At 68.6% G+C, this 54615-nt stretch carries 58 protein-coding genes and 1 tRNA gene (1 of these 59 only partly in view); 26 read left to right on the top strand and 33 right to left on the bottom strand.

Annotated features, from left to right (window positions below):
* The 5 genes from BLP73_RS13310 to BLP73_RS13290 form a co-directional block, all read right to left on the bottom strand.
* Positions 1–442 carry the start of an ABC transporter substrate-binding protein gene (locus BLP73_RS13310; RefSeq protein WP_090745484.1) on the bottom strand. The gene continues 839 nt to the left of window position 1, outside the view, so 442 of the gene's 1281 nt are visible here — the first part of the coding sequence; it begins with the start codon at positions 440–442; the stop codon falls past the left edge of the window.
* 72 nt (positions 443–514) lie between these two features.
* Positions 515–1591 carry a branched-chain amino acid ABC transporter permease gene (locus BLP73_RS13305; RefSeq protein ID WP_090745482.1) on the bottom strand — a complete coding sequence of 359 codons (1077 nt, stop codon included), beginning with the start codon at positions 1589–1591 and terminating at the stop codon, positions 515–517.
* Between the two features lie 88 nt (positions 1592–1679).
* The gene (locus tag BLP73_RS13300) at positions 1680–2666 is read right to left on the bottom strand and encodes a branched-chain amino acid ABC transporter permease (protein WP_425415694.1); all 987 of its coding nucleotides are present in this window, start codon (positions 2664–2666) and stop codon (positions 1680–1682) included.
* An 18-nt stretch (positions 2667–2684) separates the two neighbouring features.
* On the bottom strand, positions 2685–3506 hold the full coding sequence (locus tag BLP73_RS13295; protein ID WP_090745476.1) for an ABC transporter ATP-binding protein: 822 nt from the start codon (positions 3504–3506) through the stop codon (positions 2685–2687).
* Positions 3503–5479, bottom strand: coding sequence for an AMP-binding protein (locus tag BLP73_RS13290; RefSeq protein WP_090745473.1), 1977 nt, complete (start codon positions 5477–5479; stop codon positions 3503–3505). Before BLP73_RS13290 ends, BLP73_RS13295 begins: the two co-directional genes overlap by 4 nt.
* Before the next feature lie 179 nt (positions 5480–5658).
* On the opposite strand from BLP73_RS13290, the gene BLP73_RS13285 reads away from it, so the two are divergent.
* Both BLP73_RS13285 and BLP73_RS13280 read left to right on the top strand, forming a co-directional pair.
* Positions 5659–7557, top strand: a complete 1899-nt coding sequence (locus BLP73_RS13285; RefSeq protein WP_090745828.1) for a PAS-domain containing protein — start codon at positions 5659–5661, stop codon at positions 7555–7557.
* Complete coding sequence (locus BLP73_RS13280; RefSeq protein WP_090745470.1) at positions 7554–8261, top strand: response regulator transcription factor; 708 nt, start codon at positions 7554–7556, stop codon at positions 8259–8261. Before BLP73_RS13285 ends, BLP73_RS13280 begins: the two co-directional genes overlap by 4 nt.
* Before the next feature lie 195 nt (positions 8262–8456).
* Here the strand turns inward: BLP73_RS13280 and BLP73_RS13275 are convergent, their stop codons facing one another.
* A complete protein-coding gene (locus BLP73_RS13275) occupies positions 8457–9908 on the bottom strand; it encodes an aldehyde dehydrogenase family protein (protein ID WP_090745466.1) in 1452 nt (483 codons plus the stop codon).
* 126 nt (positions 9909–10034) lie between these two features.
* On the opposite strand from BLP73_RS13275, the gene BLP73_RS13270 reads away from it, so the two are divergent.
* Positions 10035–10691: a peroxiredoxin gene (locus BLP73_RS13270; RefSeq protein WP_090745463.1), complete on the top strand. Its 657-nt coding sequence runs from the start codon at positions 10035–10037 to the stop codon at positions 10689–10691.
* Here the strand turns inward: BLP73_RS13270 and BLP73_RS13265 are convergent.
* The 4 genes from BLP73_RS13265 to BLP73_RS13250 form a co-directional block, all read right to left on the bottom strand.
* Positions 10670–11758, bottom strand: a complete 1089-nt coding sequence (locus BLP73_RS13265; protein ID WP_245686681.1) for a glycosyltransferase family 8 protein — start codon at positions 11756–11758, stop codon at positions 10670–10672. The genes BLP73_RS13270 and BLP73_RS13265 overlap by 22 nt on opposite strands.
* A complete protein-coding gene (locus tag BLP73_RS13260; RefSeq protein ID WP_245686671.1) occupies positions 11673–12458 on the bottom strand; it encodes a hypothetical protein in 786 nt (261 codons plus the stop codon). Before BLP73_RS13260 ends, BLP73_RS13265 begins: the two co-directional genes overlap by 86 nt.
* Positions 12459–12545: 87 nt before the next feature.
* Positions 12546–14687, bottom strand: a complete 2142-nt coding sequence (gene pnp, locus BLP73_RS13255; RefSeq protein ID WP_090745452.1) for a polyribonucleotide nucleotidyltransferase — start codon at positions 14685–14687, stop codon at positions 12546–12548.
* A 163-nt stretch (positions 14688–14850) separates the two neighbouring features.
* Positions 14851–15558: a YoaK family protein gene (locus BLP73_RS13250; protein WP_090745448.1), complete on the bottom strand. Its 708-nt coding sequence runs from the start codon at positions 15556–15558 to the stop codon at positions 14851–14853.
* 185 nt (positions 15559–15743) lie between these two features.
* Here BLP73_RS13250 and BLP73_RS13245 point away from each other — a divergent pair, with 185 nt between their 5' ends.
* The 3 genes from BLP73_RS13245 (at position 15744) to BLP73_RS13235 (ending at position 18043) form a co-directional block, all read left to right on the top strand.
* Positions 15744–16547 (top strand): formate/nitrite transporter family protein, encoded by an 804-nt coding sequence (locus BLP73_RS13245; RefSeq protein ID WP_090745445.1) that lies wholly within the window; start codon positions 15744–15746, stop codon positions 16545–16547.
* 183 nt (positions 16548–16730) lie between these two features.
* On the top strand, positions 16731–17471 hold the full coding sequence (locus tag BLP73_RS13240; RefSeq protein ID WP_090745442.1) for a hypothetical protein: 741 nt from the start codon (positions 16731–16733) through the stop codon (positions 17469–17471).
* A complete protein-coding gene (locus BLP73_RS13235) occupies positions 17468–18043 on the top strand; it encodes a hypothetical protein (RefSeq protein WP_090745439.1) in 576 nt (191 codons plus the stop codon). The genes BLP73_RS13240 and BLP73_RS13235 overlap by 4 nt, the downstream gene beginning before the upstream one ends.
* A gap of 199 nt (positions 18044–18242) precedes the next feature.
* Here the strand turns inward: BLP73_RS13235 and rpsO are convergent, their stop codons facing one another.
* The 4 genes from rpsO to BLP73_RS13215 form a co-directional block, all read right to left on the bottom strand.
* Positions 18243–18512 carry a 30S ribosomal protein S15 gene (rpsO, locus tag BLP73_RS13230; protein WP_090745436.1) on the bottom strand — a complete coding sequence of 90 codons (270 nt, stop codon included), beginning with the start codon at positions 18510–18512 and terminating at the stop codon, positions 18243–18245.
* A gap of 133 nt (positions 18513–18645) precedes the next feature.
* Complete coding sequence (locus BLP73_RS13225; RefSeq protein WP_090745433.1) at positions 18646–19599, bottom strand: calcium-binding protein; 954 nt, start codon at positions 19597–19599, stop codon at positions 18646–18648.
* A 165-nt stretch (positions 19600–19764) separates the two neighbouring features.
* Positions 19765–19890 (bottom strand): type B 50S ribosomal protein L36, encoded by a 126-nt coding sequence (ykgO, locus tag BLP73_RS13220; RefSeq protein WP_042245282.1) that lies wholly within the window; start codon positions 19888–19890, stop codon positions 19765–19767.
* A gap of 81 nt (positions 19891–19971) precedes the next feature.
* A tRNA-Val gene (locus BLP73_RS13215) sits at positions 19972–20046 on the bottom strand.
* Between the two features lie 151 nt (positions 20047–20197).
* Here BLP73_RS13215 and BLP73_RS13210 point away from each other — a divergent pair.
* The 4 genes from BLP73_RS13210 to BLP73_RS13195 are packed head-to-tail and all read left to right on the top strand — an operon-like array spanning position 20198 to position 22702.
* Complete coding sequence (locus tag BLP73_RS13210; protein WP_245686670.1) at positions 20198–21058, top strand: N-formylglutamate amidohydrolase; 861 nt, start codon at positions 20198–20200, stop codon at positions 21056–21058.
* 21 nt (positions 21059–21079) lie between these two features.
* Positions 21080–21991, top strand: coding sequence for an SPFH domain-containing protein (locus BLP73_RS13205; protein WP_090745427.1), 912 nt, complete (start codon positions 21080–21082; stop codon positions 21989–21991).
* Positions 21988–22260 (top strand): NfeD family protein, encoded by a 273-nt coding sequence (locus BLP73_RS13200; RefSeq protein ID WP_090745425.1) that lies wholly within the window; start codon positions 21988–21990, stop codon positions 22258–22260. The genes BLP73_RS13205 and BLP73_RS13200 overlap by 4 nt, the downstream gene beginning before the upstream one ends.
* Positions 22244–22702 (top strand): NUDIX hydrolase, encoded by a 459-nt coding sequence (locus BLP73_RS13195; protein ID WP_245686669.1) that lies wholly within the window; start codon positions 22244–22246, stop codon positions 22700–22702. The genes BLP73_RS13200 and BLP73_RS13195 overlap by 17 nt, the downstream gene beginning before the upstream one ends.
* Here BLP73_RS13195 and pyrF read toward each other — a convergent pair.
* The gene (gene pyrF / locus BLP73_RS13190; protein WP_175453358.1) at positions 22699–23382 is read right to left on the bottom strand and encodes an orotidine-5'-phosphate decarboxylase; all 684 of its coding nucleotides are present in this window, start codon (positions 23380–23382) and stop codon (positions 22699–22701) included. The genes BLP73_RS13195 and pyrF overlap by 4 nt on opposite strands.
* A 155-nt stretch (positions 23383–23537) precedes the next feature.
* On the opposite strand from pyrF, the gene clpB reads away from it, so the two are divergent.
* On the top strand, positions 23538–26171 hold the full coding sequence (gene clpB, locus BLP73_RS13185) for an ATP-dependent chaperone ClpB (protein WP_090745418.1): 2634 nt from the start codon (positions 23538–23540) through the stop codon (positions 26169–26171).
* Between the two features lie 45 nt (positions 26172–26216).
* Here the strand turns inward: clpB and BLP73_RS13180 are convergent, their stop codons facing one another.
* Positions 26217–27026: an alpha/beta fold hydrolase gene (locus BLP73_RS13180; RefSeq protein ID WP_090745415.1), complete on the bottom strand. Its 810-nt coding sequence runs from the start codon at positions 27024–27026 to the stop codon at positions 26217–26219.
* A gap of 129 nt (positions 27027–27155) precedes the next feature.
* On the opposite strand from BLP73_RS13180, the gene BLP73_RS13175 reads away from it, so the two are divergent.
* The 3 genes from BLP73_RS13175 to msrA all read left to right on the top strand — a co-directional run bounded on the left by BLP73_RS13175 (position 27156) and on the right by msrA (position 29140).
* Positions 27156–28124 carry an NAD(P)H-dependent flavin oxidoreductase gene (locus BLP73_RS13175; RefSeq protein ID WP_090745411.1) on the top strand — a complete coding sequence of 323 codons (969 nt, stop codon included), beginning with the start codon at positions 27156–27158 and terminating at the stop codon, positions 28122–28124.
* Positions 28125–28191: 67 nt separating this feature from the next.
* Positions 28192–28641, top strand: coding sequence for a peptide-methionine (R)-S-oxide reductase MsrB (msrB, locus tag BLP73_RS13170; RefSeq protein WP_090745408.1), 450 nt, complete (start codon positions 28192–28194; stop codon positions 28639–28641).
* Positions 28634–29140 carry a peptide-methionine (S)-S-oxide reductase MsrA gene (gene msrA, locus BLP73_RS13165; protein WP_090745405.1) on the top strand — a complete coding sequence of 169 codons (507 nt, stop codon included), beginning with the start codon at positions 28634–28636 and terminating at the stop codon, positions 29138–29140. Before msrB ends, msrA begins: the two co-directional genes overlap by 8 nt.
* A gap of 82 nt (positions 29141–29222) precedes the next feature.
* Here the strand turns inward: msrA and kynU are convergent, their stop codons facing one another.
* Complete coding sequence (kynU, locus tag BLP73_RS13160; RefSeq protein ID WP_090745402.1) at positions 29223–30410, bottom strand: kynureninase; 1188 nt, start codon at positions 30408–30410, stop codon at positions 29223–29225.
* A 62-nt stretch (positions 30411–30472) separates the two neighbouring features.
* On the opposite strand from kynU, the gene BLP73_RS13155 reads away from it, so the two are divergent.
* Positions 30473–31285, top strand: coding sequence for an alpha/beta hydrolase (locus BLP73_RS13155; protein WP_090745399.1), 813 nt, complete (start codon positions 30473–30475; stop codon positions 31283–31285).
* Here BLP73_RS13155 and BLP73_RS13150 read toward each other — a convergent pair.
* A complete protein-coding gene (locus BLP73_RS13150; protein WP_090745396.1) occupies positions 31275–31745 on the bottom strand; it encodes a YbaK/EbsC family protein in 471 nt (156 codons plus the stop codon). The two genes, BLP73_RS13155 and BLP73_RS13150, sit on opposite strands and share 11 nt — an antisense overlap.
* 66 nt (positions 31746–31811) lie before the next feature.
* On the opposite strand from BLP73_RS13150, the gene BLP73_RS13145 reads away from it, so the two are divergent.
* The 3 genes from BLP73_RS13145 (at position 31812) to BLP73_RS13135 (ending at position 34236) form a co-directional block, all read left to right on the top strand.
* A complete protein-coding gene (locus tag BLP73_RS13145; RefSeq protein ID WP_090745393.1) occupies positions 31812–32543 on the top strand; it encodes a DUF421 domain-containing protein in 732 nt (243 codons plus the stop codon).
* 16 nt (positions 32544–32559) lie between these two features.
* Complete coding sequence (locus BLP73_RS13140; RefSeq protein ID WP_090745390.1) at positions 32560–32889, top strand: hypothetical protein; 330 nt, start codon at positions 32560–32562, stop codon at positions 32887–32889.
* An 87-nt stretch (positions 32890–32976) separates the two neighbouring features.
* Complete coding sequence (locus tag BLP73_RS13135) at positions 32977–34236, top strand: lytic murein transglycosylase (RefSeq protein WP_090745387.1); 1260 nt, start codon at positions 32977–32979, stop codon at positions 34234–34236.
* A 64-nt stretch (positions 34237–34300) separates the two neighbouring features.
* Here the strand turns inward: BLP73_RS13135 and BLP73_RS13130 are convergent, their stop codons facing one another.
* The 6 genes from BLP73_RS13130 to rsfS all read right to left on the bottom strand — a co-directional run bounded on the left by BLP73_RS13130 (position 34301) and on the right by rsfS (position 39936).
* Positions 34301–34801 (bottom strand): RNA pyrophosphohydrolase, encoded by a 501-nt coding sequence (locus BLP73_RS13130; protein ID WP_090745384.1) that lies wholly within the window; start codon positions 34799–34801, stop codon positions 34301–34303.
* A complete protein-coding gene (locus BLP73_RS13125; protein WP_090745381.1) occupies positions 34794–36206 on the bottom strand; it encodes a S41 family peptidase in 1413 nt (470 codons plus the stop codon). The genes BLP73_RS13130 and BLP73_RS13125 overlap by 8 nt, the downstream gene beginning before the upstream one ends.
* A gap of 16 nt (positions 36207–36222) precedes the next feature.
* Positions 36223–37476: a murein hydrolase activator EnvC family protein gene (locus BLP73_RS13120; RefSeq protein WP_090745379.1), complete on the bottom strand. Its 1254-nt coding sequence runs from the start codon at positions 37474–37476 to the stop codon at positions 36223–36225.
* The gene (gpmI, locus tag BLP73_RS13115) at positions 37473–38987 is read right to left on the bottom strand and encodes a 2,3-bisphosphoglycerate-independent phosphoglycerate mutase (protein WP_090745376.1); all 1515 of its coding nucleotides are present in this window, start codon (positions 38985–38987) and stop codon (positions 37473–37475) included. Before gpmI ends, BLP73_RS13120 begins: the two co-directional genes overlap by 4 nt.
* 75 nt (positions 38988–39062) lie before the next feature.
* Positions 39063–39530, bottom strand: coding sequence for a 23S rRNA (pseudouridine(1915)-N(3))-methyltransferase RlmH (gene rlmH / locus BLP73_RS13110; protein WP_090745372.1), 468 nt, complete (start codon positions 39528–39530; stop codon positions 39063–39065).
* A 4-nt stretch (positions 39531–39534) separates the two neighbouring features.
* Positions 39535–39936 (bottom strand): ribosome silencing factor, encoded by a 402-nt coding sequence (gene rsfS, locus BLP73_RS13105; RefSeq protein ID WP_090745368.1) that lies wholly within the window; start codon positions 39934–39936, stop codon positions 39535–39537.
* 341 nt (positions 39937–40277) lie between these two features.
* Between rsfS and leuC the strand changes: the two genes are divergently transcribed.
* The 4 genes from leuC to BLP73_RS13080 are packed head-to-tail and all read left to right on the top strand — an operon-like array spanning position 40278 to position 44063.
* Positions 40278–41708, top strand: coding sequence for a 3-isopropylmalate dehydratase large subunit (leuC, locus tag BLP73_RS13095; RefSeq protein WP_090745361.1), 1431 nt, complete (start codon positions 40278–40280; stop codon positions 41706–41708).
* A gap of 4 nt (positions 41709–41712) precedes the next feature.
* Positions 41713–42399: a DUF429 domain-containing protein gene (locus BLP73_RS13090; RefSeq protein WP_090745358.1), complete on the top strand. Its 687-nt coding sequence runs from the start codon at positions 41713–41715 to the stop codon at positions 42397–42399.
* A gap of 24 nt (positions 42400–42423) precedes the next feature.
* Entirely contained in the window at positions 42424–43029 is a 606-nt protein-coding gene (gene leuD, locus BLP73_RS13085; protein ID WP_090745355.1) for a 3-isopropylmalate dehydratase small subunit, read from the top strand.
* Positions 43020–44063, top strand: a complete 1044-nt coding sequence (locus BLP73_RS13080; RefSeq protein WP_090745352.1) for an endonuclease/exonuclease/phosphatase family protein — start codon at positions 43020–43022, stop codon at positions 44061–44063. The genes leuD and BLP73_RS13080 overlap by 10 nt, the downstream gene beginning before the upstream one ends.
* 196 nt (positions 44064–44259) lie before the next feature.
* On the opposite strand, the gene BLP73_RS13075 is transcribed toward BLP73_RS13080, so the two are convergent.
* From BLP73_RS13075 to BLP73_RS13035, 9 genes are read right to left on the bottom strand one after another with little or no spacing between them, the layout of a single operon-like run.
* The gene (locus BLP73_RS13075) at positions 44260–44625 is read right to left on the bottom strand and encodes a hypothetical protein (RefSeq protein WP_090745349.1); all 366 of its coding nucleotides are present in this window, start codon (positions 44623–44625) and stop codon (positions 44260–44262) included.
* A 10-nt stretch (positions 44626–44635) separates the two neighbouring features.
* Entirely contained in the window at positions 44636–45697 is a 1062-nt protein-coding gene (gene flhB, locus BLP73_RS13070; RefSeq protein WP_090745346.1) for a flagellar type III secretion system protein FlhB, read from the bottom strand.
* Complete coding sequence (locus tag BLP73_RS13065) at positions 45697–46446, bottom strand: flagellar biosynthetic protein FliR (RefSeq protein WP_217630692.1); 750 nt, start codon at positions 46444–46446, stop codon at positions 45697–45699. Before BLP73_RS13065 ends, flhB begins: the two co-directional genes overlap by 1 nt.
* Positions 46446–48545, bottom strand: coding sequence for a flagellar biosynthesis protein FlhA (locus BLP73_RS13060; protein ID WP_090745340.1), 2100 nt, complete (start codon positions 48543–48545; stop codon positions 46446–46448). Before BLP73_RS13060 ends, BLP73_RS13065 begins: the two co-directional genes overlap by 1 nt.
* Positions 48542–48820, bottom strand: coding sequence for a hypothetical protein (locus BLP73_RS13055; protein ID WP_139165960.1), 279 nt, complete (start codon positions 48818–48820; stop codon positions 48542–48544). The genes BLP73_RS13060 and BLP73_RS13055 overlap by 4 nt, the downstream gene beginning before the upstream one ends.
* Entirely contained in the window at positions 48820–49686 is an 867-nt protein-coding gene (gene motA, locus BLP73_RS13050) for a flagellar motor stator protein MotA (protein ID WP_090745334.1), read from the bottom strand. Before motA ends, BLP73_RS13055 begins: the two co-directional genes overlap by 1 nt.
* Positions 49687–49696: 10 nt before the next feature.
* The gene (locus BLP73_RS13045; protein WP_245686668.1) at positions 49697–50176 is read right to left on the bottom strand and encodes a MotE family protein; all 480 of its coding nucleotides are present in this window, start codon (positions 50174–50176) and stop codon (positions 49697–49699) included.
* A gap of 55 nt (positions 50177–50231) precedes the next feature.
* Positions 50232–50606 (bottom strand): hypothetical protein, encoded by a 375-nt coding sequence (locus tag BLP73_RS13040; RefSeq protein ID WP_090745328.1) that lies wholly within the window; start codon positions 50604–50606, stop codon positions 50232–50234.
* On the bottom strand, positions 50603–51082 hold the full coding sequence (locus BLP73_RS13035) for a flagellar basal body-associated FliL family protein (RefSeq protein ID WP_090745326.1): 480 nt from the start codon (positions 51080–51082) through the stop codon (positions 50603–50605). The genes BLP73_RS13040 and BLP73_RS13035 overlap by 4 nt, the downstream gene beginning before the upstream one ends.
* A 113-nt stretch (positions 51083–51195) precedes the next feature.
* On the opposite strand from BLP73_RS13035, the gene fliF reads away from it, so the two are divergent.
* From fliF to fliP, 4 genes are read left to right on the top strand one after another with little or no spacing between them, the layout of a single operon-like run.
* Positions 51196–52791 carry a flagellar basal-body MS-ring/collar protein FliF gene (gene fliF / locus BLP73_RS13030; protein WP_090745323.1) on the top strand — a complete coding sequence of 532 codons (1596 nt, stop codon included), beginning with the start codon at positions 51196–51198 and terminating at the stop codon, positions 52789–52791.
* Positions 52788–53366 (top strand): hypothetical protein, encoded by a 579-nt coding sequence (locus BLP73_RS13025; RefSeq protein WP_090745321.1) that lies wholly within the window; start codon positions 52788–52790, stop codon positions 53364–53366. Before fliF ends, BLP73_RS13025 begins: the two co-directional genes overlap by 4 nt.
* Positions 53354–53611, top strand: a complete 258-nt coding sequence (locus tag BLP73_RS13020) for a FliM/FliN family flagellar motor switch protein (RefSeq protein WP_090745318.1) — start codon at positions 53354–53356, stop codon at positions 53609–53611. Before BLP73_RS13025 ends, BLP73_RS13020 begins: the two co-directional genes overlap by 13 nt.
* Before the next feature lie 35 nt (positions 53612–53646).
* Positions 53647–54324, top strand: coding sequence for a flagellar type III secretion system pore protein FliP (fliP, locus tag BLP73_RS13015; protein ID WP_245686680.1), 678 nt, complete (start codon positions 53647–53649; stop codon positions 54322–54324).
* Positions 54325–54615 lie beyond the last annotated feature (291 nt).

Genomic DNA, 54615 nt, shown 5'->3' with positions numbered 1-54615 from the left:
CGACTGAGGCGCCATCCCAGTAGTTCGCCGGAGCGTTGAACACCCATTCGAAGACCGAGCCGTTCTTGGCCGAGGTCCGCCCGTAGCCCGGCGTGTAGATGACGATGCCGTCATTCGAGGCGCGCGGGATGATCTGGTAGGTGATCCCGGTGGAAAGCGGGTTCAGCACCAGCGGGTTCGAGGGGCGCAGCGATTCGTAGCACTCGACCCCGCGCTCGGTGTTGTAGGCCGTCTCGCATTCCGGCACCGCGACGCGCACGCCGCCGATGCCGCCGTCCCGTTCGTTCAGCAGGCTGAAGTAGTCGTTGAAGCCGTCGGCATAGGGGATGCCGTTCGCGGCATAGGGGCCGGTCCGGTAGGACATGTTCGGCACCACCAGATCGGCGAGGGCCGGGCCTGCCGCCATGAAGGCGGCGGCGGCCAGGGCGAGGGTCAGTTTCATGCGGGGTCTCCTCCCAGAGATGTAGCCGGTTGCCCGGTTCTTGCGATGAAAGCGGATGTCAGTGCGGGCCCATCAATGCGGGAACGGCCAGAGGCGCAGCTTCTCCTTGGCGAGGCTCCAGAGGCGGGCGAGGCCGTGCGGCTCGACGATCAGGAAGACCATGATCAGCAGGCCGACGATCATCAGCTCGATATGGGCAGCAAGGTCCGTGGGCCAGCCCATGCCGCCGACGAAGACGTTCTTCAGCAGGACCGGCAGGACCACCAGGAAGGCTGCGCCCGCAAAGCTGCCGAAGATGCTGCCGAGCCCGCCGATGATGATCATGAACAGGACGAGGAAGCTCTTGTTGATCCCGAAGGCCTCGCCAACCTCGGCCGCGCCCAGATAGACCGCAAAGAGAAGCGCGCCGGCGATGCCGATGAAGAAGCTGCTGACCGCGAAGGCCGACAGTTTGGCCCGCAGCGGATCGACGCCGATGATCTCGGCAGCGATGTCCATGTCCCGGATCGCCATCCATTTGCGTCCGAGCGAGCCGCGCGTGAGGTTGCGGGCCAGCCAGGCGAGGGCGAAGGCGAAGACCAGGCAGACGAGATACTTGGCCGGCGCGCTGGCCGTGGGGCCGGTCACCGCGATGTCCATCACCGTCCGCGTCGGGGCGTTGATCTGGCCCGAGGCCGAGTAGTTGTAGAACCACGGCACCTTGTTGAAGAGCCAGACGAGGAAGAACTGCGCCGCGAGCGTCGCGACCGCGAGGTAGAAGCCCTTGATCCGAAGGCTCGGCAGGCCGAAGAGGACGCCGACCGCCGCCGTGATCCCGCCCGCGAGCAGGATGTGGATCAGGATGCTGACCTCGGGGAAGGAGGTCATCAGCTTGTAGACGGCGTAGGCGCCCACCGCCATGAAGCCGCCGGTCCCGAGGCTGACCTGCCCCGCGTAGCCGGTCAGGATGTTCAGCCCGAGCGCGGCGATGGCGTAGATCAGGAACGGGACCAGCACGGCGTTGGCCCAGTAGTTGTTGATGACGAAGGGGATGATCCCGAAGGCCACGGCCAGCGCGGCGTAATAGCCCCACCGGTCCAGCCGGATCGGGAAGGTCTGGCCGTCGGCGCGGTAGCCCGTCTTGAAGTCGCCTGCCTCGCGATAGATCATGGCTTGTCTCCTGCCTGGGCCGCCGCAGCGGGGGCCAGCCCCCGCACCCCCGGGGTATTTGCACAACGAAGAAGAGGGGTCCGCATCGTCACACCCGCTCGATGATCCGCTCGCCGAAAAGGCCCTGCGGTCGGAAGACGAGGAAGATCAGCGCGAGGACATAGGCAAACCAGGTCTCGGTCGCGCCGCCGATGAGGGGGCCGGCGAAGAACTCGAAGAGCTTCTCGCCGACGCCGATGATGAGGCCGCCGACGATGGCGCCGGGAATCGAGGTGAAGCCGCCCAGCATCAGGACCGGCAGCGCCTTCAGCGCGATCAGCGACAGGCTGAACTGCACGCCCGACTTGGTGCCCCACATGATCCCGGCGACGAGGGCGACGAAGCCCGCGATGGACCAGACCATCACCCAGATGAAGCGCAGCGAGATGCCGACCGAGAGCGCTGCCTGGTGATCGTCGGCCACCGCGCGCATCGCGCGCCCCTGCTTGGTGTATTGCGCGAAGAGCACCAGCGCGGTGACCAGCAGCGCCGCGATCACGGTCGCCCAGATGTCCAGCCGGTCGATGAAGAAGCCGTAGCCCAGCCAGTTCAGCGTCAGCTCGTCCACCGTGTCCGAGATGCCCTGCGGCAGGCCGACATCCAGCGCCTTGATCTCGGCGCCCCACATCACGTCGCCGAAGCCCTCGAGGAAATAGGCAAGCCCGATCGTGGCCATGAAGAGGATGATCGGCTCCTGCCCGACGAGGTGCTGAAGGACCAGCTTCTCGATCAGGAAGGCCAGCAGGACCATGACGCAGGCGGTCAGCAGGATCGCCAGCAGCGAGGGCACGGTCCAGCCGAAATTGTGCAGATGCGTGCCGAAGACCGCGTTGATCAGGTGGGCGAAGGGGATCTGCCCCTGCTGGATGCCGACCAGCGTCATCGCGGCGAAGAGCGCCATGACCCCTTGCGCGAAGTTGAAGACGCCCGAGGCCTTGAAGATCAGCACGAAGCCGAGCGCCACCAGCGCGTACATGACCCCGGTCATCAGACCGTTCACCATGACCTCGGCGGCGAAATAAAGCTGGTCCATCAGCGTGCTCCCTTGATGAGGTCAGTCATGGGCCACCCCCAGATAGGCGTCGATCACCTCCTGGTTGGCGCGCACCTCGGACGGGGTGCCGTCGCCGATCTTCTTGCCGTAATCCATCACGACCACCCGGTCGCTGAGATCCATCACGACGCCCATGTCATGCTCGATCAGGCAGATCGTGGTGCCGAACTCGTCGTTCACGTCCAGGATGAAGCGGGACATGTCCTCCTTCTCCTCGACATTCATGCCGGCCATCGGCTCGTCCAGAAGCAGAAGCTGCGGCTCGGCGGCCAAGGCGCGCGCCAGTTCGACCCGCTTCTTCAGGCCATAGGGCAGCCGGCCCACGGGCGTCTTGCGGATGTTCTGGATCTCGAGGAAGTCGATCACCTTCTCGACCGCCTCGCGGTTGGCGATCTCCTCGCGCTCGGCCGCGCCCCACCAGAGGGCCTGCGACAGGAAACCCGCCTTCATCTTGTTCAGCCGGCCGGTCATGATGTTGTCCAGGACCGACATCCCGTCGAAGAGCGCGATGTTCTGGAAGGTCCGCGCGATGCCGAGCCGGGCGACCTGGAAGGGCTTCATCGGCCCGCGGCGCTCGCCCTTGAACCAGACCTCGCCCTCCTGCGGGACGTAAAAGCCCGAGATGATGTTCAGCATCGAGGATTTGCCGGCACCATTGGGCCCGATGATCGCGCGGATCTCGCCCTGGCGGATGTCGAAGCTGATGTCCTTGATCGCGACCACGCCGCCGAAGCGCAGGGTGATGTTCTTCAGCTCCATCAGGGTGCCGCCGATCTGGCGGCCGTCGGCGGTGACATAGCCGCCCGTGCTCATGTCGTTCATTCTGCCGCCACCTTTCTCTGGGGCGCGTCGCCGAAGACGGGCACGTCCTCGATCCGCAGCGTCGCCTTGATGTGGCCCTTGCGGCCGTCCTCGTAGGTCACCTCCGTCTCGGTGTAGACGCTGGACGAGCCGTCATAGAGCGCGCCCACGAGGTCCGCGAACTTCTCGGAGATGACCGAGCGGCGCACCTTGCGCGTCCGCGTCATCTCGCCATCGTCCGGGTCCAGTTCCTTGTGCAGCACGAGGAAGCGGTGGATCTGGCAGCCCGATAGCATCGGGTCCGCCGCGACTGAGCGGTTCACCTCTTCCACATGACCGCGGATCATCGCGTAGACCTGCGGATGGGCGGCCAGTTCTTGGTACGAGCCGTAGGCGATGTTGTTGCGCTCGGCCCAGTTGCCGACCGCGCCGAGGTCGATGTTGATCATCGCGGTGCAGAAGTCGCGGCCGTTGCCGATCACCACGGCCTCAAGGACGTTCGGATAGAACTTCAGCTTGTTTTCGACGTACTTGGGCGCGAACATCCGCCCGTCGGCCATCTTGCCCACGTCCTTGGCCCGGTCGATGATCCGCAGATGCCCGCTGGCCTCGTCGATGAAGCCGGCATCGCCCGTCGCCACCCAGCCCTCGGGGTCCTTGGTCGAGGCGGTGCTTTCGGCGTTCTTGAAGTAGGCGACGAAGGTGCCGGGGCCGCGATAGAAGACCTCGCCGTTCTCGGCAATCCGCAGCTCGACCCCCGGCGAGGCGACGCCCACCGTGTCCGAACGCACCTGCCCGTCCGGCTGCTGGGTGATGAAGACCGAGGCCTCGGTCTGGCCGTAGAGCTGCTTCAGGTTGATCCCGAGGCTGCGGTAGAAATCGAAGATCTCGGGCCCGATCGCCTCGCCCGCCGTATAGCCGACGCGGATGCGGGAATAGCCGAGCGTGTTCTTCAGCGGCCCGTAGACCAAGAGGTTGCCGAGCGCATAGGACAGCCGGTCCCCGGCGCTGACCGTCTTGCCGTCCAGCAGCGCCGGGCCGACCCGGCGGGCCACGCCCATGAAGTGGTTGAAGAGCCCGCGCTTGATCCGTCCGGCATCCTCCATGCGGATCATGACGTTGGTCAGCTGGCCCTCGAAGACGCGGGGCGGGGCGAAGAAATAGGTTGGCCCGATCTCGCGCAGGTCGGTCATCATCGTATGCGCGCTTTCGGGGCAGTTCACGGTGAAGCCCGCCCACATCGCCTGCCCCATCGAGAAGATAAAGTCCCCGACCCAAGCCATCGGCAGGTAGGCCACGATCTCCTCGCGCTCGGAGAGCTTGTCGAACTCGGCGCTGTTCTTGGCCGTCTCGATGATGTTGCGGTTCGACAGCACCACGCCCTTGGGCTTGCCGGTCGTGCCTGACGTGTAAAGCATCACGCAGGTGGAATCGTAATCTAGCGCCGCAATGCGCCGGTCCAGCTCAGGGGACAGGCGCTGCGCCGCCGCGCGCCCCTCGGCCTGCACATCCGCCAAGGCGTTCATGCGCGAGTGGTCGTATTTCCGCATCCCGCGCTTGTCGGTGTAGACGATCTGCTCGATCCCCGAGACGCTGCGGGCGACCTCCAGCACCTTGTCGACCTGCTCCTGATCGCCGCAAAGGACGAAGCGCGCGCCGCAATGGCCCAGCACATAGGCCATCTCCTCGGCCACCGCGTCCTGATAAAGCGGCACGGGCACCGCGCCGCACATCTGCGCCGCGATCATGCCCCAGTAATGCGCCGGGCGGTTGCGCCCGATGATCGCCACATGCTCGCCCGGTTTCAGCCCCAGCCCCAGCAGACCCAGGGCCAGCGCGCGGATTTCCTCGGCCGCCTCGGCCCAAGTCCAGCTTTGCCAGATGCCGAATTCCTTTTCGCGATAGGCGGGACGGGCCCCGAAGCGCGCCACGTTCCGCGCCAGAAGCGCGGGCACAGAATGCAATTCGCCCGAAGGCGCCTGCCGGTCCGTCATGAATCCTCCCTCGGGCGCTGTGAACGCCGGCCGCTGCGGGAACCTCCTCCGCCCCCGCGGGCCTCCTGAACCATCCCGTTCAATCTTTGCCGCAGTTTTACGCAAATCCAACGAAATGTTACGCAGCTTCCGCCACGCTCCCGCGGATGCTAACGGTGCGGCCGGGGATGGAGGGCTGGATGGACCGGGACGTGCTGGACACGCCGCTGACGCAGGCGGAACGCGATGCGGCGCTGATCGCGTCGGGGCTGAACCTGATCGGGCAGGCGCTGTCGATCTTCGACGCAGACCTCTGCCTGCGCGTCGCGAACCGCCAGTATCAGGCCATGTTCGACCTGCCGGACGCGCTGACCCGCCCCGGCACGCGCTTCGAGGACACCATCCGCTTCCTTGTCCAGCGCGGCGAATACGGCCCCCAGGACGACCCCGAGGCCGCCGTCGCCTTCCGCGTCGAGCAGGCCCGCGCCTTCCGCCCCCACTATTTCGAGCGCGAGCGCGCGGACGGCCGGTGGGTCGCCGTCGAGGGCGCGCCCCTGTCGCAAGGCGGGTGGGTGACCGTCTACACCGACATCACCGACATCAAGCGGCAGGAATCGCTGCTCCGCGCCCGCTCCGAGGAACTCAGCGAGCAGCTCCTCATCCACGCCGAGGGCCTGGCCGCCGCGAACCGCAAGCTCGCCGCCACCAACACGGCCCTTTCCGAGGCGCAGGCGGTCCTCACCCGTTCCGAGGCACGGACGCGGCAGGTGACCGAGATGGTCCCCGCCCATATCGCGCATATGGACACGCAGTACCGCTACACCTTCTCGAATCGCCGCCTGCCCGCGATCTTCCCCGGCGCGGCGGGCGAGATCGTCGGCCTGACGGTCGAGGCCGCGCTCGGCCCCGCCACCTTCCGCACGCTGAGGCCCTACATGGACCGCGCGCTGGCCGGCGATCCGCAGGTCTTCGAGATCACGCACCCGACCTCGGGCCGCCGCATCCGCATCGCGCTGACGCCAGACCGGACCGGCAGCGGGGTCTATATCCTTTCGACCGATGTCTCGGCCGAGGTGCAGGCTCGCGAGGCGCTGGCCCATGCCGCCCGCCGCAGCCTCGCGGCGCAGCTCACCTCTGGCGTGGCGCATGATTTCGGCAATCTCCTGACCATCATCCTCGGCCTTCAATCGCGCCTTGCCGCCCAGGACCTGCCCCCCGGCGCGAGCGCCGAAGTGCAGGCGACCCTCGCCGCCGCCCGCCGCGGCGCCGCCCTGCTGGAGCGCCTCTCCCGCATCAGCGGCACCCGCGATCTCGCGCCCGAGCCGGTGAACGCGGCCCGCCTTCTGACCGACCTCGCCACCCTCGCCCGCCCCAGCCTGCGCGAGGGTACCGCGCTGGCGCTGGACCTCGACCTGCCCCCGGGCCCCCTGCTCATGGACCCCGGCGCGGTGCAGGACTCCCTCCTGAACCTGATCCTGAACGCCAACACGGCCATGACCGCCCCCGGCCGCATCACCCTGACCGCCCGCCGCAGCGGCGACTGGCTGGAGCTGGCGGTGCTTGACACCGGCCCCGGCTTCTCGCCCGAGGCGCTGGAGCGCGCGACCCAGCCCTTCTTCACCACCCGCAAAGGGAGCGGCTCGGGCCTCGGCCTGTCGATGGTCTACGACCAGACCAAACTCGCCGGCGGCACCCTGCGGCTGGAGAACCAGGCGCAGGGCGGCGCCCGCGTCACCCTGCGCCTGCCCTGGCGCCCCGTCGCCCCGCAGATGGTGCTGCTGGTCGAGGATGACGACGCCGTCCGCGCCGCCATCCGCGCCCAGCTGACCGGCCTCGGCCATGCGGTGATCGAGGCGGGCTCGCTGGCCGAGGCCCGCGCCCTCACGGACCTCCCCGGCCTGACGCTGATCCTGTCGGACATCCAGCTCGGCGACGGCCTCGGCCTCGATCTGACCGCGCCCGTGCCGACCGTCCTGATGACCTCGCTGCCGCCCGGCGATCCGCTGCGCGCCCGCGCGCGCGGCCCGGTCCTGACCAAGCCCTTCACCCCGGGCCGCCTCGCCGCCGCCATGTCCGAAGCCGGGAGACCCGCCCCATGACCGACCCGACCGCCCCGCTGATCGCGATCCTCGACGACGAGCCCGAGATCCGCCGCATCCTCGCGGCCGCCCTCGAGGATGCCGGCTTCCGCACCACCAGCTTCGGCCGCGCCACCGAGTTCGAGGCGGCGCTGCGCCGCATCACCCCGGACGCCTGCCTCATCGACCTCGGCCTGCCAGACCGCGACGGGCTCGCGCTGGTCCACCGGCTGGCCAGCGACTCGGGCGCGGCGATCATCATCATCTCGGGCCGCGCGCAGGTCCAGGATCGGGTGACGGGGCTGGAACTCGGCGCGGACGACTACATCATCAAGCCCTTCGAGCCGGCCGAGGTCGTCGCCCGCATCCGCGCCCGCCTGCGCCGCCCCGCGGCCGCCGCCTCCACACGCCCGCGCACGCTGCGCTTCGCCGGCTGGACCGCGGACTTCGACCGCTACAGCCTCACGGATCCCGAGGGCACGGAGACCCCCCTCTCCCACGCCGAGGCCGAACTCCTCCGCATCTTCACCGACAACCCGCGCCGCCTGATCACCCGCGCCCAGATGCTCGAGGCGCTCGGCGGCGCCGCCGGCGACAGCTTCGACCGCGCCATGGACGTGCGCATCTCGCGCCTCAGGACGAAACTCGGCGAAGACCCCAAAAACCCCCGCCTCATCAAGACCATCTACGGCGCCGGCTACATCTTCCTGGCCGAGATCGGCTGATTTGCGTCCCGCGACAGCAGCAAAGCAGGGGGCCATCGAGGCCCCCTCCTCCGCGCGCGGCCTCCGGTCCCGCCGCGCAGTCCCCATGCAGCGCCGGGTCAAGCGCCCACCCTGCTTTGGTCCTGAAATATCCCGCGGGGGGTCCGGGGGGCGCGGAGCCCCCCGGCTACCGCCTGCCCGCGAGGGCAGGCAGCCTCAGACCTCCCGGTCCCAGCCCGAGATCGCCTTGCTGTCCATGAACTCCTCCAGCCCCATGACGCCGCCCTCCCGCGCGCGCCCGGACATCTTCACCCCGCCGAAGGCCGAGCCTGCCCCGCGCGAGACCCCGTTCATCTCGACCATCCCTGCGCGCAGCTGCCGCGCGAGGCGATTGCGCCGCGCCCCGTCCTGCGACTGCACGTAATTCGTCAGCCCATAGGGCGTGTCATTGGCGATCCGCACCGCCTCGTCCTCATCGTCGAAGGGGATGATCGACAGGACCGGCCCGAAGATCTCCTGCCGCGCGATGACCATGTCGTTCGTCACGTCCGCGAAGACCGTCGGCCGCACGAAATATCCGCGGTTGACGCCCTCGGGCAGGCCCGGCCCGCCAGCGACCAGCCGCGCGCCCTCGTCGATGCCCGTCTGGATAAGGTCCTGGATCTTCTGCCATTGCTGCTTGCTGACAACCGGCCCGAGATGCGGCCCCGGCTGATGCGCGCTGGCCACCGCGGTCTCCTCGGCCACGCGCGCCGCCTCCTCGACCGCTCGCTCATAGACCGAGCGCTCGACCAGCATCCGCGTCGGCGCGTTGCAGGACTGCCCGCTGTTGTAGAAGCAATGCCGTGCCCCGCGCCGCACGGCCTTCTCGTCCGCATCGGCGAAGACCAAGTGCGCGCCCTTGCCGCCCAGTTCCAGCACCACCTTCTTCAGGCTGTCCGCCGCCGCCTTGGAGATCGCGATCCCCGCCCGGGTCGAGCCGGTGAAGCTGATCATCTCCACGTCCGGATGCACCGACAGCTGGCTGCCGACTCCGGCCCCGTCCCCGTTCACCAGGTTGAACACCCCCGCCGGCACCCCGGCCTCATGAAGGATCTCGGCGAACAGCATTGAACTCAGCGGCGCGATCTCCGAGGGCTTCAGCACCGCGGTGTTTCCCGCCATCAGCGCCGGGATGACCTTCAGCGTCACCTGGTTCATCGGCCAGTTCCACGGCGTGATGAGGCCCACGACGCCCACCGGCTCCCACGCGACCATGCTGGTCGGCGCGTGATCCCCGAGCGGGCGGATGAACTCGAACCCCTCGAAGGCGCGGATGAAATTCCGAATATGCGAGGACCCCGAGCCCGCCTGATCCTCGACCGCCATGTCGATGGGCGCCCCCATCTCGAGGCTGATGGCCTTGCCCATCTCGCCCGCGCGCTTCTCGTAGACCTCCAGGACGCGGCGCATCAGCGCCAGCCGCTCCTCCTTGCTCGTCGCAGACCAGGCCGGAAAGGCGCGCGTCGCCGCCGCCACCGCGCGGTCCGTATCCGCCTGCCCCCCGAGCGAGATCACCGCCACCGCTTCTTCCGTCGAGGGGTCGATCACCTCCAGCTCCTGCCCCGCCAGCGCCCCCACCCAGGCTCCGTCCACATAGAATTTTCGCTTGTCCATCAGCTCGGCCATGCCGCCCTCCTGTGCCTTTGCCCAAGCCTGTCACCGCCCCGCCGCCTCTGCAAGCCGGGGCACGCCCACTGGCATTTCCCAGCGAAGCGCCCCATCTTGCGCCCAAGGCAACCCCAAGGAGGCTCCATGTCCCTGCGCATCAACGACACCGCCCCGGACTTCACCGCCAACTCGACGGAAGGGCAGATTCGCTTCCACGACTGGATCGGCGACAGCTACGCCATCGTCTTCAGCCACCCGCGCGACTTTACCCCCGTCTGCACGACCGAGTTCGGCGCCGTCGCCCAGCTGGCCCCCGAGTTCGAGAAGCGGAACACCAAGGTTCTCGGCGTCTCGGTCGACAGCGTGGACGACCATCAGAAATGGAAGAGCGACATCGCGCAGGTCGCCGGCGTTCCCGCGAACTTCGCGATGATCGACGACACCGACCTGGCGGTGGCGAAGGCCTACGACATGCTGCCCGCGGACTACTACCTGCCCACCGAAGGCCGCACCCCCGCCCATTCGGCCACCGTCCGCACGGTCTTCATCATCGGCCCGGACAAGAAGGTCCGCCTGACGATGACCTACCCGATGTCAGTGGGCCGCAACTTCGCCGAGATCATCCGCGCCCTCGACGCCGTGCAGAAGACCGACGGCAAACCGTTGGCGACCCCGGCCAACTGGGTGCCGGGCCAGGACGTGATCGTGGCCCTCGCCCTCGACAACGAGAAGGCCGAGGCGCAGTACGGCCCCCTTGACATCAAGCTGCCCTACCTCCGCTACGCCAAGGACCCGGCCTGAGGTTCACCTGCGGGGCTCATGCGGCCCCGCAGCGACGCCCCGCGTGTGGCGATCGCTATATAGTCTGCCTCGATGCGGCGCATGGCTTGGATGACCTGGTCGCGGTTGCGATACTTGTGGCGCCGCATTGTCCGTCCCATGACCAGCTTGCGGTCGCGGTTCCACAACGAGAGACGTCGGCGCAGGGTCAGCTTCTTCCGTGGCGGCATGAGGTCCGCGATCTGCGCGGCGTGGAAATTCCAGATGTCAGCCAGCGGGATCGGGATGTTCCACGGCTTGTTGTTCACGACGTAATGCAGGACCACCGGTGGGTGAGGAAAGTCCTCCACACGATCATAGGAGGAAGGGTCGCTGTAGGTGTTGTAGGCAAGGTCGAGATGCAGGATGCGCCCGCGGGCCAAGATGTTGACGGCCGACTGGTCCTCGCTCAGCAGCGGCCTGCTGGGGTCCGTCAACAGCGCGATGCAACGTTCCGCAAGTTTCTCCTCGCGCCACAGCGGCAGGTTCATCACGAGGAGACCGGCATTGACGTAGGTGCCGGTGTCATGCCCGCATGCCGCAACCTCGACCGGGTCGGGGCTCGGGCATGGGACCGCGCCCACGAAGCTGTCGCCAAGATCGACCCTGTCCAGCGGCGACAGGTCACCCATGACGACCATGTCGCAATCCATGTAGATTACGCGCTCTTCGTCCGGGAACATGTCGGGGATCAGGAGACGCAGATACGTGCTGCGCGACAGGTGGGCGCGCTTGATGGTCAGGTGATCGAAGCAGCCGTCCGAAACCTCGTGCCGGCGGATCTCGATGCCGAGCCTCCTTGCCAGCCGGTCGATGCGGGCGCGGTTTTCGGCCTTGATCCCCATGTCCAGCACCGCAAAACGTGCTTGAGGATTGTGGAACGCTGCCGAAGCGATCAGGACCAGAACGCCCGGGACGTAATTGTCATCCGAGCCAGTGATGATGAGCATGGGAGAAACCAGATCAAGACGCGTCGGGCGGTCCGCCGACTGCATGGGCGCGGCGAAGCCAGTCAATATTGCCGATGCGGCGATACCATCGCCCGCCACGTCCAGCAAGCACATCCTCCATCTTCGGCTGCCCGGCGAAGAGCACGATCTTGGCATCGTCCGGGCAAGAGGGATCTTGCATCCAGCTGCGAAGGCCGCGCCCCACGCAGTCATTCTTGAAGCTGACGCACCAGCCGCGCGGCCAGTAGCTCATCCGGCCCTGCCGGTGGAGAATGTCGCTGACCATCTGCTGCTCGTGCTCATAGGCGGCGGCAGCGGCGGCGGGATCGGCGAGATAGGTGTCAAGAACCTCTGGATGAGCGCCGATGCGAAATCGGAAGACCGAGGTGTTGCCGACCATGTGCATGAAGCGGTCGCGCGCCCGATTCAGGCGCCGAAGGGGCTTCGGGCGGAACAGGTCGTCATCGCGCAGGATCAAGAATGAGCCTTCCGCCTCGAAGAACGGCTCCATGCCGCCGACCACGACAAGGTCCAGATCCAGGAAAAGCGCTGTGCCCGACAGATCCCCGAGACGCCGCTGAAACAGGGCGAGCTTGCGCCAGCGCGTGTCCGCACTGCCCTCCGGCAAGCCCAGCTCGGGCAACGGCATGGCCTCGACACCCGGCTCCAGTCCCGCGGCATCGTCGGTGAAGCAGATGAAGCGGTGGGGCCGCGGCAGATGTCGCCGCACCTGCGCCGCCAGCCGGTTCACATCGGCCGCGCGATAGAGCGTGCCCCACTTCATCGTCAGGATCAGCACCGGGTCGGTCATGCCCGCCCTTCTCCTCTCGTCACGGAAAAGGGGCCCGCAATGCGCGAGCCCCCTCTGGGTGTCAGCAGAACCCGATCACTCGGCGTTCTCTTCCTTCTTCTCGACGATCTCCTCGCCGGTCTCCTGGTCGACCATCTTCATGCCGAGGCGCACCTTGCCGCGGTCGTCGAAGCCCAGCAGCTTGACCTTCACCTCCTGGCCCTCCTTGAGGATCTCGTTCGGGTGGGTCAGGCGGCGGTTCGCGATCTGGCTGACATGGACCAGCCCGTCGCGCTTGCCGAAGAAGTTCACGAAGGCGCCGAAATCGACCAGCTTCACGACCTTGCCGGTGTAGACGTGACCCTCCTCGGGCTCGGCCACGATCGAGTAGATCATGTCATAGGCCTTCTTGATCGACTCGCCGTTGGCCGAGGCGATCTTGATCGTCCCGTCGTCGTTGATGTCGACCTTGGCGCCCGAGACTTCCACGATCTCGCGGATGACCTTGCCGCCCGAGCCGATCACTTCACGGATCTTGTCGGTCGGGATCTGCATCGTCTCGATGCGCGGGGCGTGGGCGCTGAACTCGCGGCGACCCTCGGTCAGCGCGTTCGCCATTTCGGACAGGATGTGCATCCGGCCGTCCTTGGCCTGCGCCAGCGCCTGCTCCATGATCGCGGGCGTGATGCCCTGGACCTTGATGTCCATCTGCAGCGAGGTGATCCCGTTCTCGGTCCCCGCCACCTTGAAGTCCATGTCGCCCAGGTGATCCTCGTCGCCCAGGATGTCCGTCAGCACCGCGAAGCGGCCGTCGTCTTCCAGGATCAGGCCCATGGCGACGCCGGCGACCGGCGCCTTCAGCGGAACGCCCGCATCCATCATCGACAGCGAACCGCCGCAGACCGACGCCATCGAGGACGAGCCGTTCGATTCGGTGATCTCCGACACGACGCGGATCGTGTAGGGGAAATCCGTCGGCGCCGGCAGCACCGCCTGCAGCGCGCGCCAGGCGAGCTTCCCGTGGCCGATCTCGCGGCGACCGGGCGAGCCCACGCGGCCAACCTCGCCGACCGAATAGGGCGGGAAGTTGTAATGCAGCAGGAAGTTGCTGCGGAAGTTGCCGTGCAGCGCGTCGATGATCTGCTCATCGTCGCCCGTGCCGAGCGTGGTCACGACCAGCGCCTGCGTCTCGCCACGAGTGAACAGCGAGCTGCCATGCGTGCGCGGCAGGATGCCGACTTCGCTGACGATCGGGCGGACGGTCTTGGTGTCGCGACCGTCGATGCGGGCGCCGCCGCTGATGATGTCGCCGCGCAGGATGCCCGATTCCAGCTTCTTGAGCGCCGAGCCGAGGTTCGGGTTCGCCAGCTCGTCCTCGGTCAGGCCTTCCTTGACCTTGGCCTTGGCGGCCGCGATCGCGTTCTGCCGCTCGGACTTGTCGCGGATCGCATAGGCGGCACGCATGTCGGCCTCGCCGGCGGCCTTCACCTTGGCGTAAAGTTCGGAGTAGTCCGGCGACTGGAAGTCGAACGGCTCTTTCGCGGCGGCCTCGGCCAGCTCGATGATCAGGTCCAGCACGGGCTGCATCGCCTCGTGGCCGAACTTCACCGCGCCCAGCATCTCTTCCTCGGTCAGCTCGTAGGCCTCCGATTCGACCATCATGACGGCGTCCTTGGTGCCCGCGACGACCAGGTCCAGACGCTGCTCGGGGTTGTTGCGCAGCTGGTCCATGTCCTGAACTTCGGGGTTCAGCACATACTGACCGTTCGAGAAGCCGACGCGGGCCGCGCCGATCGGGCCCATGAACGGCACGCCCGAGATGGTCAGCGCGGCCGAGGCGGCGATCATCGCCACGATGTCCGGGTCGTTGACCAGGTCGTGCGACAGCACGGTGCACATGACCAGCACTTCATGCTTGAAGCCGGGCGCAAAGAGCGGGCGGATCGGACGGTCGATCAGGCGCGCGGTCAGCGTCTCCTTCTCGGTCGGACGCGCCTCGCGCTTGAAGAAGCCGCCGGGCACCTTGCCGGCCGCGTAGTATTTTTCCTGGTAGTGAACCGTCAGCGGGAAGAAATCCTGCCCGGGTTTCGGTTCCTTCGCGAAGGTGACGTTGGCCATGACGCTGGTCTCGCCCAGGGTGGCGATGACGCTGCCGTCGGCCTGACGGGCAACCTTGCCCGTTTCCAGAGTGAGCGTTTCCTGGCCCCACTGGATCGATTTCTTCACTTCGTCAAACATCTGATGTCCTCTGGGGAAGCACCGGCCCTCCGGCGATCCCTTGTCTGATGGCGGCCCCATTGCCGCCGACCCCAATCCTCTCGCGTCCGCCGGGGTCAGAGCGTCACGTCACAGATGCCGGGCGACATACAGGAAAAAGCGGGGCTTGGGAAGTCCGCCGCGCTCAGCCCCGCCGCGCCGCAAGGCTCGGCAGACCCAGCCACAGAAGCAGCCCCGCAAGGGGCAGCGAGAACAGCATCCCGGCCAGCCGATACCCGACCGCGCCCAGCACGCCGCCCAGCAGGAATGCCCCAACCAGCCGCAGCAGGATGGCCAGCGCGCGGCGGTCACCGCCCCGCCGCAGCGCGCCGCGGCCCAGCTCGATGCCGATGTCGGTGATCATGCCGGTTGCATGGGTCGTGCGGATGCGCGCGCCCGAGATGCGGGTGATCGTCGCGTTCTGCATCCCCATGATGAAGCACAAAAGCGCCAGGCCTGCCGGCCGCCCCGGCGCCCCCACCAGCGCCCCGCCGATCCCGAACACCGCCAACAGCACGCCCTGCACCACAAGCGGCCAGGCATATTGCCGCCGCCCGCGCGTCCGCTCGATCAGCGCCGCGCTGGCCGCCGCGCCCGCCACGAAACAGCCGATGGCGGCCAGGCTCGCCAGCACGACCGCAAGCCCGCCCAGCGCCAGGTGGTCCGCCGCCCGCGCCAGGTATCCCGTCATGTGCGAGGTATAGTCGCCCAGCGCGAAGAAGCCGCCGGCATTGGCCGCGCCCGCGATGCCGGCCAGTAGGCTCGCCAGCGCCAGATCGCTGCGTCCGGTGCGCCGTGGCGCCACCATCACCCGCGCTGCCCGCGCCGCTCCCAGCCGCCGCCCCGCCCGCATCCGCGTCCCCGCTCTTCTGCCCCGTCAGTCATGACCGTCCCCCGCCCCTCGGGCAAGGCGAACCCCCATCCTCCTCAAGGAATTTTCCCCAGCCGCGGGGGCCGCCCCCTCGCCCGCAGGGAACGGGACCGGCCTTCCACCCCTTGTCTTGCGAAGCACCCAGTCCCAGCCGCCCGAGGAGCCCCATGCCAGACGCGCCCGACCCGACCCTGCCCGAGCCGCCCGCCCTGACCGAGACCGTCTTCTCTGCGCTCGAGGACAAGGCCGCGCTCAAGACCGGCCCGCGCATTACCCTCGGGCTTCTCGCCGGCGTCTATATCGGTCTTGGCGGCCTCTTCGCGCTCATCGCGCTGGCCGGGGCCGAGGCGATGCCCTACGGGGTCGCGCAGATCCTCGCCGGCCTCGTCTTCGCGCTCGGGCTTGCGCTGGTGATGGTCGGCGGGGCCGAACTGTTCACCGGCAACACGCTGATGATCGGCCCCGTGGCCCATGGCCGCATCCCTGCCTCCACGGCCGCAGTCGCCCTCGCCGTCGTCTATCTGGCGAACTTCGCCGGCTCGGGGCTGCTCGCCCTCCTCGTCCTCGCCTCCGGCCTGCACGAGGCGGGCGAGGGCGCCGTCGGCCGCGCCGCCCTTGATCTCGGCGCCACCAAGACCGAGAAGGGCGCCGGCCAGCTCCTCGCCAGCGGCATCCTCGCCAACATGCTGGTCTGCCTCGCGGTCTGGCTGGCCTATGGCGGCAAGACGGTGACCCAGAAGCTCGTCGCCCTCACCCTGCCCATCGCAGCCTTCGTCGCCGCGGGCTTCGAGCATTCGGTCGCCAACATGTTCCTGCTGCCCTACGCCGCCCTCGTCGGCGCCGCGACCGATACCGCCCCCACCGTCACCGCCGCCGGCATGGCCACCAATCTCGCCATGTCGACCATCGGCAACCTCATCGGCGGCGGCATCATCGCCCTCGCCTACGGTCGGGCTTACATGTCCCGGTAGTCTCGTCCGCCTTCAACCAGAAATCCCGGCTAAACCTGCGGAAGCGCTGGAGATAGAACTTCCGGTTGCGAGGTTCAGGCAGGCGGCACAACTGTTGCGAGAAGAAGCTCAGCCGAGTAGATCATTCCAGACATGTCCCGTTGTCGCCTTTTCTCACTTCATCCATGAGCTTTGACAATTCCCATGACCGATCTTTCATCAGCGCCGCTTCTGGCGCAGGCAGAAGCCGAAGCCCTAAACGTACCGCCAGAGAACCTCTTCGCGCGGCAATTCACGATCAGCCGCAGCCCTCGCACGCCGCTTAAGTACGTCACGAAGGCCGTGGGATCGCACTTCGTCCACCACTGCGAGCGCCTTGACTGCCACGAGATCGGGCGGCCGGATGGCAGCATCGGCGGGCTGCTCCTCGGGATCGCGCTCGACAACGCCGGCCAACCGCTTCACGGTGTGATCACGATCATGCCCCGCGCAGGCCAGAGCTGGCGTGAAGCAGTCATCGAGAACGTCATGGGTTGGACCGGGCGCTTCGTCGTTCTCTGCTCTGACGCGGACGGGACTCTCCTGCTGACAGACACGGTGGGCGAGTTGGGGGTGGTTTATGATCCCGAAACGGGCCTTGTCGGCAGCACGCTGCCGATGGTCCTCCACCGGCCAATCCATCCCGACCCGAACTTCGATCACGACAAGGTCGCCGAGAGCAGGGGGCACTATACCCTCGGCTTCACCAAGGACGTGACCTGCCGGCGCGTTATCCCCAATCACGCGCTCGATCTTGAGACGATGCGAATGACGCGGGTCTGGCCGCTCAGCGACGCGCCTTGGCAGAGTGCCGCGAACATGCGTTTTGATGATGCCGTGGACCGGCTCATCGCCATTCTCCGGCGAAACACCCTTGGCTTCATGATTGCGACACAGCCGAGTTGATCGCCTCTCGGCTGAATCTGCCCTATCTGCGCATAACAGCGCCCAAGCCGAAGCAGTGGGAGATCAGACAGTTTCACGCTCGCGTGGGCTATTGCGTGAATGCAGGTGGCACCAACACGATCCGCCACGCCAAGACGCTGGAAATCGGAGACATCATCATTCGGGGAAATGTCTTCGGCCTCACCCGCGCGAATGACTGGGGCACCGCTGACGCACTACGCCGGTGGGACGACATCAGGTTCGGCATCAACAAACTGAAGACAGGACAAGCCGTGCCACCGGAGAAGGTGCAGAGCTTTCTCTACCCCCATTATCTTGCCTGGCGCGATGCGCTGCCCCTGTTCATCCGTGAGCGCTGCCACGACTTTGGCTTCTGGGAGCATTACCTTCCGAACTCCCTCGGCGCGCGGAACTATGCCGGCGCCCGCGCTCAGTTGGTGAACCCTTTCGCGAATCGAGAGGCGATGATGCTCGTGATCGCGATGGATCCCGCGCTGCGCAGGTCCGGCGCTTTGAATCGCGCCATACTTGACCGCGTGGCATCCGACCTCGACGACATTCCCTTCGTTTAGACAGCCGCTCGACCATGACGCCGTTGGTACGTCGCTCATGACGGCTTCATCAGTCACTCGCCGCTGACGCGCCCATCTGCATTCGCTGGCCAAAGCCTGTTCCGCAGCCCCTCCGGCGCAACAGGCGCCGCGCGCAACGCAAGACGCCCGCAACGGCTGTTGCGGGCGTCCGAAGATCAGTCCAGCGGCCGGCGAGGGATCAGCGGCGCAGGCCCAGCTTGGCGATGAGGGCGGTGTAGCGCGCCTCTTCCTTGGCCTTGAGATAGTCCAGCAGCTTGCGGCGCTGCGCGACCATCATCAGAAGGCCACGGCGGCTGTGGTTGTCCTTCTTGTGCGTCTTGAAATGCTCGGTCAGCGTCGCGATGCGCGAGCTGAGGATCGCGACCTGCACCTCGGGGCTGCCGGTGTCGCCTTCCTTGGTGCCGAATTCCTTGATGACGCGGGCTTTTTCTTCAACAGTGATCGACATCGCTCACTCCTTTCGGATCAGGGGTCAAGGCGCAGGCCGGGATGTCGTCCAGCACAGGCCATCTAGAAACCGCGCGGGCAATGCCCTTGCGGATGCGCGCCTATAGATGAAAGTCGCGGCCAAGGGAAGCCCCTCAGGCACGGATCGGGATGATCCGCACGTCCTGAAGCTGCAAGCCGCCCGGTTGCAGCAGCCGGCTGACCGTCTGGCCGTTCACCTCCAGCAGCCAGGTGCCGTCATCGTCCTGCCGCAGGTCGAGCTGCGCGTCATGCGCGATCTCCTCGGGCAGATGCAGGCGGATCTCATCCTCGGCCGCGTCGAAGTCCGAGATGGTCGGAAAGCCCGCCGCCACCGGACGCAGGATGAAGGCGTCGGCCCCCGGCCCGCCAGTCGCGAAGTCGTGGGCGCCCGGCATCAGCGTGTCGTCGCCCTCGCCGCCGTTCATCCACACCGTCTCGGGCCCGTCATGGCCGATGAGCACGTCGTTGCCGCGCCCGCCGTCCAGGTCGTCCGAGCCTTCTGTCGAGACCAGCACGTCGTCGCCGTCATGGCCCGAGAGCCAGTCGTTGCCCGACCCGCCGAAGAGCGTGTCGTTCCCCTCGCCGCCCAGCAGCGTGTCGTCGCCCTCGCCGCCATGGATGAGGTCGTTGCCGCCCTGCCCGCAAAGCAGGTCGTTGCCCGCCTCGCCGTAGATGACGTCGTCGCCACCAGCCCCATAGGCGCCGTCGCCCTGGACCCAGTCATCCCCCGCGCCGGCATGGATCGTGTCGTCGCCCAGACCGCCGCGCAGATCGTCATGCCCGTCGCTGCCGCGGATCTCGTCGTCGCCCGGCGTGCCCATGACGATCTCGCCCGACTCGCCCTGCACGACCTCGATGCAGTCGCCCCCCTCGTCCGGCGCGGCGCCGACGGCGCCTTCAGCGCCGAGGCTCTCGGGATCGGGCATGTCGCGGGGCAGATCGAGCTCGCCCTCCTCGGGCAGGGCCTCGCCGTCGCCGGGCTCGGGCTCCATGTCGTCGGACGTGGCGAAGGCGTCCAGCGCAAGGCAGGTCATCAGCAGCCCCAGCACCCCCCCGATCACCAGCATTGCGATCCCCGATTCCCTAGCAGCCGGCCCTGCGCCGACGCGGCCACCATAGCCCGAAATCCACTCAACCGCAGGGTAATATTAAGAGAAGCTTAACGACCGCGTCCGGGCATGAAAAAACCCGCCTCGCGGGCGGGTTTTCCTGTCGTGCAAGACGGGTCCGTCTCAGCCCTGGCGGGCTTTGAAGCGGCGGTTGGTCTTGTTGATCACATAGATACGGCCCTTGCGGCGCACGACCTGGCAGTCGCGGTGCCGGCTCTTGAGCGAGCGGAGCGAGTTGCGAACCTTCATCGGTCTTCTCCATCATCGCGGCGCATCGCAGCCGCCAGGAAAACGAAATGCCCCCGACGATGGCCGGGGGCGGCGAAAGAATGGTGGGCGGTACTGGGATCGAACCAGTGGCCACTACGATGTCAACGTAGTGCTCTACCGCTGAGCTAACCGCCCGTTCCTCGGTGCCTATTCCCTGCCTTGCAGGCAGTCCTTCAGCGCCTCGGTCCGCGTGTCTATACAGACGCCCTCCGGGGGTTTCAAGGCCTATCGGCAGGATGTTTTTCCGGTCTATAAGGTTTTCATGCCTGTCCGCCGGGGTCTGCCCTTGTCCCAGAACGACCTGCCCTATTCGGTGATCCGCCCCGCGGCCTGGCACGCGGGGGTGATCTTCGCATCCCCCCATTCCGGCCGCTGCTATCCCGACTGGTTCCTGCGGACCACGCGCCTGCCGATGGAGGTGCTGCGCTCGTCCGAGGACGCCTTCGTGGACCAGATGATCGCGGCGGCCCCGGATTTCGGCGCGGTCGCGCTGAGCGCCCATGTGCCGCGCTGCATCGTCGACCTGAACCGCGGCGCGGACGAGATCGACCCGATGGTCGTGCGCGGCACGCCGCGTCATCCGCTGAACCAGCGCACGCTGGCCGGCCTCGGGGTCATCCCGCGCGTCGTCTCGCAAGGCCGCGTCATCCACGAGCGCATGATCGAACGCGCCGAGGCCGAGCACCGGATCGAGACCTGCTGGCGGCCCTACCACCAGGCGCTGGCGGCGCTGATCGCCGAGGCGCGGGCCCGATTCGGCCGCGCGGTGCTGATAGACATGCACTCGATGCCGCATGACGCGCTGTCCCATCTGCAGGGGCCGCGCCCGGACATGGTGCTGGGCAACCGCCACGGCCTGTCCGCCGCGGCCTGGCTGTCGGATGCCGTCACCGAGGCTGTCGAGGACGAAGGCTGGCGCATCCGCCGCAACTCGCCCTTCTCGGGCGCCTATATCTGCTCGGCCTATGGCCGGCCGGGACAAAATGTCCATGTCGTGCAACTCGAGATCGACCGTTCGCTTTACATGGACGAGCGCAGCATAACGCCGCGCCCCGATTTCGACATCTTCGCCGCCCGCCTGTCTCGGGTGATCGGCAAGCTGGCGGTGCTGGACCAGGGCAAGGCCGACCGGATCGCCGCCGAATAGGGACTGCAACAGGAGAACGCGATGGACCCGGCCCTGACAGACTTCACGGACCTGATCGGCAGCAATATCGCCCTGATCATCCTTGCGGTCGTGATCTTCCTGGCGGTCAGCTCTGCCGTCCGGATCGTCCCGCAATCCGAGAAATACGTGGTCGAGCGCTTCGGCCGCCTGCATTCGGTTCTGGGGCCGGGGATCAACTTCATCGTGCCCTTCCTCGACCGCGTGGCGCACCGCATCTCGATCCTCGAGCGGCAGCTGCCCACCTCCAGCCAGGACGCGATCACCGCCGACAACGTGCTGGTGCAGGTCGAGACCAGCGTCTTCTACCGCATCATCGAGCCGGAGAAGACCGTCTACCGCATCCGGGACATCGACGCGGCCATCGCCACCACCGTCGCCGGCATCGTCCGCTCCGAGATCGGCTCGCTGGAGCTGGACCAGGTCCAGTCGAACCGCGCCCCGCTGATCGAGCGAGTGAAGGAATCGCTGGCCAACATCGTGGATGACTGGGGCATCGAGGTGACGCGGGCCGAGATCCTCGACGTGAACCTGGACGCCGCCACGCGCGCCGCCATGCTGCAGCAGCTGAATGCCGAACGGGCGCGCCGGGCGCTGGTGACCGAGGCCGAGGGCAAGCGGCGCGCGGTCGAGCTGGCCGCCGACGGCGAGCTGTACGCGGCCGAGCAGAACGCCAAGGCCAAGCGCGTCATGGCCGAGGCCGAGGCCTTCGCCACCGAGGCCATCGCCCGCGCCATCGAGAAGGGCGGGCTGGAGGCGGCCCAGTACCAGCTGGCGCTGCGCCAGGTCGAGGCGCTGTCGCAGGTAGCCTCGGGCGCGGGCAAGCAGACGGTGATCCTGCCCGCCTCGGCGCTGGAAGCCTTCAGCGACGCCTTCGGCATGCTGAAGGGCCGCGCGACCGGGAGGGGCGCGTGAGCGCGCTGAACGGCTGGCTGTGGCTGGTCGCCGCGCTGGTCATCGCCACGATCGAGCTGCTGCTGCCGGGCTGGATCTTCATGGGCCTGGCCGGAGCCGTGGGCATCATGGCGGTGCTGCTGATCACCGGCGTCTGGACGGCCTCGCTGCCGGTCACGCTGGTCGTGACGGCGGTCATGTCGGCGGTGATCTGGTTCGCGCTGCGCCGCATCGCCGGCCCGCGCAGCGCGGGCGAGAAGAAGATCTGGACGCGTGACATCAACGACTAGGCCGCGCGGCGGCAGCGCCGATGGGTATTTGGGCAACGGAGAAGCGGCATTTGGCGGCGCGAAGCTCCTGCTGCGGCACGAGGGGCGGCTGCTGACCTATCTGCGCGACGGTTTTGCCTGGCTGCCCTTTCCGGCGCATTGGGACTTGCCCGGCGGCGGGCGCGAGGGCACCGAAGCGCCGGTGGACTGCGCCCGGCGCGAGCTGGCCGAGGAGTTCGGGCTGGACCTGCCGGCGGCGCGTCTTGCGGGGCGGCCCTTCCCCTCGGGGGCGGCGCCGGGGCGGGTGTCCTGGCTCTTCAGCGGCGCGCTGACGGCGGCCGAGATCGCCGCCATCCGCTTCGGCAGCGAGGGGCAGGACTGGCGCATGATGCCCGTGGACGCGTATCTCGCCCATCCGCGCGCCATCCCGCATTTCCAGCGCTGGATCGCTGCGGTGATCTAGCCCGCCAGCTCGGAAAGGACCGCCTGCGCGGCCGCGCGTGGATCGGCGGCCTGCCAGATCGGCCGGCCGACCACGATGTGATCGGCCCCGGCGGCAATGGCCGCGGCTGGCGTCTCGACCCGCTTCTGATCGCCAAGCGCCGCGCCCGCGGGCCGCACCCCCGGCGTCACGATCAGCCCCGCCCCCGGCAGCGCGCGGATCGCGGCCGCCTCGCGCGGCGAGCAGATGATGCCGTCGGCCCCGGCCTCGAAGGCACGGGCGGCGCGCTCGACCGTGATCTCGTGCAGATCGCCGGGCCGGATCATCCCGGCATCGAGGTCCGCGCGCTCGAGCGAGGTCAGGATCGTCACGCCGAGGATCTTGAGGCTGCTGCCCGCCGCGCCCTCCCTGGCGGCACGGATCACATGCGGATCGCCATGGACGGTCAGGAAGTCGAGGTCGAACTGCGCCAGGCCCCGCACCGCCGCCTCGACCGTGGCACCGATGTCGAAGAGCTTCATGTCCAGGAAGATGCGCTTGCCATGCTCGTCCTTCAGCTCGCGCGCCAGGGCCAGCCCGCCGCCGGTCAGCATCCCGAGGCCGATCTTGTAGAAACCCGCCGCGTCGCCGATGCGGCCCGCCAGATCTAGCCCCGCCACGGCATTCGGCACGTCCAGCGCCACGATCAGCCTCTCGTCCATCACGCACCCCATGCCGCGGAAATCGCGGTCTTATGGCATGGTCGGACGCCGCTTGAAAGGCGCCTGCCGCTCCCTATTTCATCAGGGAAGACCCGGACCGGGGCGTGCCGCATCAGGGCGCCGGCGACACGGGGGCTAACCAAAGGAGATGACCGATGAACATGGAAAAGTTCACGGAACGGTCGCGCGGCTTCATCCAGGCTGCCCAGACCATCGCGATCCGCGAGAACCAGCAGCGCGTGGTGCCCGAGCACCTTCTGAAGGCGCTGATGGATGACGACCAGGGCCTTGCCTCGAACCTCATCACCCGCGCGGGCGGCGATGCCCGGCGCGTGAAGGAGGCTGCAGACGCCGCCGTGGCGAAGCTGCCGAAGGTCACCGGCGGGGGCGGGCAGGTCTATGTGGACCCCTCGCTCGTGCGCGTCCTGGACGAGGCCGAGCAGGTTGCGAAGAAGGCCGGCGACAGCTTCGTGCCGGCCGAGCGGATGCTGATGGCGCTGGCGATGGTCAACACCAACGCCCGTGACGCGCTGACGGCGGGCAAGGTCAACGCGCAGGCGCTGAACGCCGCGATCAACGACATCCGCAAGGGCCGCACCGCCGACAGCGCCAGCGCCGAGGACAGCTACGAGGCGCTGGAGAAGTACGCCCGCGACCTGACGCAGGCGGCGCGGGAGGGCAAGATCGACCCGATCATCGGCCGCGACGAAGAGATCCGCCGCGCGATGCAGGTCCTGTCGCGCCGCACCAAGAACAACCCCGTGCTGATCGGCGAGCCCGGCGTCGGCAAGACCGCCATCGCCGAGGGCCTCGCGCTGCGCATCGTGGACGGCGACGTGCCCGAATCGCTGCGCGACAAGCGGCTGATGGCACTGGACATGGGCGCGCTGATCGCCGGCGCGAAGTACCGCGGCGAGTTCGAGGAGCGGCTGAAGGCCATCCTGAAGGAGATCGAGACCGCCGCCGGCGAGATCGTCCTCTTCATCGACGAGCTGCACACGCTGGTCGGCGCGGGCAAGTCCGAGGGCGCGATGGATGCGGCAAACCTGATCAAGCCGGCCCTCGCGCGGGGCGAGCTGCATTGCGTCGGCGCGACCACGCTGGACGAGTACCGCAAGTATATCGAGAAGGACGCGGCCCTCGCCCGCCGCTTCCAGCCGGTGATGGTGACCGAGCCCACGGTCGAGGACACGATCAGCATCCTTCGCGGCATCAAGGAGAAGTATGAACTCCACCACGGCGTCCGAATCAGCGACGCCGCGCTGGTCGCCGCCGCGCAGCTGAGCCATCGCTACATCACCGACCGCTTCCTGCCCGACAAGGCGATCGACCTGATGGACGAGGCCGCCAGCCGGTTGCGGATGGAAGTGGACAGCAAACCCGAGGAGCTGGACCAGCTGGACCGGCAGATCCTGCAGCTTCAGATCGAGGCCGAGGCGCTGAAGAAGGAAGACGACGCCGCCAGCCGCGACCGGCTGGAGCGGCTGGAGAAGGACCTTGGGGACCTTCAGCAGCGCAGCGCCGAGATGACCGCCCGCTGGCAGGCCGAACGTGACCGGCTGGAAGGCTCGCGCCACCTCAAGGAGCAGCTGGACCGCGCCCGGGCCGAGCTGGACCAGGCCAAGCGTGAGGGCAACCTCGCCCGTGCCGGCGAGCTGTCCTACGGCATCATCCCGCAGCTGGAAAAGCAGCTGGCCGAGGCCGACAGCGCCGACGGGCTGATGGTCGAGGAGGCCGTGCGCCCCGAGCAGATCGCCGAGGTGGTCGAGCGCTGGACAGGCATCCCGACCGCCAAGATGCTCGAGGGCGAGCGCGACAAGCTGCTGAAGATGGAAGAGCAGATCGGCAGGCGCGTCATCGGCCAGGTGGAGGCGGTCACCGCCGTCTCGAACGCGGTGCGCCGCGCGCGGGCGGGGCTGAACGACGAGAACCGGCCGCTCGGCAGCTTCCTGTTCCTCGGGCCCACCGGCGTCGGCAAGACCGAGCTGACCAAGGCGCTGGCCGAATACATGTTCGACGATGACAGCGCGATGGTCCGCATCGACATGTCCGAGTTCATGGAGAAGCACTCGGTCGCCCGCCTGATCGGCGCGCCTCCGGGCTATGTCGGCTATGACGAGGGGGGCGTTCTGACCGAGGCCGTGCGGCGGCGTCCCTACCAGGTGATCCTTTTCGACGAGGTGGAAAAGGCGCACCCGGACGTCTTCAACGTGCTCTTGCAGGTGCTGGACGACGGGGTGCTGACGGACGGCCAGGGCCGGACGGTGGACTTCAAGCAGACGCTGATCATCCTGACCTCGAACCTTGGAAGCCAGGCGCTGTCGCACCTGCCCGAAGAGGCCGATGCCTCGGATGCGCGCCATCAGGTGATGGAGGCGGTGCGGTCCCATTTCCGCCCCGAGTTCCTGAACCGGCTGGACGAGATCATCATCTTCCGCCGCCTGAGCCGCGTGAACATGGACGCCATCGTCGGCATCCAGCTGCAGCGCCTGCAAAAACGCCTCGCCGGGCGCAAGATCACGCTGGAGCTTGACGACGCCGCCCGCAAGTGGCTGGCCGACCAGGGCTATGACCCGGTCTTCGGGGCGCGTCCGCTGAAGCGAGTGATCCAGCGCGCCCTTCAGGACCCGCTGGCCGAGCTGCTGCTGTCGGGCGACGTGCTGGAGGGCACGACGGTCCATGCCAGCGCGGGGCCGGACGGGCTGATCGTCGGCAACCGCGTGGGCCGCGCTGGTCCGAAGCTGGGCGCCATCGGCGAGGGGCCGCGCCCCGACATGCCGATCCACTGACATCAGGAAGGCCCCGGAGCGACCCGGGGCCTTCGTCTTGCCGCCCTAGCGCGCCAGGAAGTCCAGCAGCGCGCGGTTGAACTCGGCCGCGTGGCTGACATTGACGCCATGCGGGCCACCCGGGATCACCACCATCTCGCTGCCCGGCACCATCCGGTGGGTCCGCGCGCCCGAGCCCTCGAGCGGCACGATCCCGTCGGCATCGCCGTGAATGACCAGCGTCGGAACGGTGATCTTCTGCAGATCGTCGCGGAAATCGGTGGTGCCGAAGGCCGCCATGCACTCCAGCAGCGCCGTCTGGTCGGACTGGCGGCAGAGCGCGATCGCCTTCTGCCGCTCGTCCTCCGAAACCTTCAGCTCGCCGTTGGCGCTGAAGAAGTCACGGGTGAACTGCTTGAAGAAGGCGTCGCGGTCCGCCTTGACCGCGGCCTCCATCTCGTCCGCCTTGTCCTTGGTCAGCGGCCCGTCGGGGTTGCCTGGACCCTGCATCATGAAGGGCGGCACGGCCGAGGCGAAGACGACCGAGCGCAGCCGCTCCTGGCCGTGATTGCCGACATAGCGCGCGACCTCGCCCCCGCCCATCGAGAAGCCGACCAGCGTCACGTCCCGCAGGTCGTGATGCTCGATCAGCTGGTTGAGATCGGCGGCAAGCCGGTCGTAGTCATAGCCCGTGTCAGGCTTGTCCGAGCGCCCGAAGCCGCGCCGGTCATAGGCGATCGCCCGGTGGCCGGATGCCGCAATGGCGCCGAACTGGTGCTGCCAGGCCTCGGCCGAGAGCGGCCAGCCGTGGATCAGGATGACCGGCCGGCCCGAGCCGCCGGAATCTTCGACAAACAGATTAACGTCCGTGCTCATGAAACTACCTTTCGCGCCAAGATATGGCGACAGAACGTATCGCGCATGGTGGCGTTCCGCTTCCGCCGCGTCACGATTGCGAGGGCGGAGGGCGGATTTCATACTGCCGCCAGCCAAGGGAGGAACCTCATGCTGCCACCAATCCTGCAGGGCCTGCGCATCCCCGTCGTCGCCTCGCCGATGTTCATCGTCTCGGGGCCCGAGCTGGTCATCGCGCAGTGCAAGGCCGGAATCGTCGGCAGCTTCCCCGCCCTGAACGCGCGCGAGAAGCCGGGCGAGCCGCCCCTTCTGGAGGCCTGGCTGACCCGCATCACCGAGGAGCTGGACCGCCACAACCAGGCGAACCCCGACCGGCCTGCCGCGCCCTTCGCGGTCAACCAGATCGTCCATCGCAGCAACGCCCGGCTCGAGCGGGACATCGAGATCTGCCACCGCCACAAGGTGCCGATCTGGATCACCTCGCTCGGCGCGCGGGTCGAGGTGAACGAGGCCGCCCATGACTGCGGCGGCATCGCGCTGCACGACGTCATCAACAACGTCTTTGCCCGCAAGGCCATCGAGAAGGGCGCGGACGGGCTGATCGCGGTCGCCGCCGGCGCGGGCGGCCATGCCGGGCCGCAATCGCCCTTCGCCCTGGTCCAGGAAATCCGCGAGTGGTGGGATGGCCCGCTGCTGCTGTCGGGCAGCATCGCGACCGGCCGCGCGGTGCTGGCGGCGCAGGTGATGGGGGCGGATCTCGCCTATATCGGCAGCCCCTTCATCGCGACCGAGGAGGCCAACGCGCAGGCCGAGTACAAGCAGATGATCTGCGATGCCGGCGCGATGGACATCGTCACCTCGTCCCTGTTTACCGGCGTCTCGGGGAATTACCTCGCCCCTTCGATCCGCCGCGCGGGGCTCGATCCCGACAGGCTGGGCGCGGCCGATGCCGAGACGATGAACTTCGCCGAGGATGCCTCGAAGGCGAAGGCCTGGAGCCAGATCTGGGGCGCCGGGCAGGGGATCGGCGCGGTCCATGACGTCGTGCCCGCCGCCACGCGCGTCGAGCGGCTCGCCGCCGAATATGTGTCTGCAAAAGCCGAGATGGCGCGGCTCTGACCTTGGCAGATGCGGGGGCGGCTTCCCATATGGGGGGCTGACGTGACCTTCGCCTTGGGAGGATGGCTTGGCCTATCAGAAGACTCAGGACGCGGTGGACCGGCTGACGCCGGAGCAGTACCGCGTGACGCAGGAGAACGGCACCGAGAGGGCCTTCACCGGTGAATACGACCACCATTTCGAGCCGGGCATCTATGTGGACGTCGTCTCGGGCGAGCCGCTTTTTGCCTCGAGCGCGAAATACAACAGCGGCTGCGGCTGGCCGGCCTTCACCAAGCCCATCGAGGGCAACGTGACCGAGCATCGGGACGTCAGCTACGGCATGGTCCGGGTCGAGGTGCGCAGCAAGCACGGCGACAGCCATCTGGGCCATGTCTTCCCGGACGGCCCGCGCGAGGCGGGCGGGCTGCGCTATTGCATCAACTCGGCCTCGCTGCGTTTCGTGCCCAAGGACCGGATGGAGGCCGAGGGCTATGGCGCATACCTCGCGCAGGTCGAGGAGGCGCATCATGGCTGAGCGCGCGGTTCTGGCGGGCGGCTGCTTCTGGGGCATGCAGGACCTGATCCGGCGGCTGCCGGGGGTCATCTCGACCCGTGTCGGCTATACCGGCGGCGACATCCCCAACGCGACCTATCGCAACCACGGCGATCATGCCGAGGGCATCGAGATCGTCTTCGACCCCGAGATGATCACCTATCGCCGGCTGCTGGAGTTCTTCTTCCAGATCCACGATCCCAGCACGCGCAACCGGCAGGGCAACGACATCGGCCGCAGCTATCGCTCGGCGATCTACTATGTCGACGCGGCGCAGAAGGCGGTGGCCGAGGAGACGATCGCGGACGTGAACGCCTCGGGCATCTGGCCGGGGCGCGTGGTCACCGAACTGGAGCCGGTGGGCGAGTTCTGGGAGGCCGAGCCGGAGCACCAGGATTACCTGGAGCGCTTCCCGAACGGCTATACCTGCCACTTCCCGCGCCCGGACTGGGTGCTGCCGCGGCGGGCGGCGGCGGAGTGATTGCGTCCCGCGACCGCCGGGGGGCTTCGCGCCCCCCGGACCCCCCGCGGGATATTTGCAGACCAAAGCAGGCGGCGGTGGCTCAGGTCACCGCCGCTTTTTCGTGGAAATGCGGCCGGTCCCAGCTGCCGGTCTGCAGGATCCGGGCAAGGATCTGCACGGCCTGGTCGACATCCTCGGCGCTGTTGTAGAGGGGGGCGAAGCCGAAGCGCAGGACGTCGGGGGCGCGGAAGTCGCCGATGACGCCCTGCGCGATGAGGGCCTGCATGACCGCGTAGGCCTGGGGGTGGCGGAACCCGACCTGCGATCCGCGTTGCGCGGGATCGCGGGGGGAGTTGAGGATGAGGCCGGGGCAAGACGCCTCGACGCCGGCGATGAACCGCTGGCTGAGGGCGATGGAGGCGGCGCGGAGGTCTGCCATCTCGACACCGTCCCAGACATCCAGCGCGGCCTCGAGCGCGGCGAGGGCGATGACGGGCGGGGTGCCGACGCGCATCCGCTCGATTCCGCCGGCGGGGCGGTAGGCGGGCTCGAAGGCGAAGGGGGCGTCGTGGCCCATCCAGCCCTGCAGGATCGGCGCGGCGGCCTTGGCATGGCGGGGGTGGGTCCAGATGAAGGCGGGGGCGCCCGGGCCGCCGTTCAGGTACTTGTAGGTGCAGCCGACCGCGAAATCGGCATCGGCGGCGTGGAGGTCCACGTCCACAGCGCCGGCGGAATGGGCGAGGTCCCAGACCGTCAGCGCTCCGGCCGCATGGGCGCGGGCGGTCAGCGCGGCCATGTCGTGGCGGCGGCCGGTGCGGTAGTCGACCTCGGTCAGCATGAGCACGGCGAGGCTGTCGTCGATGGCGGCCTCGACCTCGTCGGGCGTGACGACGCGGAGGGTGGCGCCGGTGGCCTGCGCCAGCCCCTCGGCCGTGTAGAGGTCCGAGGGGAAGTTGCCGCTGTCCGACAGGATCACGCGCCGGCCGGGGTTGAGGCGCAGGGCCGCGCTGATGGCCTGGAAGACCTTGATGGTCAGCGTGTCGCCCATCACGACCTCGCCCTGCCGCGCGCCGATCAGGCGGGCGAGGCGGTCGCCCACGCGGCGGGGCTGCTGATACCATCCGGCCTTGTTCCAGCCGGTGATCAGCATCTGGGCCCATTCGTCCCGCATCATCGCCGCCACCTTCTCGGCCGCTGCCACCGGCATCGGGCCGAGCGAGTTGCCGTCAAGGTAGATGATCCCCTCGGGCAGGTGGAAGGCTTTGCGGGTGCTGGTGAAATCGGTCATGGCGGGCTCCTCTTGACGGGACGCTAGCACCCGGCTTTCGTGGCCGAAAGGGGAGGAACGCGATGCTCTACCAGGTCACGGACTGGGACGACGCCTATGTGAACGGCGCCTATATCCCGAATGCCGACAGCTACCCGCCGCGTTGGGCCGAGGCGGCCGCCGCCTTTCGCGCGACGCATCCGTCCGAGCGGACGGGCCACGGGGACCGGCAGGGGCATCTGTTCCGGCCCGAGGGGACGGCGAAGGGGCTGATGGTCTTCATCCACGGCGGCTATTGGCTGCGCTTTCACCCGGACGACTGGTCGCATCTGGCGGCAGGGGCGCTGGCGGCGGGCTGGGCCTGCCTGATGCCCGGCTATCGCCTCGCTCCCGAGGCGCGGATCGCCGAGATGGTGCAGGAGGTGGCGGCGCAGATCGACGCGGCGGCGGGACGCATAAACGGTCCGATCGCCATCTGCGGGCATTCGGCCGGCGGGCATCTGGCGGCGCGCATGATCTGCACGGGCGGGCCGCTGCCCGAGGAGGTCGCGGCGCGGGTGAGCGCCTGCCTGCCGATCTCGCCGCTGACCGACCTGCGCGCGCTGATGCGGACCAAGATGAACGAGACGCTGCGGATCGACCCGGCCGAGGCGGCGGCCGAGAGCCCGGCGCTGCTCGAGCCGCGGCCGGGCATCCCGGTGACGGCCTGGGTCGGCGGCGCCGAGCGACCCGAGTTCCTGCGCCATGCGCGGCTTCTGGCGGATGCCTGGGCGGGGCTGGGCGCGCCGACGCGGCTGGTGGTCGATCCGGGGCGGCACCATTTCGACGTGATCGACCCGCTGGCACGGCCCGGCAGCGCGATGCTGCGCTGCCTTCTGGAGGGCGTCAGCCCGTGAACGCCCCCGGAATTGCTCCGGTGATCTGAAGCAGGCGCTGCGACGGGATCGGAAAGATGTGACGCGGCGTGCCGGCGGCGGCCCAGATCAGCTCGAACTCGGACAGGCGCGGGTCCCAGAAGGCGCGGGGCGGGGTCAGGTGGCCGAGCGGGGCGACCCCGCCGATGGCGAAGCCGGTCTCGGCCCGCACCAGCGCGGCATCGGCGGCGCCAAGCGGCTCGCCCGCGACGGAAGCGGCCTTCACCGGGTCGACGCGGTTGCCGCCGGCGGTCAGGAACAGGAGGACACGGCCGCTGCCCTCGCCGCGGAAGATGATCGACTTCGCGATCTGGTCCAGCGTGCATTCGGCCGCTGCCGCCGCCTCGGCCGCGGTGCGCGTGCTGGACGGCATCTCCACGATCTCGGCCGCCGCGCCGGCGGCCTGCAGCGCGGCGCGGACGCGCGCGAGGCTCTTGCTCATCTTCCTCTTCCCATCCGGGAACCCCTCGCCCTTCCGCAGGTTGTCACCCGCCCCTGAGGAGGTGCCATGGACCCGCAGGTCATCCCGCTCGACCTTCACCGCATGTTTCTGGGCGAGCAACCCCCGCTGTTCTATGTCGAGATCGCGCTGCGGACGATCATCATCTACGGCTACACGCTGATGATGATCCGCTGGATCGGCGGACGCGGCGTCGCGCAGCTGTCGATGGTCGAGTTCGTGCTGGTCATCGCCCTCGGCTCGGCGGTGGGCGACGCGATGTTCTATCCCGAGGTGCCGCTGCTGGCCGCCATGATGGTCATCACCCTGGTGGTGACGACGAACAAGATTCTGGACCGGATCATCGTCCGCTCGGACGGAGCCAAGCGCATCATCGACGGCAGCACGGTCGAGCTGGTGCGGGACGGGCGCATCCTGCCGCAGGGCGCGCAGCAACGCGACCTCGGCATGGCCGAGATCAAGACCATGCTGCGGATCGCGGGCGTGGTGAACCTGGGCCAGGTCGGCCATGCCTTCCTGGAATCGGGCGGCGGCCTGTCGCTGTTCCGGCTGAAGGAGCCGCAGCCGGGCCTGTCGCTCCTGCCGCCCGACAACCTCGCACAGCCCGGGTCGGAGAGCGCCCCCCTTGCAGAGGACGGGCAGACATGCTGTGCCGCATGCGGCGCTATGTCGGCGGCCCGTGCCGCCGCGCAATGCATGCATTGCGGCTGCGGGTCCTGGCGCAAGGCCGAGATGGCGGACCCGCGGATCGAGGCGCAGCCGAGCGGGCAGCAGGCATGAGAGAAGGAGAGGGACGATGAAGGTCTACACGCTCGTGGTCCAGCTTGGCCGCAGCACCGGGGACGGGCTTCCCGAGGATGCAACCGGGGCGGGTCTTGTCTGCTACGCCTCCGGCAATGACGAGGCCGAGGCCGTGCGCGAGACGGTCGCCATCCTCAAGCAGGCCGACATGGCCCCGCTGGACGTCACCGGCTACGGCACGCTGGAGGAACGGCTGGCCGAGGGGCACGAGATCGACGACGAGGAACGCGCCCTGATGCAGCGGGCGCTCGATGAGAATTCGGTTATCATCGCCCAGATGCAGCCTTGGTTCGGGGACGAGCCGACGGACGATCTGCTGCATTGATGCGCCCCCGCGGGCTATCCAAGGCGCTATCCATTCGCTAGTCTGGCTGCAATCATAATCAAGAGCAGTCACGAACAGGCGATCCACATGACCATGACCCGCATCTTTCTGTCCACCGCGCTGATCGGCGCCCTGGCCTCTTGCGCGACGCCGGTCTCGCGCATGCCCGCCGCCGGCCCCTCGGCGCCAGCCGCGGTGACGCCCTCTCCGATCCCGGCCGCCGCGCCGGGCGACGAGGCCGGCCTGCAGCGCTTCGTCCAGAACTTCCGCAGCCGCGCCCTGTCCTCGGGCATCTCCGCCGGGACCTATGACCGCGCAATGCGGCTCGCGCGCTACAACCCCGAGGTGATCCGCCTCGACCGCCGCCAGGCCGAGTTCTCGCGCCCGGTCTGGCTCTATCTCGACAGCGCGGTCTCCGACAGCCGCATCCAGACCGGCCGCCAGAAGAACGCCGAACTGGCCCGCACCCTGGCCGCCGTCGAGGCGCGCTACGGCGTGCCGCGCGAGATCGTGCTGGCGGTCTGGGGGATGGAATCGAACTTCGGCGCCAATCGCGGCCGGATGCAGATCATCCCCTCGCTCGCGACGCTGGCCTATGACGGGCGGCGGGGCGAGATGTTCCAGAACCAGCTGATCGCGGCGCTGCGGATCCTGCAGGCGGGCGACACCGCGCCCGAGAACATGCTGGGCAGCTGGGCCGGCGCGATGGGCCACACGCAGTTCATGCCGACCTCCTATCTGGAATATGCGGTCGACTTCACCGGCGACGGCCGGCGCGACATCTGGGCGGACGATCCGACGGACTCGCTGGCCTCGACCGCGAACTACCTGCGCCGGAACGGCTGGCAGCCGGGCCAGGCCTGGGGCGCCGAGGTGCAGCTGCCGTCCGGCTTCAACATGGGCCTGATCGGCAAGGGCACGCGGCGCAGCGACTGGAACGCGCTCGGCGTGCGGCGCATGGGCGGCGGCGCGGTGCCGGCCGGCAACGGCTCGATCATCATGCCGGCGGGGGCGCGCGGCCCGGCCTTCTTCATCGGCGACAACTTCCGCGCCATCCTGCGCTACAACAACTCGGACAACTACGCCCTCGGCGTGGCCTTTTTGGGCGAGCGGATCGCGGGGCGCTCCGGCATCCAGGGCAGCTGGCCGCGCAGCGACCGCCCCCTGTCCACCGCCGAGCGCGAAGAGATCCAACGCCGCCTCGCGCAGCGCGGCTTCTACCAGGGCGAGATCGACGGCCTCTTCGGCTCGGCCACGATGGAGTCGGTCTCGGCCTTCCAGCGCTCGATCGGCGTGACCCCGGACGGCTACCCGACCTCGGTGTTGCTGGACCAGCTGCGTCGCTAGACGCAGCCGTACAAGGCGCAAAAGGCGGCCCTCGGGCCGCCTTTTTCATTTCGGTTGATGGCGCTCAGGCGAGGTGCGGGCGGAACGTGCCCAGCACCTCCTCGTAGACCGCGCGCTTGAAGGGCACGATGCTGTCCAGCAGCGCCGCCGCGGTCATCCACTGCCAGCGGTCGAATTCCGGATGATCCGTGTCGATCCGCACCTCGGCGTCCTCGCCGAGGAAGCGCAGCAGCAGCCATTTCTGCTTCTGCCCGCAGAAGCGACCGCCCCAGGCCTGGCCCAGCAGTTCGGGCGGCAGGTCATAGGTGACCCAATCCGGCGTCTCGGCCAGAACCTCGACCGAGGCGGCCGGCACGCCCGTCTCCTCGACCAGCTCGCGCAGCGCGGCCTCGCGCGGGCTCTCGCCCGCGTCGATCCCGCCCTGCGGCATCTGCCAGGCCCCCGGCCGGTCGAGCCGCTGGCCCGCCCAGATCAGCCCTGCGCGGTTGATCAGCACCACGCCCGCGCAGGGCCGATAGGGCAGGCCGAGCGGGCCGGTTTCGCGCAGATCCGCGCCGTCAGCCATTCTGCCCCGCCGCAGCCCCGCCCGAGCCTTCGCCCGTGACCGCGGGCGTCGCCGCGGCCGGCACCTGCTCGGCGCGGAAGTTCACGGCGGCCAGGCCCTTCAGGATGTCGACCGCGTAGGCCAGCTGGTAGTCGTCGTCGCGCAGGGCCGAGGTCGCCTCCAGCTCGGCGGCCTCCTCCTCCATCTGCTGGCGCTCCTCGTCGCTGACATCGTTGCCGAGCGCGCCGCGCAGGTCCGCTTCCGAGCGGCTGAAGCTGCTCTGGCTGCGGGCTTCCTCCTCCTCGGTCGCGGCGGGGCGGCGGGGCTGCTGGACCAGGATGTCCGGCTGGATGCCGAGCGCCTGGATCGAGCGGCCCGAGGGCGTGTAGTAGCGCGCGGTCGTCAGCCGGATCGCGCTTTCCGAGGTCACCGGCATGACCGTCTGGACCGAGCCCTTGCCGAAGCTCTTCTCGCCCACGACGATGGCGCGGCGGTGGTCCTGCAGCGCGCCCGTCACGATCTCGGAGGCGCTGGCCGAGCCGCCGTTGATCAGCACGACCATCGGCTTGCCCTGCGCCAGATCGCCCATCTCGGCATTCCAGCGCTCGCTCTCCTCGGCGGCGCGGCCGCGGGTGCTGACGATCTCGCCGGCGTCGAGGAAGGCGTCGGACACGGCGATGGCCTGGTTCAGCAGGCCGCCCGGGTTGTTGCGCAGATCCAGGACGAAGCCGGTCACCCGCTCGATCCCGCCGGCCTCGGCCACCGACTTCTCCAGCTCGGCGCGCAGCGCGTCATAGGTCTCGTCGTTGAAGGTCGAGACGCGCAGGATTACCGCATGCCCCTCGACCCGGCTGCGGACGGCTGTCAGCTTGATCGTGTCGCGCGTCATGGTCAGGTCGAACGGCTCGCTCTCGCCCTGGCGCAGCAGCGTGATGGTGATCTCCGAGCCGACCGGCCCGCGCATCATGTCCACCGCCTGGTCCAGCGTCAGGCCCAGCAGCGATTCGCCGTTCACATGGGTGATGAAGTCGCCCGACTGCACCCCGGCCTCGGCCGCGGGCGTGTCGTCGATGGGCGAGACGACCTTCACCATCCCCTCCTCCTGGCTGACCTCGATCCCGAGGCCGCCGAAGCTGCCGCGGGTCTGGGTCTGCATGTCGGAATAGGCGTCGGCCGACAGGAAGCTGGAATGGGGGTCCAGCGAGGTCAGCATCCCGTTGATGGCGGCCTCGATCAGCGCCTTGTCGTCGGGCGCCTCGACATAGTCGCTGCGGATGCGCTCGAACACGTTGCCGAACAGCTCGAGCTGCTCGTAGATCGAGGCGTTGCGCCCCGCCTCCTGCGCGACGAGCGGGCCGGCCAGCTGCGTCGTGACCAGCGCCCCTGCCAGCACGCCGCCCAGTCCTGCGATCAGATAATGTCTCATGGCGGTTTTTCCTGCCTCAGTCCTGTTGGGGCTCGACGAAGGGATTCAGCACGAACCAGTCAGCCGGGTCCAGCGTTTCATTGCCTCGGCGCAGTTCCAGATAAAGCGACTCGGTCCGCCCGGCGGCACCGCCGCGCACCGCGTCCGAGACGAACTGCGCCCCGAATTCCTGCGCGGGCGCCTCGGCCCCTCCCATCAGCCCGACGGGATCGCCTGCCTGCAGCACGTCTCCCACCTCGCCGAAGACCTGCGCCATGCCCGCGAAGATCATAAGATAGCCGCGCGACGGCTCGACGATCATCACATTGCCGTAATCGAGGAAGGGTCCGCGGTAGCGGATTGTCGCAGGCCAGGGCGTCTGGACCAGCGCGGCCGGCGCGGTGGCGATGACCCAGCCCGGTCGAGGCACGCCGGCGGCGTCCGGCTCGTTGTAGGGACGCAGGATCGTGCCGACGGCCGGCAGGCGCAGGCTGCCCTGCGCGCCTTCGAAATCCTCCATCGGCGCGCCGACGTCCTTCTCCATCCGCGCGATGCCGCTGGCGAAGGCGTCCAGGCTGTCGGCGGCCTCGCGCAGGCTCTGCAATTCCTCGGGCTCGCCCTCGTAGCGCGTCACCATCGAGCTGCGGTCCCCGGCGGCGCTGGCCAGAAGCCGCCGCGCCTCCTGCACCGAGGCAAGGCCCGAGCCCAGCATCGCCGCCGCGCTGGCCTGCAGCTCGCGCACCGTCGCGATCTCGTCCAGATCGCCCTGCAGCGCCTCGGCCTGCGCGCGCAGGCCCGGCGTCACGTCGGACAGGATCATCGCCGAGCGGGCATTGGCGACCGCGCCGGCCGGATGCAGCAGCATCGTGCTTTCCGGGCTCTGCTGAAGCGCCGTCATCGCGCCCAGCACCTGCGCCAGCTGCGAGCGCTGCGCCTCGAAGCGCCCGCGCAGCTCCAGCTCGCGCGCATGGGCCTGGCGCAGCCCCTCGCGCAGGGCCGAGAGGCCCAGCTCGTAGCCGCGGATCACTTCGGTCAGGGCGACGACCTGGTCATCGGCGCTGACGGCCTCGGCCAGCTGCGACAGCGCGGCGCGCAGCAGCGCGGCCGCCGCCTCGGCATCGGCCACGGCGCGGGTGGCGGGGCTGTCCTCGGCCATCGGCTCGGTCAGGTCGTCCACGGTGACAAGCGCGTCGGTGTCGACCTCCTCGACCTCGGGGACGGCCTGCCCCAAGGCGGGCAGCGCCAGCAAGAGGGCGCAGGCGACGACAGGCAGGATCGAACGCGTGTTCATGAGCGGATCAGGCTCCGGCCGGTCATCTCGGCGGGGGGTTCCAGGCCCATCAGCGCCAGCACCGTCGGCGCGAGGTCCGCCAGGCGGCCGTCGCGCAGGTCCGCGCCCGCCGGCCCGCCGAACAGGATCACCGGCACCGGGTTCAGCGTGTGGGCGGTGTGCGGCCCGCCCGTCTCGGGGTCGATCATCTGCTCGCAATTGCCGTGATCGGCGCAGATCAGCGCCGCCCCGCCCGCCTGCCGAAGGGCCGCGATCATGCGCGACAGTCCCTCGTCCACCGCCTCGCAGGCGGCGGCGGCCGCCATGAGGCTGCCGGTATGGCCGACCATGTCGGGATTTGCGAAGTTCACGACGATCAGATCGTAGCCCGCGGCGATGGCCTCGACCAGCTTGTCGGCCACCTCGTCGGCCGCCATCCGCGGCGCGAGGTCATAGGTCGCGACCTTGGGGCTGGGGGCCATGTAGCGGTCCTCGCCCGGCTCGGCGGCCTCGCGGCCGCCGTTCAGGAAGAAGGTCACGTGCGGGTATTTCTCGGTCTCGGCCAGGCGCAGCTGGCGCAGCCCCTGCGCCGCGACGAAGGCGCCGAGCGTGTTCTGCACCTGCTGCTTGGGAAAGACCGCCCGCATGAAGAGATCGTGCTGCGCGCTGTAGTCGACAAGGCCCAGAAGCGCCGACCATTCGGGCCGGTCCGGGACGTCGAAGGCCGCGAAGGCCGGATCGCCGATGGCCGACAGGATCTCGCGCGCGCGGTCCGCCCGGAAATTGAGGCAGAAGAAGCCGTCGCCGTCCTGCGCGCCGTTGTAGCCGTCGATGACGAAGGGGGGGATGAACTCGTCCGTCTCGCCGCGCGCCCAGGCCGCCGTGACGGCGGCTGCGGCATCCGGCGCGTCCTCGCCCTGCCCCAGCACCATCGCGCCATAGGCGCGCCGCACCCGCTCCCACCGGTTGTCGCGGTCCATCGCGTAGTAGCGGCCGATCACGGTGCCGATGCGGGCGCCAGGCGGCAGGCCGGCCTGAAGCTGCGCGATGAAGCCGTCCGCCGATCGCGGCGGCACGTCGCGCCCGTCGGTGATCGCGTGGATGACGACGGGCACGCCCGCGTCCGAGACCGCCCGCGCGGCAGCCAGAAGATGCACCAGATGCCCATGCACCCCGCCATCCGAGACGACGCCCATCAGATGCGCCGTGCCGCCCGAGGCCCGCACCCGCGCCGCGAAGTCGACGAGCGCGGCGTTCCGCGCGAAGCTGCCGTCCTCGATCGCAAGGTCGATCTGCCCCAGGTCCATCGCCACCACCCGGCCCGCGCCGATATTGGTGTGCCCGACCTCGGAGTTGCCCATCTGCCCGCGCGGCAGGCCGACATCGGGGCCGTAGGTGATCAGCGTCGCGTTCGGGCAGTCGCGCATCAGCCCGTCGAAACAGGGGGTGCGGGCCTGGTCCGGTGCGCTCTGCTCGGGCCGGTCCGAGATGCCCCAGCCATCGAGGATGCACAGGACGACGGGTTTGCTCATGTCTGCCTCGCGGTTTTTCCCTCCTTACGCCTGCGGCGGGCGGGCGGCAACCAAGGCCGCAAGCGCCGGCAAGCGTCAGGCGCGGTGATAGGGCGAGCCGGCGAGGATCGTCGCCGCGCGATAAAGCTGCTCGGCCAGCATCACCCGCACCAGCATGTGCGGCCAGACCATGCGGCCGAAGCTGATCTGCCAGTCGGCCCGGGCGCGCAATGCAGGGTCCAGCCCGTCCGCACCGCCGATGAGAAAGCAGATGTCGCGGGCCTCGTCCCGGTGGCGGGCCAGGCGCGCGGCGAAATCCGGCGAGGTCGGCTGCTCGCCCCGCTCGTCCAGCATCACCAGAAGCGCGCCGGGCGGGGCGGCGCGGCCCAGCAGCTCGGCCTCGGCCGCCATGCCGCCGCCCTTGCGGTCGTCCAGCTCGGTCAGCTGGACGGGCGGCAGGCCGAGGGCGCGGCCGGTCTTGGCGAAGCGGTCGAGATAGTCGGCGACAAGCGCCGCCTCGGGCGACGTCTTCATCCGCCCCATGGCGGCGATGTCGATCCGCATCCGCCTAGGGCTGCGGCTGCGCGATGTCCGGGCGGGCCGTCTCGCGCAGGCGGGTCAGCGCGTCCGCGGGCATCCACATCTTCTCGAGCTGGTAGAACTCGCGCACTTCGGGGCGGAAGACGTGCACGATCACGTCATCGGTGTCGATCAGGACCCAGTCCCCGGCATCCTTCCCCTCGATCCGCGGCGTGCGGCCGGTCGCCTGCTTGACCCGCTCGGCCAGCTTCTCGGCGATGGCGCCGACCTGGCGGGCGCTGCGGCCCGAGGCGATGACCATGTGATCGGCGATGGCCGTGCGGCCGCGCAGGTCGATGCTGACGACGTCCTCGGCCTTGTCGTCATCGAGCGAGTTGAGCACCAGGGTCAGCATGGGATCGGCCGCGGCAGCGGCACCTTCGGGGGTCATGGCCGGCCCACCGGCCGACGAGACGTCTTGTGACAGGGTATTATCCTCCGGTCGTCGCGCCGATCTCCCCGGCGCAGGGATGATCCAAAGATAGACATGTTTTCCCTCCATCTCAATCACCGGGCGCGGATTTCCCCGGCCTGCCCGGCCGCGGCCCTTGCCAGAAGGCCCGTGCTGGCGTAGCGTCCGGGCCATGATGCGCTATTTCGACATCCACGACCGCGCGCGCCTGCCGCAGCGCTTCTACGGCGAGACGCTCTGCGTGACGGCAAGGGGCTGAGCGTCCGGGTCGTTCCGGCCCCGCCTCGCCATGCCCGCCTCACAGCCGAAAGACATCAGCCATGACACAGCACGCCGGCGCGCCGCGCACGCTCTACGACAAGATCTGGGACGCCCATGTGGTCGATCGCCAGGATGACGGCACCTGCCTTCTCTACATCGACCGCCACCTCGTCCACGAGGTGACCAGCCCGCAGGCCTTCGAGGGGCTGCGCATGACCGGCCGCAAGGTCCGCGCCCCCGAGCGGACCATCGCCGTGCCCGACCACAACGTGCCCACCACCTGGGACCGCGAGACCGGAATCGACAACGAGGAAAGCCGCATCCAGGTCGACGCGCTGGACCGCAACGCGCGCGAGTTCGGGGTGCATTACTACCCGGTCAACGACATCCGGCAGGGAATCGTGCACATCGTCGGGCCCGAGCAGGGCTGGACCCTGCCCGGCATGACCGTGGTCTGCGGCGACAGCCACACCGCGACGCACGGCGCCTTCGGCGCGCTGGCCCACGGCATCGGCACCTCCGAGGTCGAGCATGTGCTGGCCACGCAGACGCTGATCCAGAAGAAGTCGAAGAACATGAAGGTTGAGATCACCGGCCGCCTCGCCCCCGGCGTCACCGCCAAGGACGTGGTGCTGGCGATCATCGCCAAGACCGGCACCGCGGGCGGGACCGGCCATGTCATCGAGTATTGCGGCGAGGTGATCCGCAACCTCTCGATGGAAGGGCGGATGACCATCTGCAACATGGCGATCGAGGGCGGCGCCCGCGCGGGCCTCATCGCGCCGGACGAGGTGACCTTCACCTACGTCAAGGGCCGCCCCCACGCGCCGAAGGGCGCGCAGTGGGAGGCCGCGGTGGCCTGGTGGAAGACCCTCTTCTCGGACGAGGGCGCGCAGTTCGACAAGGTCGTGACCCTGCGCGGCGAGGACATCGCGCCGACCGTGACCTGGGGCACCTCGCCCGAGGACGCGCTGCCGATCACCGCCCGCATCCCCGCCCCCGAGGATTTCACCGGCGGCAAGGTTGACGCAGCGCGCCGCTCGCTCGACTACATGGGGCTGACCGCCGGCACGCCGCTGACGGACGTGACCATTGACGCGGTCTTCATCGGCTCGTGCACCAACGGCCGGATCGAGGACCTGCGCGCCGCCGCCGACGTGCTGCGCGGCCGCAAGCTGGCCAGCGGCGTGCGCGGCATGGTCGTGCCCGGCTCGGGCCTGGTTCGCGCGATGGCCGAGGAGGAAGGTCTGGACGTGATCTTCAAGGAAGCGGGCTTCGAGTGGCGCCTGGCCGGCTGCTCGATGTGCCTCGGCATGAACCCCGACCAGCTGGCGCCGGGCGAACGCTGCGCCGCGACCTCGAATCGCAACTTCGAGGGGCGGCAGGGCTACAAGGGCCGCACCCACCTGATGAGCCCCGCGATGGCGGCGGCGGCGGGCGTCGCCGGCCACCTGGTCGATATCCGCGAATTTGCGGCACAGCCGGCCTGAAACCATGAAGGTCCTCGGCCTCGACGGCTGCAAGGGAGGCTGGATTGGCATCGTCACCGACCCGGCCTTCGCAGCGCCGGCCGTGATCGGCGGCAGCGACCTCGGCACCCTGATCGCTGCCAGCGGGGCCGAGGTCGCGGTCATCGACATCCCTTTGGGACTGAGCGCCAGCGAGCCCGCCCGCGCCTGCGACATCGCCGCCCGCGCGGCGATGCGCGGCAAGGCCGCGTCGGTCTTCAACACCCCGGTCCGGGACGCGCTTGCGGCGGATGACTATGCGGCCGCGCTGGCGGTGAACCGGCGCCTCTCGGGCAAGGGCTTTGCCAAGCAGGCCTGGGGCATCGTGCCGAAGATCCGCGAGGCCGATGTCGTCGCCCGCCGCTGCGCCATCCCGCTGCGCGAGGGGCATCCCGAGCTGTCCTTCACCCTCGCCAATGGCGGCACGCCGATCCTCGCGCCGAAATCATCGGCGGCCGGGCTGTTCCTGCGGCTGCAGGTTCTGGCACGGCTCGGCCTTCGGCTCGAGCGGCTGGACCTTGCGGGGATGCCACCCGGCGCCGCGGCCGACGACCTGGCCGATGCCGCCATCATGGCCTGGTCCGCAAGCCGCCTGGCCGGCGGGCGGGCCGCGCTCTATCCACCCACATCCACATGCGACGCCTTCGGCCTGCCCATGCAGATGGTCGCCTGAGCCTCGCCGCACCAAGGAGCACCCATGGACAAGTTCACCACCCTGACCGGCATCGCGGCGCCCATGCCGCTGGTCAACATCGACACCGACATGATCATCCCCAAGCAGTTCCTGAAGACGATCAAGCGCTCGGGCCTCGGCGTGAGCCTCTTCGACGAGATGCGCTATGACCGGGACGGGAACGAGATCCCCGACTTCGTGCTGAACAAGCCGGCCTATCGCGACGCGCAGATCCTGGTCGCGGGCGACAATTTCGGCTGCGGCTCCTCGCGCGAGCACGCGCCCTGGGCGCTTCTGGATTTCGGCATCCGCTGCGTCATCTCGACCAGCTTCGCGGACATCTTCTTCAACAACTGCTTCAAGAACGGCATCCTGCCCGTCGTCCTGCCGCAAGAGGCCGTGGACGCGCTGATGCGCGATGCCGAGAACGGGGCGAATGCCCGCCTGACCGTCGATCTCGAGACGCAGACGGTCACCGGTGCGGACGACACGGCCTACCGGTTCGAGATCGACCCCTTCCGCAAGCATTGCCTGCTGAACGGGCTCGACGACATCGGCCTGACGATGGAGCGGGCGCCGGCCATCGACAGCTTCGAGACGCAGATGGCGCAGGCGCGTCCTTGGATCTGAAGCCGCTCGCGCTGGCCCTTCTTCTGGCCGCGCCCGCCGCGGCCGATCCGCTACGCCTTGCCACGTGGAACCCCGGCCTCTCGCGCGAGGGGCCGGGGCTCTTGCTGCGCGACATCGAGGCGCGCGATCCGCAGGTCATGGCCGCCGCCCAGATCATCGCGGTCACCGCGCCCGATGCGATCCTGCTGACGGCCTTCGATTGGGATCTCGACGGCCGCGCGCTCTCGGCCTTCGCCGCGCTTCTGGCCGAGGCGGGCCACCCCATGCCGCACCTGCTGGCGCCGCGGCCGAACAGCGGGATGCCGACCGGCCTCGACCTCGACGGCGACGGCCGGCGGGGGCAGCCGCGCGATGCGCAGGGCTACGGGCGCTTCACCGGGCATGGCGGGATGGCGCTGCTGTCGCGCCTGCCGCTGGAGGCGGTGACCGACCACAGCGGCTTTCTGTGGCGCGACCTGCCGGGCCACCGCATGCCGGCCCTGCCGCCCGAGGCCGCGCCGCTGCAACGCCTCTCAAGCACCGGGCATTGGGACGTGACGCTGCGCACGCCGGGCGCCCCGCTGCACCTCCTGGCCTTCGCGGCCACGCCCCCGGCCTTCGAACCGCGCAACATCGCGCGCAACCACGACGAAACCGCCTTCTGGCTGGGCCACCTGCCCTCGGAGCCGTTCGCGGTGATCGGCAACCTCAACCTCGACCCGGCCGACGGTGCCGGCGACCCGGCCGCCTTCGACAGGCTGCTGGCCCATGTGCAGGACCCGCTGCCCCGCAGCACCCGCAGCCCGCAGCCGGACGGCGCCGATGCCGGCCAGTCCGGCGATCCGCAACTGGACACGGCCGAGTATCCCGCCCCGACCGGCAACCTCAGGCTGGACTACATCCTGCCGTCGCTGGACGTCACGGTCAGCGGAAGCGGCGTCCTCTGGCCGGACCCGCCGGACCCGCTGGCAGAGCTTGCGGCAAAGGCCTCGCACCGGAAACTGGTCTGGATCGACCTCGAGCTTCCCGCGCCTGCAGAGGCGGCGCGCAACTGACGGTCGCTGCAACCCTTGCCGCCATGCGAGTGCCCCTTCTACGGCTGCCCGATAGCGCCCGGCCTCGCAGAGACTGCCGCAGCCATGGTACGCAGGGTTTGCGTCCATCTTTGTGGTGACCTGATCCTCCAGTCCGGCTTCGCACCCGCTTCGGGCACTCAGCTTGGCGATCTTGTCGCCGAGCGCGCCAGCCTGCTCACTCCGCTGCCTTTCGCGCCGCGCGAACGGCCCGCTGGTGCAGGTCCGCAAGCGCCTCGGCCCGGCCGAACTCCCGCGCGGCCTGCTTCTGCATCTGCCGGAACCGCGGCTCGATCTGGCGCAGCTCGCGATCGGCACGCGTCAGCTCGCGGGCTGCGCGTGCGGCCTGCGCATTGGCCATCCGCGCCTCGGCAACGCTCAGTGGCGCCTCGGCGGCATAGCTCTGCGCCATGGCGGCGCGCGAGGCATCCACCCGGCCCTGTGCCGCATCCACATGGGCCTTGAAGGCGGCAAGCTTCTTCAGCTCCAGCTCGGCGCGAAGTCGCGCCGGGCGCTCGAGCGCGGCAAGCGCATCGGGTTTCATGCCAATGCCCCTACCATCCAGCCTTCGCCTTCTGACGCATCTTCTCGGCGAAGCGGATGGCCGTCGCGACCGCGGCGAAATGCTCGCGCCGGATTTCCTGGCCGATCTTCACCTCGGCGTGGATTGCGCGCGCGCAGGGCGGGTCGGACCAGATCGGCACGCCATTCTCGCGCGCCTTGGCGCGAATGCGGGCGGCCACCTCGTCGGTTCCCTTGGCCACGCAGACCGGCGCCTTGCCGGAGCCCCGCTTCCATTGCAGCGCCACCGCGTAATGCGTCGGGTTGACGACAACCACATCCGCCGAGGCGACATCGGTCAGCATCTGCTTCATCGCCAGGTCGACCGCCCGCTGCCGCCGCGCCGCCTTCAGATGCGGATCACCCTCCGAGTCCTTGAACTCGTCCTGCATTTCCTTCCGGCTCATGCGGTTCTTGCGGCGGTGGTCGAACCATTTCCACAGCATGTCCGGCGCCGTGAACACCACCGAGACCGCCAGCGCCAGAAACAGCACCTGCCGCAGCACCGTGCCAAGGGCCGTGATCCATGCCTCGCCCGAAAGGGCGGAGGAGACGATCCGGTCCAGCAGCATCGAGAACAGGAACCATCCGCCCGCGCAGACGAGGCCTACCTTCCCCAGGCTGATGACGAACTGCACCATCCCGTCGCCGCCGAACTTCTGCCGCGCGTTCTTGATCGGGTTGATCCGCTTGATGTCGAATGCCAGCTTCTCGGGCGAGAAGATCAACGCGCGCTGCGCGACAAGCCCGACCAGGATCAGCACGGCCGGCACGACGGCCAACAGCGTGATCGCCGCGCCGGCATATGCGGCGACGGACCGGCCTAGCGCGAAGACGCCCCCCAACGGCCATCCATCGGCGCCCATCGCCCGGCTCGCCATCGAGAGCCACTGACGGATGGCGAAGATCGCCGCGAAGCCGAAGGCCACGCAGGCGCCAAGATACATCGCCGCGGCGTTCAGCTCGGTCGAGCGGGGAATGTCGCCCTTCTCGCGGGCGCGCTGCAGCTTCTGCTCGGTCGGATCGAACTGCTTGTCGTCTTGCTCTTCGCTCATCACGGCACCGGCAGCACGAAGGACAGGACGCGATCCGCCCAGATCGCGACCAGCAGCGGCGCCAGCACCGCAAGCGCCGCAAGCGCCAGCATGATCGAGGCCGGCGCGCCGATGAAGATCACGGGAAGCGCGGGCATGACGCGGTTCACCACGCCGGACAGGGCCTGGAAGAGGAAGCCGCCGATGGTGAATGGCGCGGCCAGCATCATCGCCAGCAGGAAGCTGTCGCGCACCATCCGCAAGCTGTTGTCGGCGAAGTATTCGGCATCCGGCAGCGCCGCCGGCGGCCAGAGCTGGAGGCTGTCCGCGATCAGCTGGACCACCATGACCGGGTAGCCCATCACCATCAGCAGCGCGATCCCGCCGAGATGCAGGAGGTTGCCGATGGGATGCGGCGCGGCCTCGTTCTGCACGCCCATGATCTGAGAGAGGGAGGCAGTGGCGGCGATGGCCGTCGTCGCCACGTCCAGCGCCAGCGCCAGGAGCCGAAGCAGCATCCCGGCCATCAGCCCCAGCACCAGCTGCACCGCAACCTGACCGGCAAGGGCCGGAACGGTGTCAGGCATCGTCATGGCCGCGTCAGGTTCGGTCAGCAGCGGGGTCAACACGACCGCCAAGCCGACCTTGAGGCGCGCGGGAAGCACCCGCTCGCCCAGGCCCGGCAAGACCAGGATGAAGGCCTGCACCCGCAGGTAGACAAGAACCATCGGCCAAGGCAGGGGTGGAACGGCTGCCAGCAGCTGCTCCATCATGCCGCCTCGATCGTGCCGAGAAGACGCAGCTCGGCGGCCGGATCTACCTCCTCGAGCCCAAGCACGGGCGCTGAGATACCGTTCGCGCCCATGAGGGCGCGGACCATCCGCCGCCGGTGGTCTGGCACCACGATCACGCTGCGCGCCAAGGGATCCGTCTGCGCCATCGCCTTCCGCGTGGCCTCGAGAAGCCGCCCCGACAGGGCCGGCGTCATCGCGCCGCCACCGGCGCGTCCGGTCTCGGCATCGGCGCGGACGAACTCGGCCTCCCATCCGGGATGCAGCTGCAGCGCAGAGATCGCGCCCTGATCGTCCGAGAACTGCTGCGTGATCTGGCCCCGCAGCCGCTTGCGGACGAGCTCGTACACCGTCTCGGCGGACTCGACGCTGCGGAACTCGCAGACCGCGTCGATGATCAGCGGCAGGGCGCGGATCGACACCTTCTCGTCCAGCAGCGCCCGGAGGACCGCAAGCAGCAATTCGGGCGTCACCTTCTCGGGGATCATGCTGTCGAGGTACTTGCGGTAACGCTCGGCCCGCGTCGTGTCCGAAAGATTCTTCAGCTCGTCCAGCTGGCGCTGCATGGCAGCCAAGGTCATCAGCGAGGAAAGGTTGGCCTTGACCACCTCCATCAGATGCGTCGATAGGACCTCCATCGGGGTGACGACGGTTGCGCCCAATGTGGCCGCCTCGTCCTGCTCATCCGGCGTGATCCAGCGGGCAGGGCTGGAATAGACGGGTTCGCGCACGGCGGTCCCGCCGATCTGGGCAAGAAGCTGGTCCGGACCCAAGGCAAGCACCTGCCCCGCAATCAGCCGGCCGCGGCCCCGGACGACGCCCTGGACGCGGATCTGGTAGTCCGAGGGCATCAGGTCGTCCGTGTCCGTGATGCGGACGTCGGGCAGGATCAGGCCGTAGCTTCGCGCGATATGGATGCGCAGGTTGGTGATGCGGCTTCCAAGGCCGCGCCCCTGATCAAGGGCCATCAGGACGAGGTCCGCGCCGATCTCGACGCTGATCTCGTCGGTGTCGAGGACATCGCCGATGCGCGCGGCGGGCCGGGCATCTTCGTCCGACACGGGCAAGTCTGCGGCCAGATCCTCCACAGTGGCACGGCGCCGCGCGAGCCTGAAGGCCAGCCCGCCCATCAGGAGGGCGAGCGAGAAGAACACAAGGCGCGGCATGCCAGGGACCAGCCCGATCACCACCATCGCGGCGGCCACCATGGCGGCCGGCTGCCAAGTGCGAGTGAATTCGGTCGAGAGGAGCTGCGCCGTGGTATCCGTCGCCCCTCCGCGCGAGAGGAGAAGCGCGGCGGCCATCGAGGTGATCAGGGCCGGGATCTGGCTGACGAGCCCGTCGCCGATCGTCAGGTGGGAATAGGTCGCGGCGGCCTCGCCGATGGCCATGCCGTGCACGGTCACGCCGACGGTCAGGCCGATGATCAGGTTGATCAGCGTGATCACGATCCCGGCCACCGCGTCGCCCTTGACGAATTTCGACGCGCCGTCGAGCGAGCCGAAGAAGCTGATCTCGCGCTGCTCCTGGATCCGTCGCCGCTTGGCCTCCTGATGATCGATGGCGCCGGCGTTCAGGTCGCCATCGATGGCAAGCTGCTTGCCCGGCAGCGAGTCCAGGGCGAAGCGGGCCGCAACCTCGGCCATCCGGCCGGAGCCCTTCGTGATCACCATGAAGTTTACGACCGAAATTACCGCGAAGACGGTGATGCCGACAAGGATCGAGCCCCCGGCGACGAAGTCGGCAAATCCGTTGATGACCTGACCCGCTGCCTGCTTCCCGTTCTGCCCCTCGGTCAGGATGAGACGGGTCGAGGACACGTTGAGCGAGAGGCGGATGACCAGGCTGACCAGCAGCAGGACAGGGAACGCCTGGAAGTCGGTCGGCTTGTCCACCAGCGACGCCATCACCAGGACCAGTGTCGCCGTCGCAATCGAAAGGGCGATGCCGACATCCAGGACGCCGGCCGGCAAGGGCACCACCAGCGAGATGACGACCAGGACCAGCCCGCCCGTCACCAGCAGCGGTGCGTCGAGCAGCTTGCCCGGCTTTCGGGACAGCGGCTGGACGGGCGTCATTCCGAAACCTCCTCGGCATTCGGCGCGAGCAGCAGGTCGGCGGCAGGCCATGGGGCGCCTGTCATCAGCCCGATGCGCCTCAGGTACGCAATGACGCGAATGCGGTCAGCCGGCTCCAGCGCCAGCAACTCGAGGCGCGTGTCGCGGGGCAGGCTGCGCCCCTCGAGCAGAATCCGCGTCGCGTCCTCCATCAGCCGCTCGGCCGCGCCGGGCGTCGGCGCGGTCGTCGCATCGGTCGCAAGGACCGTCAGGAGCACCAGGCTGGCCAGGGTCATCATGCCGCTTTCTTGAGGTCCCTGAGCGCCGTCTCCAGCGTGTCGAAGGTGGGACGGACATGTTCCGGCACGGCCTGCCGCCCCACCTCGACGCAGAGGTTCGTGGCGTGCTGGTGCAGTCCGGCGACGAGAACCGATTTCACGACGTCGTAAAAGCCCATGTCCTGCTTGACGACGCTGCCGAGGCGATTGGCGAGCGGCGCGACGAAGCCGTAGGAGAGAAAGACGCCGAGGAAGGTGCCGACCAAGGCGCCGCCGATCATCTTGCCCAGGACTGAAGGCGGCTGGTCGATCGAACTCATCGTCTTGATGACGCCCAGAACCGCCGCGACGATCCCGAGTGCCGGCAGCGCGTCCGCCATCGTCTGGAGGGCATGGGGGACGTGCATCTCCTCCTCGCGCAAGACCGCGATGCGGCGCGACAGCATGTCCTCGACCTGGTAGGGATCATCGTAGTTGAGGCTGGCCGATCGCAGCGTGTCCGCGATCAGCGACACAACGTCGTGGTCCTTCTGGATCTTCGGATAGAGGCTGAAGATCGTCGATTCCGACGGGTTCTCGATGTGCTGCTCGAGGCCGACCGGGTTCTCCCGGGCGATCTTGAGAAGCTGGAACAGCAGGCACAGAACGTCCTGGTGGTCCTGCGCTGTCCAGCGCGGACCCTTGAAGGCGCGAATGATGCCGCCGACCGTCGCCTTGAGGACGTGGGTGTCGTTGCCGAGCAGGTAGGCGCCGATGGCGGCGCCCATGATCATCATCATCTCGAAGGGCAAGGCGTGCAGGATCACGCCCATCTTGCCGCCGGCCAGCAGGTATCCCCCGAAGACCATGGCAATCGTGAAGACGATACCGATTATCCCGAACATGAGCCTCTTCCTATCGTGTGCGGACGCTGCGCGCGCCCATCTGTGCGGTCAGCAGGGCGGCCTGGCGGGGCTCGACGGCCGCGATGATCTTCGCGCCTGTCTGCGGCTGCACCCGCATCAGGATCTCGGCTGCGAAATCTGCGGGCAGGTTGCTGAGGATCGCCGCGGCCTCGGCCGGCTTCATCTGGTCATAGACGGCGATCAGGCGGTCGATATCGGTCCGCACCGCGCTGGTGTCCGCTTCACGTTGGTTGCGGCTGCCGTCCTTCTGCGCCTTCAGCTCGGCCAGGCGCTGGCGCAGCGTGGCCTCGGCCTCGGCAATCTCGGTCTTCCGGACCTCGAGGGCGGCCATGTACCGCTCGATTCTCAGCGCCCGGTCCCGCAGTTCCTCGGCCAGGACGACGGCCTCGGGAACGTCGGTGCAGCCTTTCAGCAGGTCCTCCTCGGCCGCGACGGCAGCGAAGAGACGCGATGTGTCAATGTCGAGCATCGCGAGCGCGCTGGCAGGAAGCAGGAAGGCCGCTGCGAGGTACCGTGGCAGCCGCCTACGCATCCGCCATCTCCTGGCGCTTGCGCAGCCTGCGGGCGGCAGGGGCCGGTGCGACGGGGCTGGCCGGCGCCGGAGCGGGGCTCAGCGCGGCGTCGGCGATCTTCTGGCGCAGGTCCCAGAGCGCGCGTTCGTGCCGCGCGGCCTTGATCTCCTCCGAGAGGGCGCAGCTGGCTTCGGTCGCCTCTGCCCGGGCGCTGCGGATGGCCTGTTCCAGCCGGTCCACCTCGGCCGCCATGACGGCGATCGCGCCGCCCAGACCTGATTCCAGGTCGTTCAGCCGCCGCAGCCGGCGCGCGAGCATGATGCAGAAGATGGCCAATCCGACGGAAGCCATCAGCAACGCCACCTGGAGAAGATGCTCGTAGGTCATTTGAAACGGAACTCCGTGATCAGGATGTCCTTGACGGGCGCCTCGCCCAGCACCATCCGCGCCCGCGTCACCAGTTCGGCGCGGATCACCTCGAGCACACCGCGCTTGTCGTAGGCTGCGGGATCGATCCCCGCGAGAAAGGTCGTGAAGCTGTCGGACACGCGCGGCATCAGGTGGCTGATGGTCGCTTGGCCTGCCTGGTCCGTCTCGATGCTGGCCGCGAGGATCAGGCTGCGGCTGCGCCCGCCCGGCACCAGCACCTCGATGACCGGGACGTTCACAAAGACGACGGCGGGCAGCGGATGCTCGGGCGGCGGCGCCTCTTTGCTGCTGCCGAGGAAGTCCTTGGGCGACCAGACGCGGAAATAGACCGACCCGAAGCCGGCCCCGCCAAGCACGAGGGACAACACCAGCGGCACCAGCAGGCCACGGCGTCGGGGCGGGTTTTCATCGGGCGCAACGGCGGCCTCGGTCATGGTGATTCTCCGTCCTGATGGGAACGGAATAGCACCCCCCTCCTAACCAATTCTTAAGTCGCGCCATGGCAGATGGGGTGACGGATGATTGAGCTGATTCGAAAGGACGGGTTTTGCAAAAATTGCAGGACTACTGGAACGAGCGAAGCTCGCAGCAGAAAGCGCTTCTGGGGGCCGCGTTCCTGGCCACCTTCCTTGTCATCTCGGGCCTTGCCTGGCTGGCGAACCGGCCGGGCATGGCGCTGATCTATGGCGGGCTTGATGCGGCGCAGGCGGGGGACGTCATCGCCGGGATCGAACGGGCGGGCGTCGTCTACGAGGTTCGGGGAGATGCGATCTATGTCGATCAGGCGCATCGTGATCGCCTGAGGATGGATCTGGCCGCGCAGGGCCTGCCCGCGCCCAGCAGCACCGGCTACGAGCTTCTGGACGGGCTGTCGGGCTTCGGCACGACCTCGCAGATGTTCGATGCCGCCTACTGGCGCGCGAAGGAGGGCGAGCTTGCGCGGACGATCCTGTCGCACCCGAACGTGAAGACCGCGCGCGTCCACCTGGCGATCGAGACGGGGCGCGGCTACCGGCGCGACCAGGGCGGCAGCGCCTCAGTGACGCTGACGACGGGCGGAGCCGCGGTCACGCGCGAGCAGGCGGCGGCCCTGAAGTACCTGGTTTCGTCAGGCGTGCCGGGCCTTACCCCTGATCGGGTCACCGTCATCGACACGCAGCGCGGCATCGTGGCTGCGACCGAGGCGCAGACCGGCTCGGATCGGGCAGCCGAGATGAAGCGCAACGTCGAGCGAATCCTCGAGCCGCATGTGGGTCTCGGCAACGCCATTGTCGAGCTGAACCTCGACATCGTCACGGACGCCGAACTGGTAACCGAGCAACGCTTCGATCCCGAGCAACGGGCGATGATCTCGCAGGTGATCGAGGAAACCTCGGATCAGAGCAACTCGACCGGGGCAGGCCCGGTCACGGCGGCCTCCAACCTGCCCGACGCGCAGGAGCAGCCCGGCGACAGCTCGCAGAGCAACCGCTCGGAAAACCGCCAGCAGGCCAACTACGAGGTGAGCCGCGTGACCCGCGAGGTGACGCGGCAGCCCGGCGCGACGCGCAGGTTGACCGTTGCGGTCCTTGTGAACGGCGTGCCGCAGACCGACGCGCAGGGCGCGGTGACGCTGGTCCCCCGAACCGAGGCGGAACTGGCGACGCTGCGCGAGCTCGTCGCCTCGGCCGTGGGTTTCGACGAGGCGCGCGGCGATCAGCTCACCGTGAAGTCCCTGCCCTTCGCCGCTCTTGGCGCCGAGGGGACCTCGGCCGCACCCGGCCTGCTGGACCGGCTCGACATCGGCAGCCTTCTGCGGGTGCTTCTGGTCGGCCTCTTCGCGCTGGCCTTCGTGCTTCTGGTTCTGCGGCCGATGATGCGCGGAAGGTCCGAACCTGCCGCGGCCGACGCGGCAGCCCCGCAAATGCCGCAACTCGACACCAGCCTGCCGCCGCTGCCCGCGCTGGACGGAATGATCGACATGGGCGAGCCCAGTCTTGGGCCGGAGCCCTTCTTCTTCCAGCCCGAGCCGATGGGGGGCGACCCGCTGGCGCTGCCCTCGGCCGATCCGGTCTCGCGCCTGCGCAGCATGATGCGAGAGCGCCATGAGGAAAGCGTCAAGATCCTCTCGGGATGGATCGCCAACAAGGAGAACGCAAATTGACCGCCGCCATCCTGAAACTCGAATCCTTCGACCGACCGCCGGTCGCGCAGCCGACGCCCGAACAGGCCTTCGACCGTGACGATCTGGACCAGGCCTTTGCCGATGGCTTCGCCGCAGGCAAGGCCGAGGCTGACGAGGCGCAGATGTCGCGCCTCGAGACTTGCGTCGCGCAACTGTCGGAGCTGCTGCGCGAGGACGAGGCCCGTCGCGATGCCCTACGCGGCGAGGCCGTGGCCGCGCTGAGCCCGATCCTCACGCACATCCTGGATCTGATGGCGCCCGCCAGCCAGTCCCGCCGCCTCGAGGAGACGCTGCTTGCCGAACTGGTGCGCATCGCCGGTCGCTCAAGCCCGCTCAAGGCACGCATAACCTGCGCGCCGCCTCTGCTGGGCATGGTGCAGCGCTGCCTGGAACAAGTGACGGACACGCCGATCGAGATCGATTGCCGCGAGGATGCCGAGCTGTCGATCCGCCTCGAAGGCGGGCGCATCGACATCTGCCCGGACCGCGCGGGGCGCGAGATCGCCGCGCTCATCGCCGAGATCAACGAGGAGAACCAAGAATGGACGCATTGAGCAGCCTTATCAACACCGACAGCATCGAGGTCGAGGTCACCATCCGCCTCGGCCGCACCCGGCAGACGGTGGCCCAGCTCAGCATGATGAAGCCCGAGGATGTGCTGGTCCTGGACCAGCCGATTGCGGACGGAGTCGAGATCTGTGTCGGAGAGAAGGTCATCGCCCGCGGCGAGCTGACACATGACGCCAGTGGCGAGGATCGGCTCTGCGTCCGCGTCCTGGGTGCGGTGGGCCTGTCGTGAAGCCTCTGCTTGCAGCCGCGGGTATGTGGCTGCTGATGGCGGGCGGAGCATTCGCGCAAGGCCTCCCCGGAACTGAGGCCCTGGCCGAGGGGCTGGGCCAGAACGCCATCCTGCTGATGGTCGGGCTGACCCTCCTCTCGCTCGCTCCGGGCATCGCGGTGACGATCACGGCCTTCCCCTTCATCGTCACAGTCCTGTCGATCCTGCGACAGGCGATCGGCTTGCAGCAGTCGCCGCCCAACATGCTGATCGTCAGCCTCTCGGTCTTCCTGACCTGGTTCATCATGGACCCGGTGCTGCGCGAGGCGTGGCAGGTCGCGGCGGTACCGCTGCAGGAAGGGCGCATCGGGATCGCCGAGGCTCTGGAGGCAGGGGTCGCCCCGTTCCAGCGGTTCATGCTGGCCCGCGCCGACACCAGCACCCTGCAGGCGCTGGCCGAGATCGCGCCGGGTGGACCTGCGGCGGCCGCGGATCGGCTTTCGGTCCTGGTCCCCGCCTTCATGCTGTCCGAAATCCAGCGCGCCTTCGAGATCGGGTTCCTGGTGGCGCTTCCCTTCCTCATCATCGATCTCGTGGTGTCGGCGGTGCTGATGTCGATGGGGATGATGATGGTTCCTCCGGTCGTCGTCTCGCTGCCCTTCAAGCTCGCCTTCTTCGTGGCAGTCGATGGCTGGGGGATGATCGCGGGCGCGCTGGTGCGAAGTTATCAGTGAACCATGCGAACCCTAGGAGCCGATCGAACTAAGACCCTTTATCTGTCGCGTCGGCGTGCCGTACCTCCGACACGGTGCTGACTGAGAGCTGCAACGGGCGGCGCTTCACGCGCAGTCTTGATGATGGCGCGCTCCGTCCGCGGCGTCGCAATCCCGCTAATCACCTTCACAAATGCCCGACTGGCTGCGTGCGCTAGGCGGTCCCGAGGCGCGGGGTGCCTCGTTTGCGTTGAACAACTACCTGGTGTCGCTGCGGGCGGCGGAGGATCATATCGGGGCGGTGCTGGGTTG

This window comes from Paracoccus tibetensis (assembly GCF_900102505.1).
Taxonomy (GTDB): domain Bacteria; phylum Pseudomonadota; class Alphaproteobacteria; order Rhodobacterales; family Rhodobacteraceae; genus Paracoccus; species Paracoccus tibetensis.
Note: the sequence above shows the minus strand (reverse complement) of the source record. Positions and strands in the feature narration are given on the sequence as shown.

Bases quoted from the DNA above. Each gene is read 5' to 3' on its own strand.
- leuD (WP_090745355.1), top strand. From the start codon at position 42,424: ATGGACAAGTTCACCACCCTGACCGGCATCGCGGCGCCCATGCCGCTG.
- BLP73_RS13065 (WP_217630692.1), bottom strand. From the start codon at position 46,446: ATGGAGCAGCTGCTGGCAGCCGTTCCACCCCTGCCTTGGCCGATGGTT.
- BLP73_RS13120 (WP_090745379.1), bottom strand. From the start codon at position 37,476: ATGAACACGCGTTCGATCCTGCCTGTCGTCGCCTGCGCCCTCTTGCTG.
- flhB (WP_090745346.1), bottom strand. From the start codon at position 45,697: ATGAGCGAAGAGCAAGACGACAAGCAGTTCGATCCGACCGAGCAGAAG.
- rpsO (WP_090745436.1), bottom strand. From the start codon at position 18,512: ATGTCGATCACTGTTGAAGAAAAAGCCCGCGTCATCAAGGAATTCGGC.
- ykgO (WP_042245282.1), bottom strand. From the start codon at position 19,890: ATGAAGGTTCGCAACTCGCTCCGCTCGCTCAAGAGCCGGCACCGCGAC.
- BLP73_RS13250 (WP_090745448.1), bottom strand. From the start codon at position 15,558: ATGCGGGCGGGGCGGCGGCTGGGAGCGGCGCGGGCAGCGCGGGTGATG.
- BLP73_RS13125 (WP_090745381.1), bottom strand. From the start codon at position 36,206: ATGAGACATTATCTGATCGCAGGACTGGGCGGCGTGCTGGCAGGGGCG.
- BLP73_RS13285 (WP_090745828.1), top strand. From the start codon at position 5,659: ATGGACCGGGACGTGCTGGACACGCCGCTGACGCAGGCGGAACGCGAT.
- BLP73_RS13240 (WP_090745442.1), top strand. From the start codon at position 16,731: ATGACCGATCTTTCATCAGCGCCGCTTCTGGCGCAGGCAGAAGCCGAA.
- BLP73_RS13090 (WP_090745358.1), top strand. From the start codon at position 41,713: ATGAAGGTCCTCGGCCTCGACGGCTGCAAGGGAGGCTGGATTGGCATC.
- BLP73_RS13055 (WP_139165960.1), bottom strand. From the start codon at position 48,820: ATGACCCTGGCCAGCCTGGTGCTCCTGACGGTCCTTGCGACCGATGCG.
- BLP73_RS13305 (WP_090745482.1), bottom strand. From the start codon at position 1,591: ATGATCTATCGCGAGGCAGGCGACTTCAAGACGGGCTACCGCGCCGAC.
- BLP73_RS13020 (WP_090745318.1), top strand. From the start codon at position 53,354: ATGGACGCATTGAGCAGCCTTATCAACACCGACAGCATCGAGGTCGAG.
- BLP73_RS13045 (WP_245686668.1), bottom strand. From the start codon at position 50,176: ATGCTCGACATTGACACATCGCGTCTCTTCGCTGCCGTCGCGGCCGAG.
- BLP73_RS13145 (WP_090745393.1), top strand. From the start codon at position 31,812: ATGGACCCGCAGGTCATCCCGCTCGACCTTCACCGCATGTTTCTGGGC.
- BLP73_RS13245 (WP_090745445.1), top strand. From the start codon at position 15,744: ATGCCAGACGCGCCCGACCCGACCCTGCCCGAGCCGCCCGCCCTGACC.
- BLP73_RS13175 (WP_090745411.1), top strand. From the start codon at position 27,156: ATGCTGCCACCAATCCTGCAGGGCCTGCGCATCCCCGTCGTCGCCTCG.
- gpmI (WP_090745376.1), bottom strand. From the start codon at position 38,987: ATGAGCAAACCCGTCGTCCTGTGCATCCTCGATGGCTGGGGCATCTCG.
- BLP73_RS13040 (WP_090745328.1), bottom strand. From the start codon at position 50,606: ATGACCTACGAGCATCTTCTCCAGGTGGCGTTGCTGATGGCTTCCGTC.
- clpB (WP_090745418.1), top strand. From the start codon at position 23,538: ATGAACATGGAAAAGTTCACGGAACGGTCGCGCGGCTTCATCCAGGCT.
- rlmH (WP_090745372.1), bottom strand. From the start codon at position 39,530: ATGCGGATCGACATCGCCGCCATGGGGCGGATGAAGACGTCGCCCGAG.
- BLP73_RS13205 (WP_090745427.1), top strand. From the start codon at position 21,080: ATGGACCCGGCCCTGACAGACTTCACGGACCTGATCGGCAGCAATATC.
- BLP73_RS13075 (WP_090745349.1), bottom strand. From the start codon at position 44,625: ATGAAACCCGATGCGCTTGCCGCGCTCGAGCGCCCGGCGCGACTTCGC.
- rsfS (WP_090745368.1), bottom strand. From the start codon at position 39,936: ATGACCCCCGAAGGTGCCGCTGCCGCGGCCGATCCCATGCTGACCCTG.
- BLP73_RS13275 (WP_090745466.1), bottom strand. From the start codon at position 9,908: ATGGCCGAGCTGATGGACAAGCGAAAATTCTATGTGGACGGAGCCTGG.
- BLP73_RS13140 (WP_090745390.1), top strand. From the start codon at position 32,560: ATGAAGGTCTACACGCTCGTGGTCCAGCTTGGCCGCAGCACCGGGGAC.
- leuC (WP_090745361.1), top strand. From the start codon at position 40,278: ATGACACAGCACGCCGGCGCGCCGCGCACGCTCTACGACAAGATCTGG.
- pnp (WP_090745452.1), bottom strand. From the start codon at position 14,687: ATGTTTGACGAAGTGAAGAAATCGATCCAGTGGGGCCAGGAAACGCTC.
- BLP73_RS13225 (WP_090745433.1), bottom strand. From the start codon at position 19,599: ATGCTGGTGATCGGGGGGGTGCTGGGGCTGCTGATGACCTGCCTTGCG.
- BLP73_RS13155 (WP_090745399.1), top strand. From the start codon at position 30,473: ATGCTCTACCAGGTCACGGACTGGGACGACGCCTATGTGAACGGCGCC.
- BLP73_RS13060 (WP_090745340.1), bottom strand. From the start codon at position 48,545: ATGACGCCCGTCCAGCCGCTGTCCCGAAAGCCGGGCAAGCTGCTCGAC.
- kynU (WP_090745402.1), bottom strand. From the start codon at position 30,410: ATGACCGATTTCACCAGCACCCGCAAAGCCTTCCACCTGCCCGAGGGG.
- BLP73_RS13135 (WP_090745387.1), top strand. From the start codon at position 32,977: ATGACCATGACCCGCATCTTTCTGTCCACCGCGCTGATCGGCGCCCTG.
- BLP73_RS13280 (WP_090745470.1), top strand. From the start codon at position 7,554: ATGACCGACCCGACCGCCCCGCTGATCGCGATCCTCGACGACGAGCCC.
- pyrF (WP_175453358.1), bottom strand. From the start codon at position 23,382: ATGGACGAGAGGCTGATCGTGGCGCTGGACGTGCCGAATGCCGTGGCG.
- BLP73_RS13130 (WP_090745384.1), bottom strand. From the start codon at position 34,801: ATGGCTGACGGCGCGGATCTGCGCGAAACCGGCCCGCTCGGCCTGCCC.
- BLP73_RS13035 (WP_090745326.1), bottom strand. From the start codon at position 51,082: ATGACCGAGGCCGCCGTTGCGCCCGATGAAAACCCGCCCCGACGCCGT.
- BLP73_RS13295 (WP_090745476.1), bottom strand. From the start codon at position 3,506: ATGAACGACATGAGCACGGGCGGCTATGTCACCGCCGACGGCCGCCAG.
- msrA (WP_090745405.1), top strand. From the start codon at position 28,634: ATGGCTGAGCGCGCGGTTCTGGCGGGCGGCTGCTTCTGGGGCATGCAG.
- fliP (WP_245686680.1), top strand. From the start codon at position 53,647: ATGGCGGGCGGAGCATTCGCGCAAGGCCTCCCCGGAACTGAGGCCCTG.
- BLP73_RS13270 (WP_090745463.1), top strand. From the start codon at position 10,035: ATGTCCCTGCGCATCAACGACACCGCCCCGGACTTCACCGCCAACTCG.
- motA (WP_090745334.1), bottom strand. From the start codon at position 49,686: ATGTTCGGGATAATCGGTATCGTCTTCACGATTGCCATGGTCTTCGGG.
- BLP73_RS13150 (WP_090745396.1), bottom strand. From the start codon at position 31,745: ATGAGCAAGAGCCTCGCGCGCGTCCGCGCCGCGCTGCAGGCCGCCGGC.
- BLP73_RS13290 (WP_090745473.1), bottom strand. From the start codon at position 5,479: ATGACGGACCGGCAGGCGCCTTCGGGCGAATTGCATTCTGTGCCCGCG.
- BLP73_RS13180 (WP_090745415.1), bottom strand. From the start codon at position 27,026: ATGAGCACGGACGTTAATCTGTTTGTCGAAGATTCCGGCGGCTCGGGC.